This is a genomic window from Burkholderia sp. 4NA327C6 (genome assembly GCF_005502655.1).
Lineage (GTDB): Bacteria > Pseudomonadota > Gammaproteobacteria > Burkholderiales > Burkholderiaceae > Burkholderia > Burkholderia contaminans.
The window spans coordinates 284,729-342,399 of sequence record NZ_SCNZ01000002.1 but is presented as its reverse complement, the minus strand read 5'-3'; the positions used below and the strand labels follow the sequence as shown (position 1 = coordinate 342,399).

The window sequence follows — 57,671 nt, the reverse complement described above, 5'->3', positions numbered from 1 at the left end:
TCCAGATCGACACGACGAATGCGCGCGTGACACTGCCGAACAACCAGTACGCGATGGTCGGCAACAAGCGCGTGCAGGGTCTCGAGCTCGGCGTCGCGGGCCAGATCACGAAGCAGTGGCAGCTGTTCGGCGGCTATACGTACATGAAGAGCGAGCTGCGCGACAACGGCAAGGACACGGCGAACAACGGCAACCGCTTCCCGAACACGCCGAAGCACAGCTTCACGATGTGGTCGAACTACGACGTTACGCCGAAGTTCACCGTCGGCGGCGGCGCCTTCTACATGTCGCAGGTGTTCGGCGATCCCGCGAACCAGCACGCCGTGCCGTCGTACTGGCGCTTCGATGCGATGGCGCAGTACCGGATCAACAAGAAGCTCGACCTGCAGCTGAACGTGAACAACCTGTTCAACCGCACCTACTTCGACCAGGCGTATCCGGCGCACTACGCGTCGATCGCACCGGGCCGCTCGGCGTTCGTCACGCTGAACGCGCGCTACTGATCGATGGTGGCCGTGTCGCTGAAGGCGCTCGCGTCGGTTTCGCCGCGCGAGTTCGCCGACATCCTGGCCGGGCCGCCCGAGCGCGCCGCCGCGTGGGTCGCGGCGGCGGCCGACAACGGCATCGTCGACGCGCAAGCCGTCTACGGGCAATACCTGCTCGACGGACATGGTGTCGCGCGCGATCCGGCGGCCGCGTTCAACTGGTTCCGGCACGCGGCGCGCGCCGGCCACGCGATGGCGATGAACATGCTCGGCCGCTGCTACGAGTTCGGCTGGGGCACGGCCGCGTGCGCGCCGGTCGCCGTGTACTGGTACCGGCTCGCCGCGCAGGCGGGGCTCGACTGGGGCATGTACAACTACGCGACGGCGCTCGCGCTCGGCAACGGCATCGACGAGAATCGCGCCGATGCGCTCGACTGGTTCCGGCGCGCAGCCGCGCTCGGCCATGCGAAATCGATCAACCTGATCGGCGGCTTCTACGAGGATGGCTGGGTCGTACCGGTCGATATCGACGCCGCGTTCGACCACTATCGCCGCGCCGCCGAAGCCGGCGATTTTCGCGGCGAGTTCAACTATGCGCGCCTGCTCGCCGAGCGCGGGCGCACCGACGAAGCGCTCACCTGGCTTGCGCGCGTGCCGGCCACCGCTACTCCCGCGTTCGTCGCGAAAATGCGTGCGTATCTCGCATCGTCGCCGATCGATGCGTTTCGTGCGGCGGCGCTGGAATTGCAAACGCCACCACAGCCGTAGCCTCAGCCGCACCGTATGGAATCCCTATCATGATGCTTCACATCCCCGGCGTACTGACGAAAGCGCAGGTCGCGCAATGTCGCGAACGGCTCGATGCGGCCGAGTGGGTCGACGGCAATGCGACGTCCGGCACGCAGTCGGCGCTCGCGAAACGCAATCGCCAATTGCCGGAGGGCGCGCCAGCCGCACGCGCGGTGGGCGACGCGATCCAGGACGCGCTCGCACGCCATCCGCTGTTCTTCTCGGCGGCGCTGCCGCTCAAGGTGTTTCCGCCGCTGTTCAATCGCTACGAAGGTGGCGAGACGTTCGGCACGCACGTCGACAACGCGATCCGGCTGCTGCGCGGCACGGATTTTCGCGTGCGCAGCGACCTGTCGGCGACGCTGTTTCTCGAAGAACCCGATGCGTACGATGGCGGCGAGCTGTGTGTCGAGGATACGTACGGCACCCATCGCGCGAAGCTGCCGGCGGGCGACCTCGTGCTGTATCCGGCCTCGAGCCTGCATCACGTCACGCCCGTGACGCGCGGCGAGCGCGTCGCGTCGTTCTTCTGGATCCAGAGCATGGTGCGCGACGACGGCGACCGCACGCTGCTGTTCCAGCTCGATACGCAGATTCAGGCGCTTTCCGCGGAGAAAGGGCCGAAGGATCCGATGGTCATTTCGTTGACGGGGATTTATCACAACCTGTTGAGGAAGTGGGCGGATGCGTAGCGGGAACGGGTTGCGCTGCCAGGCCGTACCCCTGCGCTTGCGTCACGCCGGAATCCATGACTAAAATGACCGTCGTCAAATGACCATGCTCATATCATGATGCCGCACGCTCCCGTTTCGAAATCCGAGTTCAAGGCCCGCGCACTCGAATACTTCCGGCTCGTCGAGGCGTCAGGCGAAAGCCTGATCGTCACCGATCACGGCAAGCCGACGCTCGAAATCCGGCCGTATCACGCACGCGAGGCTCAGCCGTTGGACATATTGCGCGGCTCGGTCATGCGCTACGACAATCCTCTCGATCCGATTGCGGAAGATGATTGGGAGGCGTCGCGGTGATCGTGCTGGATACACATGCGTTGGTGTGGTGGGTGGCGGGCGATCCGTCGCTCAGCAAGAAAGCGAGAAGCGCGATCGATCGCGCTCGGGGTGAAGGCGCGCTCGCCGCATCGGCAATCTCCGCGTGGGAGATTGCCATGCTGGTGCGCAACGACCGCCTCGCGCTGACGATGGATGTCGACGCGTGGCTGGCCACCGTCGCGCAGATCGACGGCATGCGCTTCGTGCCCGTCGATGCCGACATCGCCGCGAAATCCACCGACCTGCCCGGCACGTTCCACAAGGATCCGGCCGACCGCATGATCGTCGCGACAGCACGGCGGCTCGGCGCGCCGCTCGTCACCCGCGACGAAAAAATCCGCGCTTACGCGCACGTCAAGACGCTCTGGTAAGCGTCGGCCGCCCGCGGATCGAACCGCGACACATCCTCCGCCGGACTCTGGCATATTGGCGATTCGTCTGACCAAATCAACCGCGAGCACCCGGCCCCGCGCAACAGCGCTTCCTGCTGCCAGCCGGACGTGGCCCGCAACCGTCATTGCGCCACTTCGTCCACTATCGTGATTTCGCTCTCCGATCCCGTTGTCCGGTCTATCGCCCTGCTGGAGTCGCACGAAGGGTTTGTCGATCTTGCTGGTTTCCATGCGCGCATTGCCGTCGATCTCGGCCGCCGCGACATCGCGAGCAGAAGCCCGCATTTCCTGAAAGTGCGTCGTGGCGTGGCGGACCGGCTGATCGCCGCCGCGCATGCGCTGCCCGACGGCCTGCGCCTGTACGTCAAGGAAGGCTATCGCCCGCTGGCCCTGCAGCGCGACTTCTTCTCCGCGCACCTCGCGCATCTGCGCCGCACGCTGAATCCGCTTCCGGACGAAGACGCGCTGATCGCACTGACGAGCCACCACGTCGCGCCGCCGGAAGTCGCCGCGCACCCAACGGGCGCAGCCGTCGACCTCACGCTGATCTCGGCCGAAGGCATCGAGCTCGACATGGGCTGCGTCATGAACGCCACCGACCAGGAATCATCCGGCGCGTGCTACACGCACAACCCGTTCATCAGTCGCGCAGCCGCCCGCAACCGCGAGGTCCTGATCACCGCGCTGACGAGCGCCGGCCTCACCAATTACCCGTCGGAATGGTGGCACTGGTCGTTCGGCGACCGCTATTGGGCCGTGATGCACGATCAATCGCACGCCCTCTACGGCCCCGTCGAGGAAAACATGCTCGACGAAGCCGCGTGCTGACATTCTTTCCGACGAAACGCGCCCGCCTCGGTAACATCCTCACTTGTCGATCCCTGCCCGCTCCCGCACAATCGCAGCACCTGCAACACTCTCCCCCGCGCCGATGTCCTATGCGTCACTCGCCACCGGCGTCCTCCTCGCGGGCGGCCTCGGTCAGCGCTTCGACCCGAGCGGCCTGCACAGCAAGCTGCTCGCGCTGCTTCCCGACGGCACGCCGGTTGCGGTCGCGGCCGCCCGCCATCTCGCGGCAGCCACGGCCGACGTGATCGCCGTCGTGCGTCCTGGTGCCGAGAAACTCGCGATGCTGCTGAACGAAGCCGGCTGCCACGTCGTCTATGCGCCCGACGCGATGCGCGGCATGGGCGCGAGCCTCGCGGCCGGTGTGCGCGCGACGCCCGACGCGAACGGCTGGCTCGTCGCGCTCGGCGACATGCCGTGGATCGCCGCCTCCACCTACGAAACGGTCACGCGAGCGCTCGAAGCCGATAACGCATCGATCGTCGCGCCCGCGCACCGCGGCGTGCGCGGCCATCCGGTCGGGTTCGCCGCGCACCATTTCGATGCACTGGCCGCCCTCGACGGCGACACGGGCGCCCGCGCGCTGTTCGCCAGCGCGCCGGTGCAACTGCTCGACGTCGACGATCCCGGCATCGTGCGCGACGTCGATACACCGGCGGATTTGCGCTGACCGGGATCGCACCAGGCGCGCGACGCAAAGCAGCGCAAGCGCCGCGACCAGCGGGATCCTGCTGAAACCCGCCCGTCCGCGGTTTGCACCGACGACAGACCACCCGCCGCCACAATCGCGCTGCAAACGCACGCCCGATTGGCTATAACGGAGACGAGGCGCCCCTGCCGCGCCACCGCCGTCACGCACTGCGCGAGTTCACCATGACCGACCACACGACCCCGACGCCCGAGCCACCGGCCGACCCGAACCGCGACCCGGAAGACGATCCGCTGTCGTCGCCGCCAGGCCATCACGACAACCCGCAGCAACCGGACGGACCGCCGAGCAAGGATCCGGTCTAGCCACAGGGCTGCAGGGCCGCGCATTCACCGCGGGTACCCGTCATGCGCCATCGACGCATGGCGCTGCCTAGCGCGCCGTATACCCGCCGTCGATCGGCAGCGACACGCCGCTGACCATCGACGCCGCATCGCTCAGCAGGAACAGGATCGGTTCGACGACCTCGTCCGGCTCCGCGAATCGCCCGAGCGGAATCGCGGCCAGCATCGGCGCCCGCTTTTCCGGTTCGCTCCACGCGAACTGCGCCATCGGCGTGAGCGTGACGGTCGGGTTCACACTGTTCACACGAATGCCGTGCGGCCCGAGTTCGATGCACAGCACGCGCGTGATCGCGTCCATCGCCGCCTTCGACGCGCAGTAACTCAGATGCGCGGGCAACCCGACGAGCGCGGCCTGGCTCGATACGTTGACGATGCTGCCCCGCGCCTGCGCGACACCGCGCGCGTCACGCGCGACCATCTTGCGTGCGACGGCCCGAGCAACGAGCGCCGCGCCGCGCGCATTGACGGCCATCACGCGATCGAAATGCGCGGCGCTCACCTCGAGCGCCGATTCGAGCGACGCGATCCCCGCGCAATTCACGAGGCCGTCGAACACATCGTGCGCGGCGAGCGCCGCATCGATCGCATGCTCGTCGCCACCGACATCGAGTTGCATCGTCTCGCACGCGACCTCGCCGGCCAGCGCATCGAGCGCGGCCAGGTCGCGCCCGGCCGCGACGACCTGCGCGCCCGCCCGCGCCAGCGCGACCGCGCATGCGCGCCCGATCCCGCTCGACGCCCCCGTGACGAGCACCCGCGAACCGCCGAAATCGAATCGTGTCTTCATGATGGCGTGTGCAACCCGTGCATGATCGGTTTGAGCGCCGGATACAGCGCCGTATAAAGCGCAAAGCGCGCCGCATATGCTTTCGCGCGTTCGACGTCGGGCCGTGCTCGCTCGACGAGCGTGACCCATCCGCCTTGCGCATCGTCGTGCGACACGAGCCCTGCCCCGACGCCCGCGAGCAAGGCCGCCCCCATCGCGGCTTCGACGTCCTGCTCGATCGTCCACACCGGGAAGCCGGTCACGTCCGCGATGATCTGCATCCATAGCGCCGAATGCGCGGCCCCGCCCACGACGATCAGCCGGTCGTCGAGCGCCGCCGCGCCTTGCCGGCCGGCCTCGATGTTGTGCCGCAACGCGAATGCGACGCCTTCGAGCACCGCGCGATACAGGTGCGCGCGCGTATGCGCGAGACTCAGCCCGACGAACGCGCCGCTCGCCTTCGCGTCCCACACGGGGCTGCGCTCGCCCATCAGGTACGGCAGGAACAGCACGCCGTCGGCGCCCGGCGGCACGCTTTCGGCCGCCTCCTCGAGCAGCACGTGCGGATCGCCGTGCGGCAGCAGGCGCGCCGCATCGACTTCCGCGCGACAGAACTGGTCGCGAAACCACGCGACCGACGCGCCGGCCGTGATCGCGCCGCCGAACACGTACAGGTCGCGCTGCCCGTTGAACACGTGCGGCATGCTGACGAGCCCGTGACGCGCATCGACGTGCCGGCTGACGTAACCCCAGCACATGCTGGTGCCGATCATCGCGACGTGCTGACCGGCGCGCGTCGCGCCGGCCGCGAAGGTCGCGACGGCCGCATCGACGCCGCCCGCGACGACGGGCGTGCCGGCCGGCAGCCCGAGCTGCTCCGTCCATTGCGACAGCAGCCCGCCGACGATGTCCGTCGATTCGACGAGCCGCTCGGGCATCATCGTCGCCGGAATGCCGAGCATGTCGAGCGCATCGTCGGACCACTCGCGGCGCGCGACGTCGTATACGCCGCCGATATTGCCGGCCGAACTGTGATCGACCGCGACCTCGCCAGTCAGCAGGTAGATCACGTACGCGTTCGGCGGCAGGAAGTAGCGCACGTTCGCCCACACATCCGGCCGCTGGTCGCGCAGCCACAGCATCTTCGTGAAGCCGTAATAGCTGTCGACGCCGTTGCCCGTGATCACGCGCAGCCGCTCGACGTTCACGTTCGCGTTGACCCAGTCGACTTCCGCGGTCGCGCGCCGGTCCATCCAGATCAGGCACGGATGGAGCGGCCGCATGTCGATGTCGACCGGAATGCCCGAGCCGCCGTACAGGCTGCCCACGCACACCGCGCGGATCGCATCGGACGGCACGCCCTGCGCGCGCGCATCGCTCACGCAGCCCGCGATGCACGCGAGCACGGCATCGAACCACACCTGCGGCCATTGCTCGGCCCACAGCGGGCGCGGCGTATCGGGCTGGTAGCCGGCCGAGCGCCGCGCGACGATCGTGCCGTGCCGGTCGACGAGCAGCGCCTTGGTGCTCTGCGTACCGATGTCGACGCCTATGACGTATTCCATGATGTCTCCGTTGACGCGCACGCCGGCCGTCAGCGGGCCGGCTTCAGCAGCACCTTGATCGATTCGGGCGATTTCGCGACGCGGATCGCGTCGTCCCAGTCCTCGAGCGCGAAATCGTGCGTGACGATGCCTTTCGACGTGACGAGCCCGCGCGCGAGCAGGTCGATCGCGATCGGGTAGCAGTACGGCCCCAGGTGCGCGCCGCGCACGTCGAGCTCCTTGCGGTCGCCGATGATCGACCAGTCGACGGTCGCATCCTCGCCGAACACGCTGAATTCGACGAAGCGGCCGAGCTTGCGGATCAGGTCGAGCCCCTGGCTCACGCCGACCGGCGCGCCGGTCGTCTCGATGTAGACGTCGCAGCCGTAGCCGTCGGTGAGCGACCTGACGATCTCGCGCGCGTCGTCGCGCGTCGGGTTGATCGTCACGTCCGCACCGTACTCGCGTGCGAGTTCGAGCCGTTCGTCGATCAGGTCGATCACGACGAGCTTCTTCGGCGTCTTCAGGTGCGCGACCTGCGTCATCATCAGCCCGAGCGGGCCCGCGCCCGCGATCACGACCACGTCGTCGAGCTGGACATCGCCGCGGTTCACCGTATGGATCGCGCACGACAGCGGCTCGATGATCGCGGCATCCTCGAGCGATACGCCGAGCGGAATCTTGTGGACGATCGCGGTCGGCGGAATGCGCATGTATTCGGCCATCCCGCCGTCGGCCACCTCGCGCTGGAAGCCGAAGATGTTGTGCACTTCGCACATCCAGTACTGGCCCGACTTGCAATAGCGGCACTTGCCGCACGGCACGATCTGCTCGGCGATCACGCGGTCGCCCACCGCCACGCCGAAATGCTCGGCCGCGCCGTCGCCGAGCGCTTCGACATGGCCGAAGAATTCGTGGCCGGGGATCACGGGCGCCTTCACCCACGGGCTCGGGCCGCCCCAGAACATCTTCGCGCCCGTGTAGCACTTGCAGTCGCTCGCGCAGATCCCGCATGCGGCGATGCGGATCACGAGCTCGTTCGCGCCGGGGTGCGGCTTCGCGACCTGTTCGACGCGATAGTCCTCGGGGCCGTGGCAGACGACCGCGGTCATGCGCGGCTGGGCTTCGGGTGTCGTCATGGATAGTCTCTTTCGTGGATGATCAGGATGACTGATGAATGAATCGCTACCGCGACCGTTCGCGGCTGATGTAGATCGCGAGCAGGATGATTCCGCCCTTGATCACGTTCTGCACATACGGGTTCACGCCGATCATGTTCAGGCCGTTGTTGAGCACGCCGAGCAGCAGCGCGCCGACCAGCGTGCCGAGGATCGCTCCGCGCCCGCCGGAGATCGACGTGCCGCCCATCACGACGGCCGCGATCGCATCGAGCTCGAAGCCCACGCCCGCATTCGGCTGCCCGCTCATCAGGCGCCCGGTCAGCACGATCGCGGCGAGCGCCGACGTGAGCCCGGCCAGCGTGTAGACGATCAGCTTCACGCGCGCGACGCGCACGCCGGTGAGCCGAGTCGCCTGCTCGTTGCCGCCGATCGCATACACGTAGCGGCCGAACGGCATCCGGTCGAGCAGCAGCCACGCGATCGCATAGACCACCAGCATGATCAGCACCGGCGCCTGGATGCCGAACACCTTGCCGCTGCCGAAGAACGCGACCCAGTCGGGCAAGCCGTCGATCGGATAGCCGCCCGTGTAGATCAGTGCGAGGCCGCGCGCGATGCCCATCGTCGCGAGCGTGACGATGATGGGCGGCATCCCCGCGAACGCGACGAACACGCCGTTCAGGAAGCCGAAACCGAGGCCGACCGCGATGCCGATCGCGAGCGCGGCGACCGCGTTCACACCCGCGACCATCAGCCCGGCCGCGAGCGTGCCCGACAGCGCCATCACCGAACCGACCGACAGGTCGATCCCGCCGGTCAGGATCACGCAGGTCATGCCGACCGCGATGATCGCGTTGATCGACACCTGGCGCAGCACGTTCTCCAGGTTCGCGGCGGACAGGAAGCTCGGGCTCGCGATCATCATCGCGATGCACACGACGATCAGGCCGACGAGCGGATAGAACAGCGTCGAGCGCCGCAGTTGTGCCCACATCGGGCGCGGCGGCGGTGCGTCGCCGTTTCCGGCGGTGGCCGCGAGCGTCGTGGAACGCGTGGAAGAAGAATCATGCAGGTTCATGGGTGGCTCCTCGCGTGCCGGCCGTGGCATAGGTCATGACCGTGTCGGGATCGATCTCGTCGCCTGCGAGCGTCGCCTCGATGCGGCCCTGCCGGAACACGGCGACGCGATCGCACATGCCGACGATTTCCGGCAGCTCGGACGAGATCATGATGATGGCGTAGCCGCGCGCGGTGAGTTCGCGCATCAGCCCGTAGATTTCGGCTTTCGCGCCGACGTCGATGCCGCGCGTCGGCTCGTCGAAGATCAGCACCGACGTGTGATGGTTGAGCCAGCGCGCGATCACGACTTTCTGCTGGTTGCCGCCGGACAGCGTCGCGACCTCGGTGTGGATCGACGGCGCCTTCACGCCGACGCGCCGCATCACGTCGTGCGTCGTGCGCGCCTCGCCGCGCCGGTCGATCAGCCAGCGCATCGACCGGTACTTGCCGAGGTTGTTCAGCGAGATGTTGTCGCGAATCGAGAACGACGTGACGAGCCCTTCCGTCTTGCGGCTTTCCGGCAGGATGCCGATGCCCGCGCGCAACGCGTCGGCCGGATCGGCGAGCTTAGCGGCCGCGCCGCGCACGCGCACGTCCTTGCGATGTGCCCGCGTCGCGCCGATCACCGCGAGCGCGGTTTCCGTGCGCCCCGAGCCGACCAGCCCGGCGAAGCCGAGGATCTCGCCGGCATGCAGCGTGAAGCGGTTCACCGGGCCACCGCGTTCGATCTGCAGTTCGTTGACCTCCAGCACCGGCGGTGCATCGGCCGCGCGCGCCGGCTTCGGCGGAAAGCTGCTTTCGATCCGGCGGCCGACCATCATCCGCACGAGCTGTTCGACGTCCGTGCGCGCGACGTCGGTCGTCGCCACGTACTGGCCGTCGCGCAGCACCGTGATGCGGTCGCACACCGCGAAAATCTCGTCGAGATGATGCGAGATGAAGATCATCGCGACGCCCTGCCGCTTCAGCTCGCGCATGATCGCGAACAGGTGCTCGGCCTCGGCCGGCGTGAGCGTGGCGGTCGGTTCGTCGAGGATCAGAATGCGCGCGTCGAGCGACAGCGCCTTGCCGATTTCGACGAACTGTTGCTGCGCGACCGACAGCGCGCGGATCGGCGCATCGAGATCGATCGCGACGCCGAGCCGCGCGAAGATCGCGGCCGCCGCGTGGTGCATCCGCTTGCGGTCGCGTGCGCCCCAGCGATTGCGCAGCTCGCGGCCGAGGAACAGGTTGTCGACGGCATCGAGGTGAGGAATCAGGCTGAATTCCTGGAACACGATGCCGACGCCTGCCGCGACCGCGTCGTGATAGTCCGCGAAATGGCGGGCGGTGCCGTCGATCTCGATCGTGCCGGCGTCCGGCTGATGAATGCCGCACAGGATCTTCATCAGCGTCGACTTGCCCGCGCCGTTCTCGCCGAGCAGCGCATGGATCTCGCCGCGCGCAATTTCCAGATCGATGTCGGACAACGCCTTCACGCCCGGAAAGCTTTTCGTGATGTGGCTCAGCCTGAGTATCGTGTCCATCGGCTTCTCCGTGCGAAGAGCGCCGGCCGTGCCGCCGCCCTTCGCGTCGCATCGCTCGTCGTTCACCAGCTGAAGCCCTTCGCGTTGCCGCGATCGACCACCTTCACGTCGACGGGAATCGCCTTCGGCACCGTCGCGCCCCACTTGCGCGCGATCGCGATGCCGAGCGCGATGCGCACCTGGTCGGCCGGGAACTGCGCGGTCGTCTCGATGAACTTCGAATTCGGCTTCTGGATCGCGGCGATCGCCTCGGGCGCGCCGTCGACGCTCGTCAGCTTGATGTCCTTGCCCGAACTCTCGATCGCGGCAAGCGAGCCCATCGCGCCGCCGTCGTTCACGCTGAAGATACCCTTCAGGTTCGGATGCGCGGAGATCATGTTTTCCGTGACCGACAGCGCGGTGGCGCGCTCCTGCTTGCCGTTCTGCGTATCCACCAGCTTCACGTTCGGGTATTTCGCGAGCCCGGCCTTGCAGCCGCGCACGCGTTCGAGAATCGGCACGACCGGGATGCCGTCGAGAATGGCGACTTCGCCGCTGCCGCCGATCGCTTTCGCGAGGTAGTCGCACGACATCACGCCCGCGTCGTAGTTCTTCGAGCCGACGAACGAATCGACCGGGCCGTTCGCGTTCGCATCGACGGCCACGACCACCGCGCCGGCCTTCTTCGCCTGCGTGATCGCCGACTGGATGCCGGTCGAATCGGTCGGGTTCACGAGCAGGATGTCGATCTTCTTCTGCAGCATGTCCTCGACGTCGCTCACCTGCTTGCTGACGTCGTGATGCGCGTCGGTGACGACGACCTGCGCGCCGATCGACGCGGCCGCGTCGTTCAGCGCTTTCTGCATCGTCACGAAATACGGGTTGTTCAGCTCCTGGAACGTCATGCCGATGCGCAACGGCGCGGCCTGCACGGCGGCAGCGGGCAGCCAGGCCGCGGCGGCGAGCGCGGCAATCGCCGCCATGCGGGCGGCGCGGCGGGGGGATGAAGCGGGCGATGCATGCGTCATGACGGTGTCTCCGGTTATGTGTGCGGCTTTTTCGTGAGTGAACGCGCCCCTCGCGACGTGGGCGACGCGATTGCGCTGGGTGAAACGGTGTGGAAAATTCAGGCGGGCCGCGGCCCCGCGATCATCCGGGCTGCGGTGCGAGCGCCGGGATGCCCGGTGTGACGACACGCGGCGGCAGCGGATTGCCGGTGGGCGCCGCGTGCAGCGCGAGTTCGCGGCTGCGCGCGTTCAGGCGCTGCAGCGCGCGGAATTCGGACGGCGCCATCCCCTTCACCGCGCGGAACTGGCGGTTGAAGTTCGACACGTTGTTGAAGCCGGCCTGGAAACAGATATCGGTGATGCTCGCGTCGTCGGCGAGCAGCATCTGGCACGCGGACTCAATCCGTAGACGATTCACGTACTGCACGAACGGCATGCCCGTCTGGCGGTGGAACGCACGCGAGAACGCGCTGACGCTCTGCCCGGTCAGTTGCGCGAGATCGGATTCGCGCAGCTCGGATGCGAGGTTCTTGCCGATATACGACAGCGCATGGCTGAGCCGCGTGGGCGTGACGTCGGCCTGGTCGTACGCGGGGCTCGCGAGCAGCGTGCGTTCGGCCGCTCCGCACAGCCGTTCGAGGATCGTCATGAACAGCGCGATGCGGCGCATGCCGCGCGCGCCCAGCAGTTCGTCGAACAGCGGCGCGATCGCGGCGCTGGTCGCCGCGTCGAAGCCGACCCCGCGCCGCGCATCGTCGAGCAGCGCCTGCGCGTCGCGGCATTCGGGAAACGCGTCCATGCAACGGCGCACGAACGCCGGGTCGAACTGGATCACGAGATTGCGACGCTCGACGGTTTCGCCTTCGGCCATGTCACTGACCCAGTTGTGCGGCAGGTTCGGGCCGAGCAGCACGAGATGGCCCGGGCCGAACGAACCGATGTGGTCGCCGACGAAATACTTGCCGCGCGTCGCGACGATCAGGTGCAGTTCGAATTCGGGATGGAAGTGCCAGCGGATCGTGCGATACGGATAGCCGTGCGACCAGACCTTGAACGACTCGTCGCGTCGCACGTCGACCACTTCCAGATCGGGGTGCATCATGTTGGCGTCTCCATTCCCATGTCTCGCTGGCCGGTTCGTGGCGCGCGTGCACCGCGTATTTCACACGGCGACGCGCCCGGTCGCATGGGAAGCAATGTAGGTCGATCGAGCGCCCGGCTCCACCAACTTTACGCCTGATTTCCGATACTTTTTTGCGCATCCCGACCACATCCGGCGCCGGACGGCAAATTTGTGCAGCGCGGAACGGCCGGACGGCCGCCCGCTCCGCTGCTTACGCGGCCGCGTGCTCGCGCGCCGTCCGCACTTCGTATGCCTTCAGGTGGTTGTACGCGATTCGCAGCAGCGACAAGGCATCGACCGCCTGCGGATCGCGGCGCGCGAGCAGATCACCGATCACGTGATCGGCTTCGACGCGCGCATGGTTCTCGACGTCGCGCAGCATCGACGCGGTCAGCGGCGACGGCGTCAGCACCATCCGCTGCATCCGCTCGATGGCGGCCGGCTCGGGCCGGTGGCCGTTGTGCTCGGCAATCGCGCTGCATTCGGCGAGCATCGTCTCCAGCAGGCGACGGCCGTCCGGCGCGGCGAGAATGTCGCCCACCGAGCCGCGGAACAGCGACGTGCTCGCGGCGAGCGTCGCGAGGAACACCCATTTTTCCCACATCCGCGCGACCACGTTGTCGCTGAGCGTCGCATCGAATCCCGCGCCGCCGAGCACATCGGCCACCGCGCGCACGCGCGGCGATTCGCCGCCCGCGAGTTCGCCGAAGGTGACCCCGTGCGTGTCGTTGAGGTGCACGATGCGCTGCTCGCGATCGAGCGTCGCCGCGATCACGCACAGCCCGCCGAGCACCTGGGCGGCGCCGAACCGGTCGCGCAGCACTTCGAGATGGCGCATCCCGTTGAGCATCGGCAGGATCAGCGTCTGCGGGCCGACGAACGGGGCGCACGACTGAATCGCGTCGTCGAGGCTGTACGCCTTGCAGCTCAGCAGCACGAGGTCGAACGGCGCGACGCCGGCACCCGCATCGCCCGCGCGCACGGTCTGCACGTTCGCGAGCGTCAGGTCGCCGCGCGGGCTGCGGATCAGCAGCCCGTCGCGCGCCAGCGCGGCCGCGCGGCCGTCGCGCACCAGGAACGTCACGTCGCGCCCCGCCGCAGCCAGCCGGCCGCCGAAATATCCGCCGACCGCGCCGGCCCCCACTACCAGAATTCGCATCGTTGCCTCCTTTCGGTTTCATTCGCCGCCGCGCCGCCGAGCCGGACGCGCGGCGCGCACGCCATCGCCCCGAGAGTATAGCGATACCCGTTATGCATATGCATAGATACCCTTGTCGTCATGAGAGGCATGCATTCACGGTACCGGTTCCTAGGGATAACCCGTCTACGGTAATGCCCGCCGGGCGCCGTCAAGACACTTATCCCGTCACGCCGTTCCGGTGAGCTTCCACGACCGACCACACACCATGCGCAACCTTTCCCTGAATCAGAAACTCGCCTCGATGATCGTCATCCTCTGGCTCGGCCTGCTCGTGATCGCCGGGCTCGGCGCATGGCAGACGCGCGCATCGATGATCACGGATCGCCGCGAACAGCTCGCGTCGCTGGTCGCGCAGGCCGCGAGCGTGACCGACCATTTCTACAAGCTGTCGCAGCAGAACGCGCTGCCGGAGGCCGAAGCGAAGCAGAAGGCGCTCGAGGCAATCGCCGCGATGCGCCACGGCGCCGACGGCTACATCTCGATCAACGACTCGAAGCCGGTGATCGTGATGCATCCGATCAAGTCCGAGCTCAACGGCAAGGACGTGTCGAATTTCACCGATCCGAACGGCAAGCACCTGTTCGTCGAGATCGTGAAGGCCGGCAACCAGGAAGGCGGCAAGGGCTTCGTCGAGTATCTGTGGCCGAAGCCGGGCGCCGACAAGCCGCAGGACAAGACCAGCGCGGTGCAGCGCTTCGCGCCGTGGGACTGGTATCTCGTGACCGGCATGTACATGAACGACGTACGCTCGGCAGTGCTGGAGAGCGTGGGCCGCTGGCTCGCGATGACGGCCGTGCTCGGCGGGATCGCGACCGCCGTGATGGTGCTCGTGCTGAAAAGCGTGCGCGCGAACCTCGGCGGCGAGCTGGAAGTGGCGCTCGACGCCGCGCAACGCATCGCGCAGGGCGACCTGACCGCGCGCGTCACCGTGAAGCAGGACGATCGCGGCAGCCTGCTGCATGCGCTGCACACGATGCAGGGCGGCCTGATCGACATGGTGTCGCGCGTGCGGATGGGCACCGAGAACATCAATGTGGGCGCGAGCGAGATCGCGTCGGGCAACACGGACCTGTCGCAGCGCACCGAGGAACAGGCGGCCGCACTCGTACAGACCGCGTCGAGCATGGACCAGATGACCGCGAACGTGAAGCAGAACGCGGACAGCGCCGCGCAGGCCGCGTCGCTCGCCGGCCAGGCCGCGCAGGTCGCGACGCGCGGCAGCGCGGTGGTCGACGACGTCGTGCGCACGATGAACGAGATCACCGACCGCTCGCACAAGATCGGCGACATCATCGGCGTGATCGACGGGATCGCGTTCCAGACCAACATCCTCGCGCTGAATGCGGCGGTTGAAGCTGCGCGCGCCGGCGAACAGGGCCGTGGCTTCGCGGTGGTCGCCGCCGAGGTGCGCTCGCTCGCGCAACGTTCGGCGACGGCCGCGAAGGAGATCAAGTCGCTGATCGTGTCGTCGAACGAGACCGTCGAGCAAGGCGCGGCGCTCGTCACGCACGCGGGCGAGACGATGGCCGAGATCGTGCAGTCGGTGCGGCGCGTGAACGAGATCCTCGACGAGATCAGCCATGCGTCGCGCGAACAGAGCGCCGGGATCGAGCAGGTCAATCGCGCGGTGGGCGAGATGGACCAGGTGACGCAGCAGAACGCGGCGCTGGTCGAGGAAGCCGCGGCCGCCGCGCATTCGCTGCGCGATCAGGCCGAGGCGTTGCGGGATGCGGTGACGCGGTTTGCGTTGCCGGCGTAGGCCTTGTTTGGCCCTCTCGGTAACGACGATCGGTGCGGGGTGGCGGGTTCCGATGTCTGGATGTTTGGGAACCACCATCCGCGCGTTCTACCAATCGTGGTCGGTGGCACTGGAAAAGCAGGAACAAGAAAGCTCGCATTGCGCGAGCTTATGTTGGTGTCCCGTGGCAGGTCACTGCGTCTTCGGTACGGGGTTCAGGTTCCGGCTGATATGTCATCACGTGACGTTCAGCAAGCATCCCTCGACATGCCTGACGCCCCACCAAGCCCCAACCCCGCCGCCCGCTGGATCAGCTCGACGTCGTTGCTCACACCAAGCTTCTTCATCGCACTGATCTTCTGTGCGCTGACCGTCTGCTTGCCCTTGCTCAGACGCTGCGCGATCGTCTTGATCGGCACCCCTGACAAGTACAGGCGAATGACCTCGATCTCGCGCGCCGACAGCTTCACGGACGCGTCGCCGCGCTCGCCGGACGCATCGACCGCGCGCCTGACGAGCGGCGACAGGTAACGCCCGCCGCTGTAGCTCGAATGAATGGCCGTGACGATATGGCCGACCTCGTCGAACTTGCTGACGACGCTCACGCCGCCAATCGCGAGGATCGACCCGAAGATCAGCGGGTTCTCGTTCGCGACCAGCGCGACGATCCCGACGTTCGGACGCGTGCGCCGCAGCCAGTCGAACAGCGCAAGGCCGTCCATCTGCCCGTCTGCCCGGATCGCATAGTCGACCAGCACGACATCGCAGTCGACACCGCCGAGCGATGCGACCAGTTCGGCCACGCTCCGGTACATCGCGACGAGTTCGATCGCACAGCCGCTGCCCGCGACCTGCTCGATGCCGGCCAGCGTCAACGGCCAGTCGTACGCGAAAACGACGCGAACATTGAATTTCCTCATGCGCAGTTCCAGGTGGTTCATCGGCCGCGCGACACGGAACGCGCACGGCCGGTTCGGCGTTGAAAGAAAGTTCAGGCTATTTTTAGCCTGACCATCGATTCTACGAAGCCGTGCTCAGGCGGGATATCGGACGGCATCGGGATCGACCGTCAGGGACGTCATACGAGTTTGAAATTTGTGCCGGTTCGAATGCCCGACACATCGGAGCCAGCCTCTGCGGACATCGGCCAAATGGCCAGCGTGGCGGCCAATGCGGCCAAGCGACCGGCCAGCAGGTAAAATCGACGCCTTTGCATCCCGCGCCGGGCCACCGGCGGCGAGCGACGCGCCGATGCCGGCCGCGCGCCACCGCCCGTTTGCCGGTTGCCCGCACCCCCGCTTTCCTCATGACCGAATCCGACCTGCAACCCGACGACACCACCATCCACGAAGACGGCCTCTGGCGCGACAACGGCTGGACGGCGCGCATCATCAAGAACGAAGACGACGACGGCTGGGCCGTCGAGATGATCAAGGACGGCGAGTCCGAGCCCGCGCTCGTCGGGCCGTGGACCATGGGCCGCGACAAGAAGAACCCGAAGCCGATGGACGCGAACGCGTTCCGCACGCTCGTGAAGACCGCGACCGAGGTGCTGATGCGGCACGAGCAGCAGCGGCGCGCGATGCTGCACAAGGAAGTGACGGTTCAGGGCGAGGACGACCAGGATGTGTCGGTGACGCTCGACATCGTGCCGGACGAGTTCGAGCCGTACGCGCAGCTCAAGGCATTCGATCCGTATGGCGAGCTGCTGGCCGAAGCGAAGGTGTCGGCCGGGTTCAAGCTCAACAAGGCCAGCGCCGAGCGCTGGGTCGCATCGGGCTTCGAGCGGCCGGCCGCCTGATCGCGCGCGGCGCGCCGGGCCGCGCGCTCAGGCGCCGGCGCCCTGCCGTGCGCGCCGCAGCCTGCGCGCCGCCAGCTTGCGCCGCACGAGCTCTTCGAACTGCTGCGTCGCGACCGCCGGGTCGCGCGCGGCCAGCCCGAGCGCATTGCGCACGAGCTGGATCGGCGTCAGCACGAGGCCCCACGGCAGCCCCCACCAGCCGAACGCGGCCGAAGCCAGCAGCGCGACCGCCTGCTTCCTGCGGCCGCAACGCCGGCAGCATACATGGCGCCGCGTCGCCCAGCGCGTGACGAACAGCAGCGACACGACGCGATGCGACGCATGGACATCGACCGGCAGGTCGTCGCGACCGCAGATCGGGCATGGCCCGTAACGCCAGTCGTGCACGTACTCCCAGACTTTCGCGTCGGGCACCCGCTCCGCCTCGACGACGATCGGATGCGCTTGCGCGCATGCCGGACGGCAATAGCGGCGGCCGTCGATCGACCGCCCGCCGACCAGGAACGTCCTGCCGCAGTGACTGCACTCTGCCACGGTAACCTCGGATAAGCGTGATGCGCCGCGTGCCGGCCGCGAGCGACATGGCTGCAGCGGCGGTCCGGACGGGCCGTTTCCTGTCTTAACGGCCGGCATCGCGCGGTCTTGAGCGGCGGTTTGCCGCAGCGCGTCAACTGTGCAGCCCGTGCGCGGTCATCAGCCGATACAGCGTCGCGCGCGAGATGCCCAGCTCGGCCGCCACGTCCGCATGCTGGTGGCGGTGGCGCATCAGCGTTTCCTCGATCGCGTGCCGCTCGGCCTGCCGGCGCGCTTCCGCGAGCGTCGGCGGCCGTCGCGACGTGTACGCGTTCAGTTCGAGATCCGCAGCCGAGATCATCGGGCCGTTCGTCATCACGACCGCGAACCGGATCCGGTTGATCAGCTCGCGCACGTTGCCGGGCCATGGGTAGTTGTGGATCGCTTCGATCGCGCACGGCGTGAAGCCGCGAATCCGGTGCGAACAGTCGCCGCGATAGCGCCGCAGCACGTAGTCGGCAAGCAGCATGATGTCGCGGCCGCGCACGCGCAGCGGCGGCTCGTCGATGCGCAGCACGCACAGGCGGTAGTACAGGTCAGCACGGAACCGCCCCGCCTGCATCGCGGCCTCGAGATCGACATGGGTCGCCGACACGATCCGCACATCCACCGGAATCGACGCGTGCCCGCCGAGCCGCTCGATCGTGCCTTCCTGCAGGAAGCGCAGCAGGCTCGCCTGGCTCTCGAACGGCATGTCGCCGATTTCGTCGAGAAACAGCGTGCCGCCGTGCGCGGCCTCGATCCGGCCAATCTTGCGCTGGTGCGCGCCCGTGAACGCACCGCGCTCGTGGCCGAACAGTTCGGCCTGCAGCAGCGTCGGCGGAATGGCCGCGCAGTTCACCGCGACGAAGGGCGCGTCGGCACGCAACGACTGCTGGTGGATCGCCGCCGCCGTCAGCTCCTTGCCGGTGCCGGATTCGCCGGCGACGAAGACGGTGGCGTCCGTGTTCGCGACCTTGCGGATCGTCGCGAACAACCGGCGCATTGCGTCGCACGAGCCGATCATCGTGCCGCCGGGGGGCGCCGCATCGGCGTCCGGGCTGCCGTCCGCGAGCTTCAGCATTCCGTATGCATGGCCGACCAGATAGCCGATCGTCGTATAGGCGTTCGGATTGCGCACGTAGTCGAAGCAGCAGTGGCGAATCAGGCGCGCGACGGTGAGGTTCCGCAGCCGCTCGTGGTCGGCGAGTGCGACCCAGCCGACGCGCGGATCGCGCAGCAGCGTCTCGAACGCCATGACGTCGGGCGACGCGAAGCCGCCGAAATCGACGATGCCCGCATGCGGACGGTTCACCCTGACGAGATTCAGTGCGTCCGCAACGGTTTTCGCGCGCCACACGTCCCAGCCGCGTAGCGCGAGGCAGTCGACGAGCGCGGCATCGTGCTGCTGCGACAGGTAGACGAGCGGCCGCGACGGTACGACATGGTTGCGCCGGACGGCGACGAACGGCGCCGTACCCGCATCGCGTTCGAGATCCTGCGGGCCCGACACCCTGATCTGGCAGCAATAGTTCACGATGGCCTCGTCGCTTGGATGAGTTGTCGAGACGGCCGTCGCCGGATCGCGCGGGGCGGGACATCTTGGTCCCGCGGCGCAGTGCCGGGCCGTCCTCGGATTGATGTTTCGTTATCGGCAGAACACGACGCGCTGCAAGTAGATCTGCGGCTCGACGACCGGCTTCGCTGAACGGTTGAGGTCGTCACGATAGGCGCGGTAGGTCTTGCCGTTCACCGTCACCTCCGTCGCAGGGGCCGTCTCGATCGAGCCGAGCCCGTTGCGCTGCCACCCGCTCACCCGATCCGCCGCCGTCACGTTCGACTCGCCGGCGATCTTCTGCGTGATCGCGCTGCCGTCGCTCCATGGCTGCGTCTGCATGTCCTCGGCATGCTGCATCGCGCCGACCGTCTTGCCGGTCGACGTCGGCCCCTTCTGCGCTTCGAACGGCGCGCCACGGCCGTACACCGGCGATTGCCACGACGGGGCATGACCTTCCTCCGGCATCATGTAGACCATCTGCGGATCGCCGATCATCATCATCGGTGCGCATGCCGTGTTGTCGGCGCGACCGAGCGTCGACAGCGCCTGCTGGACGCTCACGGCGTTCGCGGCAGTCTGCTCGCCCAGGATCACGAAGACCGCCGGGTTCTGAAATACCGACTGCGCCGCGGCTTGTGCGCTGTACAACAACAGAGCGACCAAAAAGATCCTCATGATTGAGGCCTCCTTGCATCCTCGTCAGGCAAAAAGAGGTGTTGACCTCGGGGATGGGATCAACACCCGTCAAACAGGAAACGACCGTCGGGCATCGGGTTCGAACGTCGCCCGTGCGACCGGTGTTCCGGTCACACGGGAAACCGACCCGCGTGCTTACGACGACGTGCTCGTCGAGATGACCGCCGGAGCCGGCACGACCGGTGCCGCCGGTGCGGCCTGCTGGTCGATCGAAGCCGGCGGCAATGCTTGCGCCGGATCGGACAACGCGGGCATGTCGGCGGGCTGCGCAGCCGCTGCTTCCGGCGCCTTTGCGTCGGCAGGCGCCGCGGCTACGGCAGGCTGTGCGGCTTCCGCTGCGGGCGCTTCCGCGGCGACCGGTGCCGGCTCGGCGGCCTTCGCATCGGCCACGGGGGCAGGCATCGCGGCTTCCGCTGCGGGCGCCGCGACGACGGCAGCGGCCGGCGTCGTGTCCGCAGCCGGTGCCGCAGCGGCCTGCGCGGCGTTGTCGGTCGCGGCGGGCATCGGCTCGGGCGCCTTGTCGGCAATCACCGGTGCGGGCTCCGGTGCCTTGTCGGCGACTGCCGGTGCGGGTTCCGGTGCCTTGTCGGCGACCGCCGGTGCGGGCTCGGGCGCCTTGTCAGCAACCACCGGTGCAGGTTCGGGCGCCTTCTCGGCAACCACCGGTGCGGGTTCCGGTGCCTTGTCGGCCACGGGCTGCACGGGTTCGGATGCCTTCGTGTCGGCGACCGGTGCGGCAGGTGCTTGCGACGCCTTGTCCGCGACTGCCGGTGCGGCGATCACGGCGGCAGCCGGCACGGCAGCAATCGCAGCCGCCGGGACGACCGACGCAGCAGGTGCGGCAGCCGCCGCAGGTGCTGCGGCTACGGCCGGTGCCGCGGCTGCAACGGCGGGGGCTGCGACGGCCGGAGCGGCCGCAACGGCAGGCGCTGCCACCGCCGGTGCGGCTGCTGCGACAGCCGGGGCGGCGGCAATCGGCGCAATCGACGGCACGGGCACCGGAACCGACACGGGTGCGGCCTGCACAAAAGACGTCGCCACCGGACGGGGCTTCGCCGGTGCCGGCGCGGCAGCGCCGAGCGGCGGCAAGCCCATGCGGTCGCGCACGATCGGATCGCGATACTTCTCGTCGTCGGCGACCGTCGCTTCCGCGCTCGGCGCCACGTTCGAACGGGCGAGCGGCGCGGTCGTGCCCGGGCACAGGTGCCCGGTTGCTTCCACCGCACGCCGGTTCGCGTCGCTCTGGCAGAGCAGCGCGAGCGCCACGTCGGTCAGGCCCATCGCACGGAATTCACGCGCATCGAGACGGCGCACGCAGGCCTGGTCGACCAGCGTCGTGCCGCCCGTCGCGCCGAACCCCGGGAACGACACGCCGACGCTCACCGAGCCCATGCAGGTATCGGACAGCGTGGTCGTCAGGCCCGGCGCCTGGATCGACGGGTTCGTCTTGATCGTCTGCGTGCCGGAGTAATTGACGTTTTCCGAGGTCTGGGTGTTGTACGGGTTGGTGCCGGGTGCGCCGGACGACTGCAGCGAACTGACGCTCTGCGGCGTCACGTTCGAACCGCCACTCGTGCCGGACGGCATCGTCACGTTCACGTTCACGCTCGAATTGCCGCTGCCGCGAACCCCGCTGGAGCTGGTGGCATTGCCGCCGCGCGAGCTCGTGGTGTTCGTGTTCGTGTTCGTGCTCATGCTCGAGCCGCCGCCCTGGCTGATGGCCGTCGACGATGTCGACGACTGCGAGCTCGAAGTCGAGTCGGCGGTTTGCGCCTGGGCGCCGATCGTGGTCATCGCAAACATCGCAGCGCATGCCACCTTGATCCTGTTGCTGTTCATTTCACTCTCCGGACGAGGTTTGACCTCCCACCCAGGCAACCGTACTAGTTCCCCTGATTCCCTTCAGCTTTGCCTGCTTCCCCGAACTGCTTCCAGCCGTTGCCCAGCTGGGACCATGAGCCTGCCGACATGCCCTGCCACTGCTGGGCGTCGGGTCCGCCGATGGCACTGCCCGAAGAAAGCGTTTGTTGTTCTGACGGTTTGATTGTCTGGTCAGGTTTGTTTGACGTCTGCAAATTCGATTGCACGTCGTCGGCAATACGGTCAGCGCCATACGCCGTCAGAGACGCGAGCATCAGAGCGGCGGCAATCAGTTTCTGCTTCATGCCAACTCCTTACGTGACAACAATGTGGGGAAAAGAGACCAGCGTCGCTGGGAAACTGGTCCCCCCACACCTGACTAATGACTGCTTCCGGTCGCACTTGAACTGCCCTGGCTTCCGCCCGCCGCGGACGGCGAGCCGGCCGGACCGGTACTCCACACGGTCGACGAGTTGTAGTGATTCGAACCCGCGATCGCGCCCGAACCTCCACTGCCCGTCAGGCCAGCGGCACCCGCGTTGGCAATGCCCTGGTCGTTTCCGCCCGCAGCCGTATAGTGGTTCGCGCCGAGTACGATCGTAGCGGTTACCCCTCCCGATAGCGCATTCGCGTTCTCGTTCGTGCTGCTGTTTCCTCCGTTCGAGGCTGCGGCACCGATACCGCCGCCTGCCGCGTACGCGCCCCCGTTCAAGCCCGAACCGCTGGCCGTCGAGGTCGAGTTGTGGAAGGCGGATGCCGTACCGACGGAACCAGCGGGTGTCACCGTACTGCCAGCGCTTGCACCCGCCGTCGAAGTCGAGTTGCTGGTATAGCTGCCGGACCCGACCAGCACCGACCCTGAAACACCCGACGCAACGGATTGCGTCTGGTTGGTCGTGGACAGTCCCGCAGCCATGGCAACCGACGATAAGACGGTGAGCGCTGTCGCTAATATCACGTTGGCTTTCATAGCAATCCCTTGCTGTGATGAAGTTCGGCGGTGGCGGAGCCGGGCCTGCCCCCCATCGGACGAAACCCGGCATCCGTACCGCCAGCCAATGACGAACGCTACGCGTCGCGGCTTAGTGGTGATACGTCCAGCCGATCGAACCGGCATTCGCGCCGCTGGTGCCGGTGGCTTGTGCGCCGCCGAAGCCGAAGCCGCCAACCGACGACGTTTGGGTGTGGTTCGTGTACGAGATCGAACCGCTGCCCGGGCCGCCGGCCAGTGCGCCGGCTGCACCGAGTGCCGAGCCGGAATCGGTTGCGGTGAAATGACCGAACCCTGCAACGCCAGCTGCCGTCGAACCGCCGCTCGTCGAGCTGCTGCCCGACACCGTGCCGCTGCCCGCGAACGCTGCACCCGAAACCGCCAGAACTGCTGCTGCAATCAGAAGCTTCTTCATGGTCGACTCCAAAACGGCGTGGACGGAGTGAATCAGGAAGATCGCACGCCATCAATCTTCCCGACTTGAGCAATCCTCAAAAATTAAGGATCACTATCTAATCAATAAATTCTTACTTCCTTTTCAATCACGTTTTTTTGAGATTTTTGCCAGACGAAGCTTAGCTTCGAGATTTTTTGTTATCCAAATTTTTTTGGTAGGTGTTTTCTATTATTTTTATGAACATTGGCCGTGAACCTAAAACACCATTGCTTGATAGGCCGGAACGATTTAAAAATCTTTCCGGCTTGCGATATTCGAAACCCCGCCGGATGGCATACCGACATGCGGCATCCCATTCCGGAATCGAAAATTCGCCAATACGCCAATACATTAACCACCGCAAAATGCAGCGTCGTTGAAAACACCCCATTTACCGGAGCGACGACGGGCCCGCATTGCAGCCAGGTGGCATGGCTTCTCCCTGAGCTGACGATGAAAAGTCTTCCGGATATTCCGGCCGACGGGCGCTCGATCTACTCTGGCCGGCGCCCGCATGGGCCAGGCGCGATCGAAGCGACCCGGCTTGACCGAAGACGAATCGGCATCACGCTGTCCGGCACGAACAGCCTGATCCATCCGGGTGAACTGAATGAGAGCGAGTATCGCTGTCGCCCGACTGCCGTGCGGCGCGACAAACGCGACAACCGCGCCAGCACGCGAAGCGTGCGGCGGGCAAGAAACCGGGACAGCGCAACTCGCGAAGCTGGCACAGCGTCGCGAGCGTCACCCCGGCCTTTCCGACTACCCCAATGATGCGCAAAGTACGCGTCGATCAATTTACAGCTTATGGTCTTCATCGCCGTTTCCCCGACTGCTTATTGACGAGTTGGCCGCCCCACCGCTTTGTTACTTCGTTTCAGCCGCCCGCCGGTACGTCGAATGTCGCAAGCAGCGTGCCACGCGATATTCCACCGCAGATTGCGCGCGGCAAACGGCCGACACGGCGGCACGCAGCGCCGGGAACGACATTTTTTGTTTCAGGAATGTATCGCAATAACAGTCTGACACCCGCTCGGATCGTTGAGCGCCGCGACGCAATCGCCGGATTAGACGGACGAATCCGGCCGACGGGCCCGCGCCGGACGGCCGGATGAACGAGTGTTTCAAACCTGAGAACCGGGCTGCCGTGCAAGGCAGGCAGCGCAGGCATTTCCGCCTGCAAACCGGGGGGTGCGGCATGTGCGCCCCCTTTCCGTGCCGTCACAAACGAGAATCGATTCGGCCGGCACCGGCCACCGAAAGCCCGGCGCAGCAGCCTCCGACGAGCCGTCGACACGCGTTTCCCCTGATGACCGGAACGAATTTGATTCATCCGTGAAAATACCGACAGGATCACACCCTATTCGATGGCCGAAATGAACCGTAAAAATGAAAACTTCGTGTCTGCGTAACAATTAAAACAAATGAAAACTCGCGACCCGTCGCGCCGCACATCACTTTTTCATTTTCATTCGCCACGACTTTCATGCACCGAATCACCCGCGTCGCGGTGCATTCTGGAATGCATTTTTAAGCCGCTACCCATGCACCTCTCATTGATGAAACATTCAAACTCAACACCTTTTTGAAGACGCCATTCCCGCAAAATCCTGATTCATCGTGCTTTTCGTCGTATCGAATCGCATCTTTCCGGCAATTGACCCGCCCGCTTTTCTGTCCCCACGATACATGTATGAAACAGAAGCGCGCATATCGCGCGGCAATCGCGGCGCCGCTCCCCTGCGCATCGCGACGGCATCGTTCATGGCATGCCGATTGCCTGATTTCCGGCTCTCACCGAGCGGCACGCCGAGGCACAAGATCACGGACGGCGGCCTGCTCGTCAATCCGCGTATCGGGGAAAAGGCGATGAAGATCACCACCGATCGATCGACGTGCGCGTCGTTCAAGCATCAACGGGGTAGCCAACGAAACCGGAGCGCCTGTCGCGGCGCTTCGTCGACCTCGGCCCACGCGAGCCGGCGCTTGCCGAAGCGCTACCCGTGCAGCGGGATGGAACGCGTGCGCACCGCCGTCGAGCAAATCGACGTGGGGTTCCTCGATCTGCTCGACGAAGAAGAAAGCCATGAATGACAGGGTCGCGCTCGAGACGCGCGCCGGTCAGCGCGTCCTGGTGACGGGCGGCGCCCCCTTCCTGCAGACGACGGTGGTCGCCCGATGACACGCGCGGCGATCGACGGCGCGCGGGCTTTCAGCGATCTGCCGTCAGCCGAGCAGTTCCTTCCTGCGCAACTGCACGACGTCGCGCATCGGCGGCGCGCCGAACAGCCGGCTGTATTCGCGGCTGAACTGTGACGCGCTCTCGTAGCCGACGACGGCGGCCACCGACCCGACGTCGCCGCCCTGCCGCAGCAGCAGCCGCCGCGCCTCGTGCAGCCGCAACTGCTTCTGGTACTGCAGCGGGCTCAGCGTCGTCACGTGCTTGAAATGATGGTGCAGCGACGACACGCTCATGTTGACCGCCTGCGCGAGCGACTCGACGCGCATCGGCTCGGCGAAGTGATCGCGGATCCATTCGATCGCGCGGGCGATCCGGTGCGTCTGGCTGCCCGCGATCGCCATGTGCCGCAGCCGCGTGCCCTGCCCGCTCGTCATCAGCCGGTACAGCAGTTCCTTTTCGATCAGCGGCGCGACGACCGCAATGTCGGCCGGCGTATCGAGCAGTCGCATCAGCCGCAGCGCGGCATCGAGCAGCGGCGGCGTCAGCTCGGCAAGCGCGATCCCCTCGCCTTCGGGGCCCGCGTCCGGTTCGGGCAGCCGCATCTCGGCCGCGAGCTCGACGATGCGCTGCGGATCGAGCGTCAGCGACAGGCACAGGTACGGCGCGTCCGGCGACGCGCGCGTCACGCGCGACAGGATCGGCAAGTCGATGGAGGTAATCAGGCAATTCTGCGCGTCGTACTCGTAGGCCTGGCCGGCCACGATCACGCGCTTCGATCCCTGCGCGGCGATCACGAGCGCGGCGCGCGACACACCGCAGCCGAGATCGACCGGCCGCGTGTGCCGGTGCAGCATCAAACCCGGCACGGCCGTTGAATGCGAGCCGTCCGCGGGCGCGAAACGGCTGATCAGCGTCGCCAGCTCGCGCTGCCCGGATTCGCGCGACGCCACGATATCGGTCATGTCCATGACGCTTCCTCGATAGATTTCCTCATGTCGCGGGAGCATAGCGAAACCGCCCGCGACCTGCCGGGGATTTGCAGGATTGTTCAATAAATTTGCAGGATTGGGTAGACGCAAAAACCGATGCCTCGCGCACACTGCCCGCTGACCGGGCGCATGCCGGGTTTTCCCCACGGAGACAATCACAATGCCTACCTCGTTTGTCCTCAACGGCAAGAACGTCACGCTCGACGCCGATCCGTCGATGCCCGTCCTCTGGGCGATTCGCGAACACGCGGGACTGACCGGCACGAAGTTCGGCTGCGGCATGGCGCAGTGCGGCGCGTGCACCGTGCATCTCGAAGGCCAGGCCGTCCGCTCGTGCGTGCTGCCGCTCGCCGGCATCGCGGGCAAGCACGTCACGACGATCGAAGGCCTGCAGAGCAAGCCCGCGCAGGCCGTGCAGGCCGCCTGGGTCAAGCTGCAGGTGCCGCAGTGCGGCTACTGCCAGTCCGGCCAGATCATGTCGGCCACCGCGCTGCTCGAACAGAACCCGAAGCCGACCGACGCGGACATCGACGCCGCGATGAACGGCAACCTGTGCCGCTGTGCGACCTACGCCCGCATCCGGGCGGCGATCCACGACGCGGCCGCGACGCTGGGAGCCTGACCATGACGATCGAACTCGACAACACCGGGTCGGTGCGTCCGTCGCGCCGCACGTTCCTGAAGGCCGCGGGCGCCGCGGCCGCAGTCGGCCTGACCATCGGCTTCGACTTCAGCGGCTTCGGCCGCCGCGCGCTCGCCGCAACCGCGCCCGCCGCCGGTTTCGCGCCGAATGCATTCCTGCGCGTCACGCCCGACGGCACCGTCACGGTCATCGCGAAGCACGTCGAAATGGGCCAGGGCGCATATACGGGCATCGCGACGATCGTCGCCGAGGAGCTCGACGCCGACTGGTCGCACGTGCGCGTCGAAAGCGCGCCCGCCGATGCGAAACGCTATGCGAACCTCGCGTTCGGCACGATGCAGGGCACGGGCGGCAGCTCGGCCATGTCGAACTCGTGGCAGCAACTGCGCGAAGCCGGCGGCAAGGCCCGCGCGATGCTGGTATCGGCCGCGGCGGCCCGCTGGAAGGTGCCCGCGAGCGAGCTCACGACCGCGAATGGCGTCGTCACGCATGCGAAGAGCGGCAAGACGGCCGCGTACGGCACGCTCGTCGCCGATGCGTCGAAGCTGCCGGTGCCGGACACGGTCACGCTGAAGCAGCCGGCCGATTTCAAGCTGATCGGTCACCCCATTCCGCGCGTCGACGCGTCGGCCAAATCGAACGGCACCGCGCATTTCACGCTCGACACGACCGTCCCCGGCATGCGCGTCGCGCTGCTGCAGCGCCCGCCGCGCTTCGGCGCGAAGGTGAAGTCGTTCGACGCGACGGCGGCCAAGGCCGTGCCGGGCGTCGTGTCGGTGGTGCAGGTGCCGGGCGGCGTCGCCGTCGTCGGCACCGGCTTCTGGGCCGCGAAGCAGGGCCGCGACGCGCTGAAGATCGAATGGGACGAAACGAACGCCGAGAAGCGCGGCTCGGACGAGATCATGCGCGAATACCGGCAGCTCGCCGACCAGCCGGGCACGTCGGCGCGCAAGGACGGCGATGCCGATGCGGCAATCACGGGCGCCGCGCGCAAGATCAGCGCGACGTACGAATTCCCGTATCTCGCGCACGCGCCGATGGAGCCGCTCGACGCGGTCGTCAAGCTGACGGCGAATAGCTGCGAGATCTGGGCGGGCGACCAGTTCCAGACGGTCGACCAGGCCAACGCGGCCCGGACGGCCGGCCTGAAGCCCGAGCAGGTGCAGATCCACACGCTGTACGCGGGCGGCAGCTTCGGCCGGCGCGCGAACGCGTGGTCGGACTACGTGGTCGAGGCCGTGTCGATCGCCAAGGCGCTCGGCGCGGACGGCAAGCCCGTCAAGCTGCAGTGGACGCGCGAAGACGACATCCAGGGCGGCTTCTACCGGCCGATGTACTTCCACAAGCTCGACGCGGGGCTGACCGCGGACGGCAAGCTGGTCGGCTGGCGCCACCGGATCGTCGGCCAGTCGATCCTCGCCGGCACGCCGTTCGAGGCGTTCATGGTGAAGAACGGCATCGACGCCACCTCGGTCGAGGGCGCGGCGAACCTGCCGTACGCGGTGCCGAACGTGTCGGTCGAGCTCACCACCACCAAGGTCGGCCTGCCCGTGCTGTGGTGGCGCGTGGTCGGCAGCTCGCACACGGCCTATGCGGTCGAGGCGTTCATCGACGAAGCCGCGCACACCGCCGGCAAGGATCCGTACGCGTTCCGCCGCGACCTGCTCGAGAAGGAGCCGCGCATGCGCGCGGTGCTGGACCTCGCCGCGCAGAAGGCCGGCTGGGATCCGGACAAGCCGCTGCCGAAGGGCCGCGGGCGCGGGATCGCGGTTGCCGAGGCATTCAAGAGCTATGTCGCGCAGGTGGCCGAGGTGTCGGTGGACGCGGACGGCAAGGTGAAGGTCGAGCGCGTGGTGTGCGCGGTCGATTGCGGGATCGCGATCAATCCCGACATCGTCGCCGCGCAGATGGAGGGCGGCATCGGCTTCGGGCTCGGCGCGGCGATGCACAGCGCGATCACGCTGAAGGACGGCCAGGTCGAGCAGCGCAACTTCGACGGCTACCACGTGCTGCGGATGGCCGAGATGCCGAAGGTCGAAGTGCATATCGTGCCGTCGGCCGAAGCCCCGACCGGGGTCGGCGAGCCGGGCGTCGCGCCGATCGGGCCGGCGGTCGCGAACGCGATCTTCGCGGCGACGGGCAAGCGGCATTACGTGCTGCCGTTCGATTCGGCGGATAGCGCGAAGGCTTGAGGATGGGCCGGAACGCCGGCCGAGGGGCGGAAACGCCTTGCGGCCGGCGGGTTTGAACGGCCACGGCAGCCGAAAATCCGGATGGCGTGGTCGCGGCAATCAACTTCGCTGGCGGTTCCGGCGGAGATCAGGGTGCGCATCCCGGCGTGCCATGTCAGGGCGAGCGTCTCGAAGCGATGTATTCGCGATTCGGAAAAACGGCTCATGTCCCGATTCGATCCGGGTGGATCGGCGAGAATCCGCGGCGAAGCACCAACGCACCCGGACGAAGTGACGGCGAAGCAATCTCAGGGCCGCCTGACGCCGACGGAGCGATCGCGAGCCGACTGACGCAACTCACTCCTGCTCGACTTCGGGCCAAAGCCTCGGAAACAGGAACCGGAGGCTGCTCAATGGCAATCCAAACGAAAGCTCGCCGCGATGCGAAGGCGAGGTCAGCAGCCCGCAGTCCAGCAGCGATCGCACGATCCGTCGCGCCAATACGTCGCTTACGCCCAGCATCTGCGCGAATTCCGCTCGCGTGACGGTTCGGCGCAACGCCACGAACTCCATCGCAAGTGCCGCGGCCTCCGGTTTGATCACGGATTTTTCCGAGCGAATCATCCATGGATTGGCCTCCAGGAATCTCAGAAAATCCAGCAGCCGCCCCGTCATTCCTTGGAACTGCGTCATATGCACCATAAAGCGGACCTGATCCAGACAGCAGTCGAGAAAAAACCGCGCAAACCTGACCAATCCTTCCTGCGATAGATTGCCACGGCCGTCCAGATCGTTGCGGCGTGTCTGATCGGCATCGCTCAGCCTCGCGTAATACTGCTCGTGCTCTCGTGCGAGCCCCCGAAGCGGCGACCAGAGTCCATGAGTGAGATCGGCGGCTCGCAGGCCAAGGTACGAATGCAGGCGTGCCACGCGACCATTGCCGTCCATGAATGGGTGTACCCAGGCGAGACGATGATGCGAACACGCAATGCCGATCAGTTGATATTCCTTCGCGCGAATGCGGGCATAACGGGTCGCCCAGGCCTGGAGAAGCGGTTCGATCATTGCCGGCTCCGGCGCCAGATGGCGCCCGACCGTCACGTCCGAGCGACGAAATTCGCCGGGGACGACAACGCCCCCGTCGTCAGTGGATCGTTCGTCGTCCGGCAGGTAGGAAAAGAAGCAATCGTGAATGGCCGAGATGCGCGCCGGTTCAAATAACGCGCTGACCGGCAGTGCCTGCCATTCGTCCTCGAGCGCGGCTTCCGCCGCGATATGCGCAACCGCGAAACGTTGCTTCCTGCGTTCGGCGAGATCGGACGAATAATCCCGATGCAGCGCCGCTTCGATCCTGGCAGGCGTCGTGTGCTGGCCCTCGATCTTGTTCGTGTAGTACGAATTCATCGCGCGCAATTGCGGCACGAGCGCGGCGGCCAGCGGCGTCTCGCGTATGGCAAGTAGCCGCTGCGAGGAATCGACGAGGTCGGCGGCCTGTTCGAGCAGCGGATCGAGTACGCGATCCTCGGGAAACAGGGGTTCGAAGGTAGCGACGGTCGTCATGCTTGCCGGAGGGTTTCGTGTAGGGTTCGTTGTCGGCAATTATATCCACTTATGTTACTGATTTATATTGGTTTTCAATCGAACCATGTAGGGTTCCATGTAGGGTTCCATGTAGGGTTCCATGTAGGGTTCCATGTAGGGTTCCATGTAGGGTTTCCGTTCTACTCGCCTATCCGGCCTCGCGCCTGTTCGCCCCACCTCGCCCAGCACGTTACGTCGGACGTAACGCCCGTAACGTCGCCCGTCGATGCTACGTAACAATCCTTCACCATTACCCTGTCCCTTTTTCCGTCCGTTGCGCGCGCACCACAAAAACTCGTTTAAATTCAATGACGTAGCGCCGCCCGTACCGGCGAGATCGGCTGTCGATACCCGACGATCCGCCCCTGGCCCGGAAGTTGCAGCACAGGACTCGCAAACACTCCTTTACGGACATGCGAGGGCCACCATGGATTGCAAATACCTGTACATCGACAACATAAAAATCAACTTCGTGCGCCGCACGATCGAAATCGACAACAAAATCATTGATGTCACGCCGCGTGAATTCGACGTCGTCGAATTCCTGCTCGACAACATGAACAAGATCGTGCCGCGGCAGGCAATCCAGGAAGCCGTGTGGGGCCGTGAACTCGGCGTGTCGTCGCGCACGCTCGACACCCACATCTCGCGTATCCGTTCGAAGCTGCAGCTCGATCACGACAAGAACCTGCGGATCATCCCGATCTACGCGGTCGGCTATCGCCTCGTGCTGTTCGGTGCGGCGATGACGCACGTCGAGCGCCACGAAGCCGCGCCGATCCTGCGCGCTACGCCGCAGCCCGCGATGGTCGCCGACTACGCGTAATGCTTCGCCCGCGCGCCGCGCGTTCGCGGCAAGCGGGCAACGTGTCCCCCCAACGCGCTGCGGCGAGCCGCAGCGCCTCGCGGCCCGCCCGTCGGGCGCAGCCTGCACGCCGCCCGGCCCGCCAGCCAGTCGCGACCCGACCGCCGCCTCCGGGCGGCGGTTGCCTTTGCGGGCTCCGCTTCGCGGCCGCTCATCGCGCTTCGTAGCGCCCTGCTCACGCCGCCTGCCGGCGATCGCGGCGACTACGGATTCCGGCGCGGCACGCGGCCATCGCCGTCCCTACAATCGACGCAGCAGCCGCGCGCCCGTCGGCGCCGCCGGCCCCAGAACAACCCGTCGAATCAACGCCGAATTCGCCCCGATCCCGCCGTGCCTGCGCTGTTCCAGACGAATGCCGACGCCGGCGACGCCGTGCACCGGGCCATGCCCGCCGCGGCTGCACCGCCCGCCGCCGCGCCGGCCGCGGTCGCGCTCGACGCGTCGCCCCATCTGCCGCGCCTGTCCGCCGCCGCCGCGCGCGGACTGTCGCACGCGTACTGCGCAACCGGCGCCGTCGCGATCACGCTCGGCGAACACGCATACGAAGTGCGCTGGCGCGTCGACGCCGAGCCGGCCGCCGATGCGCACGCGTACCGCTTCGTCGTCGGCCCGGCGGCCGGCACGCTGTGGATCGATCCGCTCGCGGAAACCGAATGGCTCGGCGAAGCGGCCGATCCGGCCGTGCCGGCCGTGATTCGCGCGGCACTGCTCGCCGATCTGGGCGCGCCGCTCGCCGCCGTGCTGCAGACGGCGACGCGGCAGCGCGTGGAACTGCTGCCGCCGCCCGACAGCGTGCCGGCGTGGCGCGCCGCGCCGGCCGCGCTGCGCTTCGAGTTGCGGCGCGCCGACGCCGCATGGCGCTGCCACGGCGCGCTGCTGTTCGACGCGCCGGATGCGCTGGCCGTGTTCTTCGCGGGCCGGCCGGCCGCACCGGCCGCCCCCGCCGACGCGCGCGCGGCCTACGCGAACCTGCCCGTGCCGCTCGTGTTCGAGATCGGCCGGACCGAGCTGACGACGGCCGAGCTGGCCGACGTCGTCGGCGGCGACATCATCGCGATCGAGCGCTGGCAGGCCCACGAGCAGAACCTGCTGTGCGTCGCGCGGCTGCCTGCCGCGCCGGCATGGGAAATTACCGGACGGCCGTCGGGCAACCGGCTGACCGTCGAACGAATCAGGGAGATGCCTTTGGAACCGACCCGCACCGATGCCGCGCCGCCGACGACGCACGACGCGCCCGCCGCCGACGCGCCGCGCCCGCTCGACGGCCTCGCGGTCGACCTGCGCTTCGAGCTGCCGCCCACGTCGATGCCGCTCGGCGAGCTGAGCGCACTGCAACCCGGCGCCGTGATCGAACTGCAGCAAGGGATCAACCAGAGCGTGATCCATCTCGTCGCGAACGGGATGCTGATCGGCACGGGGCACCTGATCGCGGTGGGCCAGAAGCTCGGCGTGCGGGTCGTCACGCTGACCCAACCCGCGCCGCGCGAGCGCTGAACGATGGGCAATCTGCCGAATCCGGTCGCGCTGATCGCGGTGATCGCCGCGCTCGGCATCGCGCCGTTCGCGGCGCTGATGGTCACGAGCTACACGAAGCTCGTGGTCGTGCTCGGCCTGTTGCGCTCCGCGCTCGGCATCCAGCAGGTGCCGCCGAACCTCGTGCTGAACGGCATCGCGCTGATCCTGTCGCTGTTCATCATGGCGCCCGTCGGGATGTCGATCCGCGACGCGCTGCAGGCGCGCCACTTCGATGCGTCGGGGCAGTTGTCGACGGCCGACGTCGGCGCACTCGCCGATGCCGCGCTGCCGCCGATCAAGGATTTCCTCGTGTCGCACACGCGGCAGCGCGACCGCGAATTCTTCGTGCGCACCGCCACCTCGGTGTGGCCGAAGAACCGCGCGGACGGCATCAAGGACGACGACCTGCTGGTGCTGGTGCCGAGCTTCACGCTCGCCGAGCTGACGAAGGCGTTCCAGATCGGTTTCGTGATCTATATCGTGTTCATCGTCGTCGACCTGCTGGTCGCGAACATCCTGCTCGCGCTCGGCATGCAGATGATCTCGCCGACCACGATCTCGGTGCCGTTCAAGCTACTGCTGTTCGTCGCGCTTGACGGCTGGTCGCTGCTCGTGCACGGCCTCGTGATGTCGTACCGGGTGGCGGGCGCGGGATGAGCGCGCACCGCCTGCGAACCGCCGCCGCCTGCCTGTACGCGCTGGCCGCGCTCGCCTTCGCGTGCCTGCCGCTGCGCGGCGCGCAGGCCGCAGGCGCCGGCACCGGCTTCGCGCCGCTCGCGCGTGCGTGCGCGCCGAACGTCGATCCCGATACCCTCGCCGCGCTCGTGCGTACCGAGTCGGGCTTCAATCCGTATGCGATCGGCGTGGTCGGCGGCCATCTGGCGCGCCAGCCCGCGTCGCTCGACGAAGCACGCGCGACCGCGCGCGCGCTCGCGGCGCGCGGCTTCAGCTACAGCGTCGGCCTTGCGCAGGTGAACGAGCGCAATTTCGCGAAATACGGGCTCGATGAAGCGACGATGTTCGAACCGTGCCGCAACCTGCGGGCCGGCGGCGCGATCCTGACCGAATGCTTCGCGCGCTCGTCGGGCACCGGTCGCGCCACGCAGGCCGCGTTGCGCGCGGCGCTGTCGTGCTACTACAGCGGCAACTTCACGACCGGCTTCTCGAGCGGCTACGTGAGCCGCGTCGTCGCCAGCGCGCAGCGCAACGCGCGCGAAGGCGGCGTCGGACCGATTCCCGTCGTGACCGACACGCCGCCGCCCGCGCGCCAGCGTCGCATGGACGCGGCCGCGACCACGCCGCCCGAGCGCGCGCGCCGGCTGCCGTCGCCTGCCGCGTCCGCCGATGCGCCGTCGTGCCACGCCCGCCCGGTCGTGATGATGTGCCGCGGGCTCGCAGCCAGCCAGGCGAAGCGGCTGTGCGTGAAGTGTCTCGACGAGTAGCGGTGCGCGCCCCGATTACAGGGGCGCGAACGTCGCCAGCGCGCCACGTGACGCGGCACCGCCGTCGGACTGCACGCGTCTCGTAGCGTGCGGTGTGCTCGCGCGGCGGCCGCGCGGCCGTGCTACGAAACAGCGGCGATCCGGCCGCAACGCGCGTCCCTACACTCGTCGGATCGCGTCGCGGCGCGCATGGCGCCGCGCCTTCAGGGAGACGAGCATGCTGTTGATCGACGGATTGGGACTGGGCGTCAACTGGCAGCGCTTCCTGTCGGAAACGCTGAACCCGGTCGTCGCACCGCCGCCCCCGCCGCCGCCTCCGCCGAAGAAGGACGATTCGTCGGCCGGCCCCGCGAACCCGGTTGCGACGCCGCCGATTCCGGTCACCGCGACGCCGTCCACCGATCCGTCGAAGCCGACCAACCCCGAAATTGCATCCGCGACCTCGCTGGTCCAGAGCATGGCCGCGCAGTACACGGTGCCGCCGCCCGACATCACGGTCGAGAACGACAAGACGCGCGCGGTGCAGAAGGCGATCCAGGACGCGCAGACGCAATACGACAACGCATCGCAATCGCTGCAGGGCGCGCAGAACGTGCTGCGCCTCGTGAACCGCGATCCCGAATCGACGCCCGACGACCGCAAGACCGCTCAGGATGCCTACGCGAAGGCGCGCACCGCCGCCGACAGCGCGCAGCGCGACCTGAACGTGACGACCGACGCGGGCTACATGATCCTGTACGGCGAACAGGCGAACGCCGACATGCCGGCCGGGATGAAGATCGACGACTCCGGCAACGTGACCGATCCGGGTGACGCGCAACATGCCGCCGACCAGCAGTTCAAGACGCTGCTGGCCGCGTTTCCCGAGCACGCGAACGATCCGAACTGGGTACCGCAGCAGAGCGACTGCAAGAACCCGCTGCAGATCCGGCTCTTCGACGACTGGCAGACCGCCAGCGCAACGGCCGCCGTCGGTGCGTCGAAGTACTACGCGGACGTCGCGAATTCAAACCTCGCCTATACGCAGTTCCAGTCGTATCTCGCCGATCCGGACTACAAGGACGCGCTCGACTCGGGCGTCGGCCGGCTCAACGATGCGCTTCAGCAGCAGGGATTGCAGGTCACGATGCCCGACGCGCCGGCGTCGCAGGACGCCGCGCAGCAGGCCGTCACGGCGGCGGCGAAGGACGCGAACTATGCCAATGCCGCGGCCGGCGCCGCGAAGGACAGCCTGGCGCTCACGAACGCGCAGCAAACGTACGACTCGGTCAGCGGCAAGGAAGGACCGACGGTGGTCATGGCGAATGCGGTGTCGGATGCGAAGACCGCGCTCGCCCGCGCGCAGACGGCCGCGAACACGAGCGGCAGCTATCTGCAGATGCTGTCCGCGCAACATCAGGTCGACACGCTGCAGGCCGACTACACGAAGAAGCAGCAGGCCGCCGACGCCTGGCACAAGGCCAACCCCGGCTCGATGCTGAAGGATCCGCAGGTCGACCTCGACGTCGGCGACGCATACGCGAAACTGTCGCAGGCGCAACAGCAGGCCGGTATCGCGCACGACGGTTTCGTCGCGACCTACGGCGCGACGCTCGCGCAGCAGTACGACGACCAGGCGTCGCAGATCCAGGCGCAGGTCAACGCGCGCTCGATCTTCACGAAGCCGACGACCCAGCCCCCGCTGCTCGCGCCGTCGCTGTCGACCGCAAGCGGCCTGCCTTCCCTGCCCGCATCGTCGCTGTCGACCGCTGCGAGCGCCGCCCCCACCGGCACGCCGACGCTGCCGACGTCGTCACCGTTGCCCGCGCCATCGCTGTCGACCGCGAATGGCGGACTGCCACCGTCGCTCACCGACTCGTCCCCGTTCGTGCTGCCGCAGTCGCCGGCCACGCAGGCCGCCCCGGCGGGCCCGACGCTGCTCGATGCAAAGCGCCTGCAGGTCGTCGCAGGCGCGATCCGCGCGGCCGACAGCCGGCTCGCGAATTCGGTCAACGAGCGCGCAACCCAGGCCGCGCTGTCGCAGGCACGCATCCAGCAGACACAGTCAAAGAGCACGCTCGCATCGGTGCAGAAACAGTACGACGACTGGGCGGCCGCGAATCCGCCGCCCGTGCGGTTCCGCTACGTCGCGGGCGACGACATGATCCCGGCACCGTCGGCACCTCGGCCGAACCTGTACCAGGACCAGCTCGACAAGGCGAAGGCTGCCGTCACGCAAGCCGACAACACGGTACAGCGCCTGCAGCTGATGAGCGAGACGTCGCACCAGCAGGTGTTGATGGACCAGTTCGACGCGGGACTCGACGAGCGGCTGCGCTACGCGGCGCCCGATTCGGATGCCGGCAACGACTACAAGAAGGCGCTGCACGACTTCTACGAGGCGCATCGGGGCGAACTGTCGAACTCGCTGCTCGACGCGGCGAGCGCGAGCACGCAGAACGGCAATACGATCGCGTTCGGCAAGCTGACCGACAACGAACAGCGCAACTTGATCGGCGTCGCGCTCGGGATGCAGCCCGACGTGCCGAACACGGCCTCGTCGAGCGATGGTTCGGATCCCGTATCACCGACGAACGACGACGTCGCGCGCTTCACCGACAAGGACAAGCTGTCGACGATCAACAGCGTGCGCGACACGCTGCTGAAGGTCGGCGGCGGCGCGACCACGCAGGTCAGCGTGCTGCCGATGGTGTATGCGGCGAAGGACGCCGGCATGACGACCAGCGCGATCTTCAAGGTCACCGGCAAGGACGGCACGCAATACGTCGACGAGACGGCGAGCACCTACAACGACATCAACGACTACATCGACAACAACCAGCTGTCGAAGGACGGCACCGTCGACATCGCGACCGGCCACAACGCGGACGGCTCGCTGCAGCTCGTGTCGAAGGCCGCGCATCATGAAAGCGGCTTCGACAGCTTCCTGAACACGCTGACCAGCACCGGCCTGAACATCGGCATGATGGTCGGCGGCATGGCGCTGGAAGGTATCGGCGGGCTGCTCGACGGCACCGGAATCGGCGCGATCGTCGGCGTGCCGCTGAACATCCTCGGTGCGGGGATGATGTACACCGCGATCGGCGCATCGATGACCAGCGCGGGGCTCGACATCGCGACGCGCATGGAACACGGCCGCAGCATCAATCCGTTCACCGACGCGGGCGCGCGCGCCGACTTCATCAATCTCGTGCCGATGGGCGCCGCCGGCGCCGCCAAGCTCGCCGGCAGCAAGCTGTTCACGCGCGCGGTGACGGCGCTCACGCGCACGCCGAAAGTCGCGTCGCTGCTTTCCACCGGCGCGAAGGCCACCGCGATCGTGACCGGCGTCGGCGGCGCGGTCGAGGCGTTCGGCGAGGCCGGCGTCGACTATCTCGCAGGCGACAAGAAAGCGGCCGGCGAGCAACTCAAGTCCGGGCTCACCAACGTCGCGCTGATGGCCGCGGGCGGCCTCAAGGAACGCGCGGTCACGTCGGTACGAACCCGCACCGGCCGGCCCGTGCCGATCCGCACGACCGACGGCGAGACCGTCACGGTCGACAGCAGGATGCTCGGCCAGATCCTGAACAAGGGCGACGTGTCGTCGCTCGCCTACGGCCGCACGCGCGCGACGCTCGACGGCGAAGCCGTGAAGGTGTCGCCCGACGGCATGCTGATGGTCGGCGACAAGATCCTGACCTACGACAACCAGCCGATCCGCGTGCTGGACAAGACGTCGAGCAAGCAGATGCCGCCCGGCAAATCGGTGGTGCTCGGCGAAGACGGCACGCTGTCCGTCGTGTCGGCGTCGCCCAAGGAATGGACCAACGGCACGCGCGTCGACGACGTGAAGGGAACCGGCGAGCGCCTGTCGTTCGGCCCGGACGGCGAGATGACCACGACGCCGAACGTCGTCCCGAAGACCCGGCTCGAGCTCCTCGATCACGCCATTGCGCAGACGAGCGAAGCGATCCGGCAGGCGAACGGCGCCGACGCGCAGGCGCCGCGCAGCCTCGCGCAGACGGCCGCCGAAAGCGAAACGGCCAGCACCGCGAGCAACGCCCGCAGCACGCAGCGCGCGAGCCAGGAGCGCGCGCGCGTCGACCAGCAGCACGACGAAACCGAAGTCGACCGCACGGCGGCCGCGCGCAGCGACCGGCGCAGCCAGGATGCGCAGGCGCTGCGCACGCGGGCCGCCGAACTCGACGAGCCAGCCGGCGCCGGCACGCGAACGAAGACGGGTGGCGCACCGCCGCGCGTCGACGTGAAGGTCGTCGACCTGACGGACGAAGCGCCCGCCGCGCGGCCGGCCACGCGCGATCCGGCCGGCATCGCGGTACCGCGCGGGCCGAGCGCCGAACCGCTGGAGGTCGGCGACCGCACCGTCTATGTCGTGCGCGACCGCACGGCGCAGGACGCGCCCGGTGCACGGCCGTCCCCGTTGCGCCCGCAGGATCTCGACGAACCCGTGATCGTCGTCGCCGGCGAGCATGACGCGGCGCTGGCGCCCGAACTCGCGAACCGCTGGCAGAAGCCCGTCTACGCGGCCGCGCCCGACGCGTTCGGCGCCGACGGCCAGCTTCGCGCGGACGCGCGCGTGCTGCGCTTCGATCCCGCGCCGGAAACCGCGGCAGCCGAAACCGGCTTGCCGGGCGCAGGCGCAGCCGACGAAGCGCCACCGGCGTCGCCCCGCCCCGCGGCCGGCGACGACACGGTGATCGTGCTGGCCGGCAAGCGCGGCCCGAACGAACCGGCGATGCCGCGCGCTGCCGCGGCGGCCGAACCCGTCAGCGCGCTCGACGGCATCTTCAGCGCACCGAATCGCGTGCTCGTGCTCGTCAAGCCGGAGCGCCCCGCCACCGTCGAGCGCACGGCGGAACGCGAGACGGACACCGGCAAAACCGCCGGCAAGGCGGCCGCCGACACCGCCGACCGGACGGCCGCCCGCGCGAACGCGACCGACGCGCGCCCGGCTGCCGCGAACGACGAGACCGGGCTCGCCGCCGCGCATCCGGAAACGACCGAAACGCCGCCGCCCGACCCTGCCGCGTCGAACCCCGGCTGGATCACGCGGATGCAGATGCGTTTCGGCGGCGCGGCGCTGCCCGAAGCGGCGCAGGCACTCGCGATGCAATCAGGCACGCTTGCGACGCAGTTGCGCATGCTTCAGGACGCCGGCTGGCGCGTGACGCTCGGCAAGCGCGGCGGCGGCAGCCGCATCGATCCGCGCAAGCGCCGCGTGACGATCGACGGCGGCCTCCAGCATCCGGGCAGCATCGCGTACACGCTCGCGCACGAAGCGCGGCATGCGGTCGAGGCGATGGCCGGCGTGCTCAATCTCGACTACGGCAACCGCAGCCGCTTCACGCGCAAGGCGCTCGAAGCCGAGGCGCGCGCGCAGATCAATGCGTTCGAGGCCCGCTACGAGATCCAGCTCGCGGGCGGCGGCGACATCGCCGCGCACGTGCGGCTGCCCGATGCGATCGAGCACGAAGGCGACGCATGGCGCGCGCCGTCGCACGACTACGCGGGCACGGTCGGCCGGCTCGTCGACGCATTCGCCGACGCACCCGTATCGGGCCGCGACGGCGAGACTTACCGCGACTTCTATCACGACGTATGGGCGCGCCAGAAACGCCGCGGCGGCATTCCGCGCCGGATGCCCGCGCCGCAGACGCGCGAATCCGGCGACACGCCGCGCGGCGTGCGCAGCTTCGACGAACGCGTCGCGTGGAGCCGCGCGCATGCCGAGTACGCGTCGCCGTTCGGTGCGCGGCCGGCGCCCACGGTGTCCGAACTGCAGGCGGCCCGCAGCCGCCATTTCACGGTGCTGGAGGACGCCGGCGTGATGATGCTGCACGCCGACACGCTGCCGGACGGCACGCTGCTGACGGGCGGCCGGCCGACCGGCGTGCACGAATACGCGCTCGACCAGGCGCCCGCGTTCATGATCCAGGATGGCTATTCGATCGTGCTGTCCGCGCAGCAGGGTGGCGAAGCCGCCGCCGCGCAGCTCGCGAACCTGTGGCAACGGCCGGTGTACGCACCGCCCGCGCACGCGGTCGGCGCGCATGCCGCACTGCTCGACACCGGCGTGTTCCGCCGCTTCGACCCGGCGCCCGCGGCACCGCACGACCTCGGCCCGCTGACGGCCGACGCCGAAGGCGTACACGTCGAAGGCCGGCCGGGAGAACGGATCGACGTCGAACGCCACGTCGGCGAGCTGCTCGGCTTCGGCGGCGAGAAAACCGTGTTCGCGCTCGGCGACGACGCCGCGCTCGCGGTGTACGACAAGGGGCCCCATACATCGGAAGCCCACCAGCTCGACGCGGCGATCGACGAAAGCATCGCGCTCGACGATCTCGCGTCGTACGGCCTGAAAACCGTGACGATGAGCGGCCCGTTCTCCGCACTCAACCGCGTCGCGGTGCTGTACCGGCCACTCGGCGTATTCCACAGCTTCAGCTTCGAAACGGGCGCGCTGCCGCACGTGGTGTCGCGCGCGGCGCTCGAACATATCCGGCAGATCCGTGCCGTCGTCGAAAGCACGGGTATCGGCTTCGACCTGCAGGGCCTGTTCACGCGCAACGGCGATTTCCTGCTGAGCGACCCCGGTTCGATCGGCATGGAGGCGGGCGAGCACTTCACGGCAATGCAGCGCCTCGCGCTGATCGAGCGCGCGCTGACGACCGGCCTCGAACGCGGCAAGATCGAGCTTGCGCATCCGCAACTCGCGGAAACGCCGGCACCCGGCGCGTTCGTGCAGAAGCCTTCGATCATCACACGCGTGCGGATGCGCTTCGGCGGCGCGCCGCTGCCGAAGGAAGCCTATCGCCTGATCGATGCATCGGGCCTGCTGTCGCAGCAGATGCGGCTCGTTCGCGACGCGGGCTGGAAAGTCGTGCGCGGCACCCCGGGCGAAGGCAGCAAGATCGACACGCAGCGACGCCGCATCACGATCGACGGCAACCTGCGCTCGACCGGTTCGATGGTCTACGTGCTCGCGCACGAAGCCGGTCATGCCGCCGAAGCCGTGACCGGCACGCTCGGGCTGGACTACGGGTCGACGCAACGCTACGTGCGCTCCGCGCTGCTGGCGGAAGCCCGCGCGCAGGCGAACGCGTTCGCGATCCGCGACGAGATTCGCACGAACGCCGGCGTCGACATCGGCCGCTACGTCGCGCTGCCCGATGCGATCGCCAACGAATACGGCCGCGCGCGGCCCGGCGATGCCGAGTCGATCGCACGCCTCGCCGACGCGTTCGAACACGCGCCGACCTCGCTCGGCGGCATCAGCTACGGCGAGTTGTACCGCCGGCAGGCGCAGGCCACGCAATCGGGCCGGGCGACGCTGGCCGCACCCGAGCACGACGCGGCCGCCGCGCTCGCGGCCGAAACGGCGTGGTCGCGTGCGCGTCCCGTCAAGGCCTCGCCGTTCGACGGGCGCGGCGTGAGCGGCGTGGACGACCTGCGCCTGCTGCATTCGGACGGGCTGTCGTACGACCGCGAAGCCGGCATCGTGATCGTGCGCGGCACGACCGACGCGCAGGGCCGCCTCGTCGACGCCGACGGCCGCCCGTGGTCGCCGGTCGAGTTCACGCTCGCGCACCGCTCCGTGTTCGGCTTTCCCGGCGCGGCGATCATCCTCGCCGCGCGCAACGGCCGCGACGCGGGCGCATGGCTCGCGAACGTGTGGCAGCGGCCCGTGCACGTGCCGCCGACGATTGCCGTCGGCTTCGGCGCCGAAGCCGCGCTGAGCCCCACGCGCGCGTGGCTGCGCTTCGACCCGGCGCCGCACACGCGCCCCGATCTCGGCCCGCTCGCGGTGGACGGCAACGGCGTCCACACGAGCGGCGACCCCACCGCACGTCTGCCCGTCGAGCGCGTCATGGGCGCGGCGACCGGCGCCGGCATCGAAAAGACCGTGTTCGAACTCGGCCGCCGCAATGCGATCGGGATCTACCTCGGCACCGACAACCGCGCGATCCTCAACCATATCGACGCGATCCGGCACGAGCAGGAAGGCCTCGCCGCACTGCGTGCGTACGGGCTGAAGACGCTCACGCTCGGCGGCCCGTTCGCCGCATTCGACCGCGTGGCCGTGATGTACGAGCCGTTCGCGTCGCTCAGCAGCCACGACGTGACCGCCGGCGTGCTGCCGGAGCGCGTCACGCACGACGCATTCGCGCAGCTCGATCGCGCGAGCGAGATCACCGAGCGGCACGGCCTCTATTACGATTTCGAAGGCGTGTTCGACGCCCAGGGCGACTTCTACCTGAGCGACCCGTCGTCGCTCGACGTCGGTGCGCCGCGGCTGAACGTCGACGGCATCGTGCGCGACATCCGCGCGCTGCGCGTCGTGCTCGAGGACGGCATCGCGCGCGGAGCGATCGAGCTCGCGCATCCGGAAATCACCGAACATCTGCCGCCCGATGCGTTCGCGCAAAGGCCGTCCGTCATCACGCGGATCCGGATGCGCTTCGGCGGCGCGCCGCTGCCGAAGGAAGCCTACGCACTCGTCGACCGCTCGACCCTGCTCAGCGGGCAGGTCGCGCAAGCGCACGCGGCCGGCTGGAAAGTCGTGCTCGGCCGCCCCGGACGCGGCAGCCGAATCGACACCGCGAAACAACGGATCGTGCTCGACGGGCGGTTGCGCGGCACCGGCACGCTCGTCTATGCGCTCGCGCATGAAGCGCAGCATGCGGTCGAGGCGATCACCGGCCAGTTGGCGCTCGACCACACGTCGCCAGAAGCGTGGACCGACAGCGCGCTGATGGCCGAGGCGCGCGCGCAGGCGAACGCGTTCGCGGTGCGCCGCGAACTTGCCGGCGACACGGGCATCGATATCGCGAAGGATGCCCACCTGCCCGACGCGATCGCACGCGAGGCCGATCACGTGATGCCCGGTGACGCAGCCGGGCTGCGCCGGCTTGCGGCCGCGTTCGGCGACGCCGCGCCGTCGGTGCCCGGCCATGCCACCTATCGGGACTACTACACGAGCCAGGCGGCCCGCATGCGGGCCGGCGGCGTCCCGCGCGAGATGCCGGCCCCCGCCCCGCTGTCGCGGCGGCGCGCAACCGCGCCCGCGCACGCGTCGGGACCGGCCGTCAAGCGCGGGCAGCGTGCGCTCGACCAGCTCGCCACGCACGGCAAGCGCGACCTCGTCCGCATCGACGGCGACCAGCTCGCCAGTGTCGACGACATGAAGGCGGCGTTCGGCAACGACGCCCATGTGCTGATCGCACCGCACATCGACCGGCCGGCCGACCGGGTCGACGCGCGACATCCGCAGCCCGAGTTCATCGCGAGCCTGCGCACGAGCGCCAACGGCAAGTTCATCGACAAGAAGCCGGCATCGGACGAGATCGACCCGAAGGTCGCGCAGGATGCGTTCCTGCCGCTCAAGTCGAAAGGCGACGCCAGCCGCAAGAACTACGACTACTACCTGTCGCCCGTCCCGCTCGACGCGTTGCGCTCGTTTGGCGGCGCCGCGCGCATCGAGGCGTACTTCGGCGAGCTGCGCCAGTGGGACGTCGAACCGTCGGCCACGGGCGCCGCCGACAACGTCGTCGCCACCGTGAAGCAGCTCGACGATGCGCCCCGCTTCCAGCGGCCGAAGCAGGCGGAAAAATACGCGCGCAAGCATCCCGGCGCGCAAACGACGCTCTACGCGATCGATCGCAAGTCCGGCAAGGTGCTCGGGTACGCGACACTCGATGCCGAGCAGAAATGGACGTACGTCGAAACCACGTCGCTGGGCGACGCGACGATCGCCGAGCGCGAGCTCGCCGACGCGTTCCGGCGACGCTCGCGCCTGTTGCCCGACGGGCGCCGCGGCGTGCGCTTCGTCGTGGCTGACGTCACGCACGACGTCGTCGACAGTTACGGCGGCTTCGCACCGGCCAAAATGCGCCGCGCGCTCGACGACCGGAAGACCCCGCTGTCGAAGCCCGATGCCTACGTCCAGCGCGTGCTCGGGCGGGTTCGCCCGTCGCTGCGCCAAAAGAACCTGGAAGCGGCCGATGCCGGCACGCCGAACCTGCTGCCGCCAACGCCGGACACCGCGCTCGACTTCAACGCGCAGCACGCGCCGCAGCTGTTGCGCGCGATCGAGATGGGCGAAATACCCGAGGGCCACTTCGTGTACGTGTTCGACCACGAAGGGAGCGTCACCGACGCGCTGCGCGGCACGCTCACCGGCCTCATCGCGGTGGAGGACGGCACGATCCGCTGGTATGACACCCTCGCCGAGTACCGCGACGGCAACAACGAAGGCCTGCCGCTGGATCGGGCGACGATCGGCCGCGGGCCGTTCGGCGGCAACCAGCATTTCCTGCTGTCCTCGCTCGCCCCCGATGCGTTCGTGCCGCGCGCCGCCGCGCTGAAGGAGGCCGCGCTGCAGGCCGAGGAGGCAGCGCGGCAAGCCGCGGCGGCCCAGGCCGCGCCCGCCGCACCGCCCGCCGCGGGCAAACGCAATGCGGGCGGCCGGCCCGGCAAACCCGGCCGCAAGGCCGCGCGCGGCAAACCGCAAGCGAAGCAACCGGCCGTTCAGCCGGCAAAGCCGCCGGCCGTACCCGCCGCGAAGCCGATCGCGCTCGAACCGTACCAGCCGGCCTTCGTGTCGAGCACGATCGTCGAATCGGTCACGCGCTACGGCAAGGCGAAGGTCGCCGATTTCGCGTCGACGCTCGAACGCGTCAAGGAATGGGGCAAGCGCGACCAGGGCAAGCACGACGGCAACGGCTTGACGCTCAGCGACGAGCCGCGGGCCATCATGGCCGACGCCACGCTGTGGAAGAAGATCTTCAAGACGCTGGACATGTGGCGCGAGGCTTCGAGCCTGCATCCGCACGGCGCCGTCGCCAATCCGGGCGGCGGCCGCAACAGGCTGGTGCGCCGTTCGCAGCAGTTCGTGATCGACCACGGCGCCGCGCGAACCGCCGACCGGAAGCTGATCGACGCGTACGCCGAACTGCCGCCCGACATCCGCGACCGGCTCGTCCCGATGTCGCGCTCGTTCTCGCTGCGCGACGATCCCGAGGCGATGCGGCAGTACCTCGAGCAGTACGGCGGCGTGCTCCCGGCCGTCGCGCTCCAGGTCGATCCGTATTCGCAGGCTGCCGCCGTCGGCGGCAAGCAGGACCCGGGGCTGATCCAGCGCGCCAGGAAGTTCGGCGACCCGACGGGCGCCCGCTACGACGACGATACGGCGACGATCACGCGCACGGATCCCGACGGCACGCAGCACACGCTCGAACTCGACGACCTCGCCCACCTGCACAAGTGGCTCACGGCGGCATCGAAATACGGCTTCCTGCTGCGGCTCGAGGCCGCGCCGTCGCGGCCGCTCGTGTCGCGCGAAGACGGTCACGCGATGGCCGGCACGAACAACGGGTACGCCGAAATCCGGCGCATCGCCGAATCGCTGGAAACGTGGGCGAAGCAGCACGAGGGCGAGAAGGCGCCGCTCGTGATGCTGACCTTCCACGGCGCCGATGCCGTGCTCGAGCCGGTGCCGGGCGAAGGCCACGTGCAGTTGCTGGACGCCATCCTCAGCCGGAAACAGCTCGACTGGGTTCATGTCGGCCTGTCCTGGGGCACGCACGGCGACGACTTCATCGCGAATGCGGATCTGACGCGCGCGCTGGCGGCGAAGCTCGTCGACTACAAGCTGAACGCAGCCGGAAAGTTCGCGAGACTGCACGGCGGCGATGCACTGACGCGCGTCTACGAACCGGTCAGCGCCGAAGACTTCGCGAACCAGCAGCGCATCCTGTTCACGGAGGTCGAGCGCATCGCGAAAACGCAAGGCATGACAGACGGCGAGATCGCCGCATTGCGCGACGAACTGTACGAGCACAACACGTCGACGCTGCTGAACCAGGCGCGTCGCGCAACGAACGAGTACGGCCAGAGCATGTGGCGGCGTATCGGCGACGACGACGTCGGCAAACTCGAAAAGAAGGCGCGCGAGATCGGCCGCGACTGGCTCAAACGCCATCGCGCCGCCACGCCCGCGCGGCCGAAGCTGGCGCCGCAGCCGGCCTCCGACAGCCGCCTGCACTGGAAGAAGGTCACCGGCCGGCCGGCGCTGCAACACGACGGCTCGCATCCGATCGGCGCCAACCGCAAGGCCATCGCCCAGCCCGATGCGCCCGCCGCCGCCAACGCGACGATGGACGAGGCGGCCGCGCACCTCAATGCGCTGCGCGTGCACCGGCCGTCGAAAGAGCCGTCCGACCGGTGGAAGACGGGCATCACGAGCGGGATCGTCCTCGGTGCGTCGAGCCTGATCGGCCTCGACGCCGCGTTCCACTGGATCAAGCCGACCGTCATGAGCAATATGTCGTCGTCGTTCCTGCTCGCGTCGCGTCTCGGGCGCGTGTTCCAGGTGATGCACCAGGGCGCCATCCGCAGCCTGCAGTCGGGCGACCCGAAAGCCGCGGTCGCGGCACTCTCGCATCTCGAGACGACGCTCGTGCGGCAATTCGGCTCCCAGACGCACGAATACGGCGAACACCGGCCGATCCAGCTCGACGCCGCGGTACGCGATGCGCAGGCGATGGCGAGGCAATACGTCCGGCAATACCGGCGCGGGACGATGAGCTTCGAGGACGCCAAGGCCAACATCACCGCGCTCGCCGACGACGTGCTCACGCAGATGCAGGGGTTCGTCGGCGGCACGTCGTTGCAGCAGCTTCACGCGGGCAATCCGCGCAGCCTGCTGGGCATCGCCGGACGCGCGGGCACGGCCGTCGCATCGGTCGCCACCGTCACGAGCGGCATCGGCAAGATCGCCGGCGCGCACGACTGGTTCGGCCTGGCGCTGGGCACGACCGGTGTCGCCAGCGGCGCGCTCGGCGCTGCATACGCGGGCGCGTCGTTCCTGATCGTGTCGCGGCGCGTGAACGCGGACAAGCGCAGCCGCGTCGTGCGCGTGCTCGATTCGGCGGGCGACTTCGCGTCGGTCGCGCTCGGCGGGCTGTCCACCGCGTCGCAATGGAACCAGGGGGAATACGATCTCGCGGTCGCGACCGCGACGTCGACCGCGCTGCTGCTCGCCGGCCGGCTCAATACGCACTTCCCGAACGCCACGCCGTTCGTCAAGAAGATCCCGACCGCGGTCGTCATGATTCCGGTCGCCGCGTTCGGCTACAAGTTCATCATCGGCGTCGCGCCGATGATCGGCGGCCTGTTCAACTGGATCTTCGGCGGCGGCTCGCCGTCTCAGTCGAATCTCGCGCCAGGCGCGTTGCCGGGTGCCACGCCATCTGCGTCGCCGAGCGCCACACCATCCGCCACATCGTCCGCCACACCGTCGCCCACGACGAGCACGACGGCGCCGCAACCGTCGCAAGGCACGCCGTCGAGCCAGCCGGCGCCATCGAACTCGCCGCAGCCGTACATCGTCGTCGCCGGCGATTCGCTGTGGGTGATCGCGGACCAGCATCGCCAGTCGCTGCTCGACGCCGCGCAGGTATCGCGCGCCGACCAGCAGGCGATGACGCGCGGCGAGCAGGACGCGCGCGCGCTGAACGAGATCCTGCAGCTCAATCCGTCGGCCGCGCGCGATCCGGGCCGTCTCGCGATCGGCACGCCGCTGAACGTCGGCTGACGGCCGAGTCCGACCGCGGATGGCCGGAACGCCGGCCATCCGCCGCGGCGCCGCGTCACCCCGCGCGCTGATGTTCCAGCCACGCCTGGAACATCAGCACCGTCCACAGCTGGTGCTGCCAGTTCATCCGGCCGGTCTGGTGCTGCCGCCACAGGCGGTCGACCGCCGCCGCGTCGAAAAAGCCATCCTCGCGCAGCCGCGACGGCCGCAGCAGCGCCTCCGCCCAGTCGCGCAGCGCGCCGCGCAGCCAGTGATCGACGGGCGCGCAGAAGCCCTGCTTCGGGCGGTCGATCAGCGCGGACGGCACGTACCGGTCGAGCAGCCGGCGCAGCAGCACCTTCGACTGCCCTTCCGGCAAGCGCACCGCCGCCGGCACGCGCCACGCGAATTCGACGACGTGATGATCGAGGAACGGCATGCGCGTTTCGAGGCTGACGGCCATCGCCGCACGATCGACCTTCGCGAGGATGTCGGTCGGCAGGTAGGTGAGCGTATCGATCGCCATCGCCTGCTCGGCGAAGCTCAGATGCTCGGGCCACGCGGAGACCGTGTCGAGCGGCGTCGGCGGCTCGTGCCCCGACAGCGCGAGCCGTTCCGGATGATGCACCGACGACATCAGCAGCCGGTACAGCCCGATGCGGCTCTCGGCCGTCATCACGTGGCCGAGCTTGTGCAGGCGGTCGCCGATGCGCGTCGCCGATTCGCGCGCCTCCACGCTGCCCCACGCCCCCTGTGCGACGGCCGCGAGCTGGTCGGCGTGATCGGGCCGCAACGCATGCAGCGCGGCGGCGATCCGCGCGCGCACCGCCGCCGGCACGCGATGCAGCTTGCGCCACAGGCGCGGGGTCAGGAAGTAGCGCGTATAGCCGCCGAACAGCTCGTCGCCGCCGTCGCCGGACAGGCTCACCTTCACGTGCCGGCGCGTCAGCTCCGACACGAGGAAGGTCGGAATCTGCGAGGCGTCGGAGAACGGCTCGTCATAGATCGACGGCAGCTTCGGCACGACGCCGAGCGCATGGTCGGCCGTCACGTAGAGTTCGGTATGGCGCGTGCCGAGATGGCGGGCGACCGCCTTCGCGTAACCAGCTTCGTCGTAGCCGGCTTCATGGAAGCCGATCGTAAACGTGTCGACCGGCGTCGCCGATTGCGCCTGCATCAGCGCGACGATCGTCGACGAATCGATGCCGCCAGACAGGAAGGCGCCGAGCGGCACGTCGGCTTCCATCTGCCGCGCAACGGCCTGGCGCAGGATCGTGTCGAGCTGGCCGACCGCTTCGTCGGCGCTGCCCTCGAACGGCTGCGCGCGGCCCGCCTCGATGGCCTGCTCGAGCGTCCAGTACGCACGCAGGCGCGGCGTATCGCGCGCATGCTCGAACTGGATGAAGGTGCCCGGCGGCAGCTTGTGGATGCCGCGATAGATCGTGTACGGCGCGGGCACGCTCGACTGGCGCAGGTACAGGCACAGCGCGTCGCGATCGATCGTGCCGTCGAAGCCCGGATAGCCGCGCAGCGCCTTGAGTTCGGACGCGAATACCAGCGCGTCGCCGATCCGGCCGTAATAGAGCGGCTTCTCGCCGATCCGGTCGCGCGCGAGCGTCAGCACCCGCGACGCGCGGTTCCACAGCGCGAACGCGAACATGCCGGTCGCGCGCCGCAGCGTCGCCTCGACACCCCACGCGACGATCGCCGCGATCAGCACCTCGCTGTCGGAGTGGCCACGCCACGCCGGGGCGCGCCCTGCACGCTCGAGTTCCGCGCGCAGTTCGCGATGGTTGTAGATTTCGCCGTTGAAGACCAAGACGTAGCGACCGCACGCGGATGCCATCGGCTGTCGGCCGTGCACCGACAGGTCGACGATCGCGAGCCGCCGGTGGCCGAGCGCGATGCCGGCCTCCGGGTCGACCCAGATCCCCTGCCCATCCGGCCCGCGATGCGCGAGGCTTGCCGTCATCCGCGCGAGCGTGCCGCGCGCTGTCTCCTCATCGAAGGCGACGCTATTCAGAAAGCCGTCGATTCCGCACATTTGATTTGTCCGCCCCTGTTGACCATTTTCATCACGCGTGGCGCAACCTCGCGGCCCGCCGCCCGCCGTGACGGTCGAGCCATATTACGAAGAAATAAATCAGCAATAATTCACTGGTGAACTTCTCCACCAGCCGGAAAAAAATAACGTCAAGCACTACGCATGCATGACCATTCACGGGGCCATATCGAATCGGAACGCATGGCCACGCACGTGCGCGGAACGGGAAAAAAAGGGGCAGACGGAAGCAGCGGCCGTCGCACGCGTCATCCCGCACCGGTCGCCCATTTCAGCAACTGCGCGACCTCGCGGAAATGTTGCGGCTGGATCGTGCCGTTCTCGGGTGTCGTCTCGTACAGCGCCTGTGCGAGGCCGACGTTCGCGAGCGTCGGGCGCAGTTCGTCGCGCGCGGCACGCACGATCCGCTCGGCCGCGTCGCCCTCGCCGCGCGCGAGCACCCACGGCAGCGTGCCGATCCCGCCGTAATAAAGCGCGACCGCGACGCGCGGCGAGTAGACGACCACCGACGCATAGCCGATCCGGTCGGACAGCGACGCGAACTGCACTTCGCGCGCGAGCTGCCGGCGCTTCGCCTCGATGTGCGGATCGCCTTCGTCTTCCTTGTGCTCGCGCCGCACTTCGTCGATCGACATTTTCATCTTCTGATTGAATTCGTGCCGCTGGTGCACGATGTCGATCAATGCCATCACGATGTAGATCAGCGCGGCCCAGCCGAACAGCAGCATCAGCAGCTTCACGATCAGCGCGAGGATCGAGATCGGCCGCGTGAAGCCCGACTGCACGGACGGGTCGAGCGACTCGACGATCAGCCAGCCGAGCGTCGCGACGAGCAGCGCCGTCTTCAGCAGCATCTTCGCGAGATTGACGAGGTTGCGCAGCGACCACAGGTTCTTCATCCCCTCGGCCGGGTTGAGCCTCGACAGCTGCGGCACGAGGCGGCTCCACGCCATCACGCCGCCAACCTGCACGAAGCCCGCCAGCAAGCCCGCGAGCAGCCCGGCCGCGACGATCTGCGCGGACAGCGTCGCCCAATCGCGCGCGGCGCCGTCGATCAGCACCGCGATCCGCGCGGACGGGTCGGCCGCGCCGACCGCATCGAACACGAGCCGGAACAGCGCCTGCAGCCGCGCGAACAGCGCGCCGATGCCCACCGCGAGCGCGACGCACACGCCGACGAAGAACGCGGACGAAATCGTCTCCGCGCTCTTCGGCACATCGCCTTTCTCGCGTGCCTCGCGCAGGCGCTTCGCGGTCGGCTTCTGGTCCTTTTCGGCCATCGCGGCTCCGTCGCGCTCACGCGCCGCCGTGCGCGGCGAACAGCGCGCGCAGCAACGCCATCAGCCCGCTGTCGGGGCTCAGCAGCGCATGCAGCGACGCGTACACCACCGGCAGGAACAGCATCATCATCAGCAGCGCGAGCGCGCTCTTCAGCGGCTGCGAGAACACGAAGATGTTGAGCTGCGGCACCGCGCGCCCGACCAGGCCAATGCCGAGCTCGACGAGCACCAGCACGATCGTCACCGGCGCGGCGAGCTTCACCATCCATTCGAAGATCGTGTCGGTCTGGCGCACGACGAAGGTCTGCAGCATCGACGAGAAATCGGGGCCGAGCGAGCCGATCGGCCACCACGCATACGACTGCGCGAACAGCTGCACGAGCACCTGCAGCCCGCCCGCGGTGACGAACAGCGCGATCGCGACGAAATTCAGGAATCCCGACGTCGGGCCGCCCTCATGCCCGCCCATCGGATCGAAGAACGCGGCGCTGCCGCTGCCGGTCTGGAAATCGATCAGGTAGCCGACGCCCTGGATCGCGAACAGCACCGCGCTGAACGCGCCCGCGAGCAACATGCCGACCATCGCCTCCTTCGCGACGAGCAGGCACCACATCAGGAACGGCAGCGCGGCCACCTGCGCGGCGTCGATCGCCGGCGCGACGAACGCGGCGATCACGACGGCGACGCCGTTGCGCACGAGCCCCGTGACGATCTGCTCGTTGAATACCGGCACGACGAACATGATCGGCAGCAGGCGCGGCATCACGTAGAGCAGCGGCCGCAGCATGCCCGCGACGTCGTTGAAGCCCGAGGCCGGGTCTAGCATCGGCGCTCCACGGCGGCGGGCAATGCGGCGGCGTAGGGTTCGTCGCCATCGGCGGCGGCCGCTTCGTCCGGGTCGGCCGCATCAGCGTGCCCATCGGCCTGCGCATCGACCGGCGCCGCGGTCATCGCCGCATCGAATGCGGCGGCGGCTTCGGGCGGCACCTGTCCGTGGCCGGCAACGTCGGCGGCCGCAGCCGCCCAGGCGCCCGCCGTCGCGAAGCGCCGCACCGCATAGCCGTCCGCGACTTCGTCGGCATCGCGCTCGACCCGCGCGGCGCGCGCGTGCAGCGCCTTCTCGCCGGCCTTCCCGAGCTTGTCCTCGGCGGCCTGCGCCTTGCGCGCGGCGCGCTGCAGGTCGGCCAGCGTCGCCTCGTGGCCGCGATGCACGTGCGCGGCCTCGTTCACCGATGCGTTCGCGGTGCCGATATGCCGGTCGAAGGTGCGCGTGTCGGCTGCTGCGTTCTGCAACGCGCGCGCCTCGCGCACGTCGTCAGCGAGGCGCGTCTGGATCGCCGCCTTTGCCGCGACCTGCTGCGCGAGCTGCGCCTGCGCGGCCGCCAGCGCGCGGCGGCTCTGCGCGGCGATGCCCTGCTGGCGCGCGGCCGCGACGCGTGCGATCTGGCTGCGCATCTCGCGCACGCGCTTCAGGCGCGCGAGCGTCGCGAGCACGAGGCGGTCGTCGGCTTCAGACATGATCGTTCGCCAGCTTCGTCAGCTTCGCGATCAGCGTGTCGAAGCGCACGTCCTCGTCCGACGCCTGCGCGCAGAACGCACCGATCGCGTCGCGCGCGCGCAGCGCGAGATCGCCGAGCCGGTCGCTGCCTTCGCGATATTCGCCGATCTGCACGAGCAGCTCGATCTCCTGGTACTTCGCGATCAGCTCGCGCACGCGCGCGGCCGCCTGCTGGTGCGCGCGGCTCGCGACGAGCGGCATCACGCGCGACAGGCTCGCGAGCACGTCGATCGCCGGATAGCGGTTCGCGAGCGCGATCTTGCGCGACAGCACGATATGGCCGTCGAGGATCGAGCGTACTTCCTCGGCGATCGGGTCCGATTCCTCGTCGCCTTCGACGAGCACCGTGTAGAGCGCGGTGATCGATCCGCGCGCACCCTGCCCCGCACGCTCGAGCAGGCGCGGCAGCACCGCGAACGTCGAGGGCGGGAAGCTGCGCCGCGTCGGCGGCTCGCCGCTCGCGAGGCCGACCTCGCGCTGCGCGCGGGCGAAGCGCGTGAGCGAATCGACCAGCAGCAGCACGCGCTTGCCCGCATCGCGGAAATGTTCGGCGATCGCGGTGGCGACCAGCGCGGATTTCACGCGCTCCATCGCCGGGCGATCGGATGTCGATACGACGACGATCGAACGCGCGCGCACCTCGGGCGACAGGCTGTGCTCGATGAATTCGCGCACCTCGCGGCCGCGTTCGCCGACCAGCGCGATCACGTTCACGTCGGCCTGCGCGCCGCGCGCGATCATGCCGAGCAGCGTGCTCTTGCCGACGCCGGACGGCGCGAAGATGCCGACGCGCTGCCCGATGCCGAGCGTCATCAGGCCGTCGATCACGCGCACGCCGGTCGGAAACGGCGTGTCGATCATCTTGCGCGCGAGCGGATTCGGCGGGTCCTGCTGCGTCGACACCCACGCGGCGCCCGTCACCGGCCCGCGATCGTCGAGCGGTCGGCCGAGCCCGTCGAGCACGCGGCCGAACAGCCCCTCTCCCACCGGAAACACATGCTCGCGCCCGGACGGCACGACGGTCGTCTCGGGCGACAGGCCCGCCACGTCGCCGAGCGGCGTGAGCAGCGTCGTCTGCCGCGAGAAGCCGACCACCTCGGCAAGCAGCGTCGGCTGGTTCGGCGTGCGCAGCTCGCAGATTTCGCCGAGCCGCGCGCGGATGCCGGTCGCATTCAGGATCTGCCCGACCGCGTGATTGACGCGGCCCTGCACCGACACCGGCGAGAAGAACGCGAGGCCCGCATCGAGTTCGCCGACGAGGCGGCCGCGATCGAACGGCGCGCCATCGTCGTCGGCGAACGGCTGCGGATCGTCGAGCGGCGCACTCATCGCGCGGCCCCTTTAAGCGCATCGCGGCGGATCGCCTGGCGCAACGCGTCGATCTGCAGGTCGAGGCTCGCGTCGATGCGCCCGGACGGCGTCTCGACCGTGCACGCGTGGCGTTCGAGCTGCGCGTCCTCGACGATGCGGATCTTCTGCCGGTTCGACTGTCCGGCGAATGCGCCGTCGAGCGCATCACGCATTTCGTCCTTGCGGCCGGGCGCGATCCGCACGATCAGGAACGCCTCGTCGCGCACGAGCGGCGCGATCCGCGCGAGCGCGGCCTCGTACAGCGTCCGCGTGCTCATCTCGCCGACGATCGCGCGCACGGCCTTCACGACGATATCGGCCATCGCATCCTTCATCGTCTCCATCGTGCGCGCGGCGGCGAGCGCCTGCGTATAGGCCTGCGCGGCCTGCTCGCGCTGCGCGCGGCGCATCCCTTCGTCGTAGCCGGCCGCCTGGCGCTTGTCGAATTCGCGCTGCGCGTCGGCGACGATGCGCGCCGCCTCGTCGCGCGCGGTGGCGATCACCGCGGACGCATCGAGCAGCGCGGCGTATTCGCGCTCCTTGAGCACCTTGCGCTCCGACAGGAGTTGCAGGTTGTCGCTCGTGATCAGAAAAGCCAGTCCCATGACGCAAGCCTCTCGGGAATCAGAAACAGGAACATCAGCTCACCGAACTGGTCGCGCTGCGCGCGGTTCAGCCAGTACGGCGCTTCGTCGTCGATCGCGCGGTGAAATTTCAGGCGCGTGCGCCGCGCGACCGCGTCGCCCGCCACGCCGATGAAATCCGCCAGCAGCCGCCCGCCGCGCGCGCGAATCACGGCAGGCAACGCGGCGGGATCGGCGCGCCACGGCTCCAGCGTATCGGCGAGCGCGCCGAATTCCGGCGCGCGTTCGAGTGCGAGTTCGAGTGCGTCGGCGCCGAGCTTCGCCGCCACTTCGGCGCGGATGCGCCGCGCGGCCAGCGCGTCGCGCAGCCACGCGCGATGCAGCAGCAGCCCCGCATACGCGGCCAGTTGCTCGAGCGCCGCGCCCGGCAGCAGCGCGAGCCGCGCGCACGGGTTCGCCACGTCGAAGTCGTGCCGGTCGGCCACGCCGTTCAACGCGAGCAGGTGCCGCGCGAGCAGCTTGCGGCCGGCCGCGCCGAATGCATCCGGCGAACGGTAGCGCGCGGGCCAGTCGGCCGGCACGCGCGTCACGTGCAGATAGCGGTCGGGCCGCAGGTTGAAGTCGCAGACGAGCGCATGAAACGCGGCGCGGCGTGCCGCGGGCGGCGGCCCGAGCGGCTGCAGCCACGGCAGCGGCGCCGCATCGGATGCGGCAGGCCCGTCGCCCGGCGGCAGCGCATGCGGCTCGCTCATGCGCCGTCGCGCGCGCCGTCCGGCGTGCGCAGGCCGCCGGACCCGGTCGCCGCGTGCCCCGCGCGCGGTGCGCCGAGCAGGCCCGCGAGCCGTGCGCCGAACATCCCGCGCCGCGCCGCCGACAGCGCGATCACCGCGCAGGTCAGCAGGATCAACGCGAACACGAGCCAGCCGAGCGGCGAGCGCAGCCGCACGATGTCGGTCATCGCGCTGCCGATGCCGTCCACCCGTGCCGCGCGCGCGGCGGCCGGCTGCAGGAACAGCGACACGTTGTCGTACTGCAGCCCTTCGATGCTGTGCGCGACCAGATCCTTGACCATCGGCGCCATCGCGCGCAGGTCGACGCCGGGCCGGTAGCGGATATACACCGCCGCGGACGACGGCTTGATCTTGTCCGCGAGCGGATCGTTCTCCGGAATCACGACCTGCACGCGTGCGACGACCACGCCCTCGATGTCCTGCAGCGTGCGCGACAGGTCCTGCGACACGCCGTACAGGTAGCGCACGCGTTCCTCGGCAGGCGTCGACACGAGGCCCTGCTTCTGGAACAGCTCGCCGAGGCTCGCGTAGCTCGGCTTCGGCAGCCCGTTCGCCTGCAGCACCGTGAGCGCCGACTGCATGTCGCCGTCCGCGACGCTGACGAGCCACGCGTTGCGGTCCGACGTGTCGCGCGCGTCGTTGTCCTTCGACGCGCTGATGCCCGCGTCGCCGAGCACCGCGACCATCTGGTTCGCATCGCGCTCCGACAGGCCCGAGTACAGCTCCTTCTGGCACCCGGCCAGCAGCACGAGCAGCCCCGCGAGCAGCGCGCGCGCCGCCCGGCTGCGCCACGCATGCGCGCGCGGCGTCGAATCGATCGTCGTCATCGTTGTTCCGCTTCCGTGTGAGCGCGGCCTTGTGCGGCACGCGCGCACGCCATCACTCCTGCGTCTTCAGCACCGTGTGCGTGAAGCCGTTCGCCGCCTGCGCGACCGACAGGCTCAACTGGTATTCCGAAATCGTGGTGGTCGCCGTCCACTGAAAATCCATCGCCTTCACCATCGTCATCATCGGATCGCTGCGGCTGTCGGCCATCGACGTCAGCATCTCGCTGCGATGCTTGTCGATGTTCGCGTACCGCGCGTCGAGATCGTTGCCGTAGGTGCGCAACCGCTCGACGAGCGACGACTGGTTCGCCTGCGCCGGTGTCATCTGCACGGCCGGCGCCGCATCCGCCGGTGCGCGCGACATCGCGACGCCCGACGAAGACGGCGGCGCGGCCGGCGATGCGCCCGGCTGCATCAGCGCATCGAACTGGCGCACCTGCACCGGATCGGACGTCGAGCCCGTCTGCTGCGCGGCTCCCGCGAGCGCGGCCGCGCCCGGCGGCGCCGCGCCTACGCCTGTCATTGACATGTTCATGCCCTCCTCGAGAAGCGGACGCCGGACCGGATGATCGGTCGGGCCCGCCCGGAACGGGCCGGCCGGCACGCGCATGGCCGCCACCGGGCGCCCTTCGCGGGCGGGCCCGGCACGCGACGTCGCGCGGCGCGGCCGGCGGCCGGCGTCATGC

The 57,671-nt window shown here is 68.4% G+C and carries 48 protein-coding genes (2 of these 48 running past the window's edge); 19 read left to right on the top strand and 29 right to left on the bottom strand.

Annotated elements, in window-relative coordinates; genetic code table 11:
* The 8 genes from FFS49_RS03415 to FFS49_RS41870 all read left to right on the top strand — a co-directional run.
* Positions 1–503: the final stretch of a TonB-dependent siderophore receptor gene (locus tag FFS49_RS03415; protein WP_105818100.1), read on the top strand. It extends 1,741 nt beyond the left edge of the window; 503 of the gene's 2,244 nt are visible here — the last part of the coding sequence; its start codon lies beyond the left edge, outside the window; its stop codon occupies positions 501–503.
* A gap of 3 nt (positions 504–506) precedes the next feature.
* Complete coding sequence (locus FFS49_RS03410) at positions 507–1,253, top strand: tetratricopeptide repeat protein (protein WP_105818101.1); 747 nt, start codon at positions 507–509, stop codon at positions 1,251–1,253.
* A 29-nt stretch (positions 1,254–1,282) separates the two neighbouring features.
* Entirely contained in the window at positions 1,283–1,966 is a 684-nt protein-coding gene (locus tag FFS49_RS03405) for a Fe2+-dependent dioxygenase (RefSeq protein ID WP_105818102.1), read from the top strand.
* 96 nt (positions 1,967–2,062) lie between these two features.
* Complete coding sequence (locus FFS49_RS03400; protein ID WP_011659184.1) at positions 2,063–2,302, top strand: type II toxin-antitoxin system Phd/YefM family antitoxin; 240 nt, start codon at positions 2,063–2,065, stop codon at positions 2,300–2,302.
* On the top strand, positions 2,299–2,694 hold the full coding sequence (locus tag FFS49_RS03395) for a type II toxin-antitoxin system VapC family toxin (protein ID WP_039361042.1): 396 nt from the start codon (positions 2,299–2,301) through the stop codon (positions 2,692–2,694). Before FFS49_RS03400 ends, FFS49_RS03395 begins: the two co-directional genes overlap by 4 nt.
* Positions 2,695–2,862: 168 nt before the next feature.
* Positions 2,863–3,543: a M15 family metallopeptidase gene (locus tag FFS49_RS03390; protein WP_226285404.1), complete on the top strand. Its 681-nt coding sequence runs from the start codon at positions 2,863–2,865 to the stop codon at positions 3,541–3,543.
* Between the two features lie 103 nt (positions 3,544–3,646).
* A complete protein-coding gene (locus FFS49_RS03385) occupies positions 3,647–4,231 on the top strand; it encodes a nucleotidyltransferase family protein (RefSeq protein WP_039360968.1) in 585 nt (194 codons plus the stop codon).
* A gap of 203 nt (positions 4,232–4,434) precedes the next feature.
* Positions 4,435–4,575 carry a hypothetical protein gene (locus FFS49_RS41870; protein ID WP_021158153.1) on the top strand — a complete coding sequence of 47 codons (141 nt, stop codon included), beginning with the start codon at positions 4,435–4,437 and terminating at the stop codon, positions 4,573–4,575.
* A 67-nt stretch (positions 4,576–4,642) separates the two neighbouring features.
* Here FFS49_RS41870 and FFS49_RS03380 read toward each other — a convergent pair whose 3' ends face one another.
* The 8 genes from FFS49_RS03380 to panE form a co-directional block, all read right to left on the bottom strand.
* Positions 4,643–5,401, bottom strand: a complete 759-nt coding sequence (locus FFS49_RS03380; protein ID WP_105818103.1) for an SDR family oxidoreductase — start codon at positions 5,399–5,401, stop codon at positions 4,643–4,645.
* Positions 5,398–6,945: an FGGY-family carbohydrate kinase gene (locus FFS49_RS03375; RefSeq protein ID WP_105818104.1), complete on the bottom strand. Its 1,548-nt coding sequence runs from the start codon at positions 6,943–6,945 to the stop codon at positions 5,398–5,400. The genes FFS49_RS03380 and FFS49_RS03375 overlap by 4 nt, the downstream gene beginning before the upstream one ends.
* Positions 6,946–6,974: 29 nt before the next feature.
* On the bottom strand, positions 6,975–8,063 hold the full coding sequence (locus FFS49_RS03370) for an alcohol dehydrogenase catalytic domain-containing protein (protein WP_105818105.1): 1,089 nt from the start codon (positions 8,061–8,063) through the stop codon (positions 6,975–6,977).
* A 46-nt stretch (positions 8,064–8,109) separates the two neighbouring features.
* Positions 8,110–9,123, bottom strand: a complete 1,014-nt coding sequence (locus tag FFS49_RS03365) for an ABC transporter permease (protein WP_105818106.1) — start codon at positions 9,121–9,123, stop codon at positions 8,110–8,112.
* Positions 9,110–10,630: a sugar ABC transporter ATP-binding protein gene (locus tag FFS49_RS03360; protein ID WP_105818379.1), complete on the bottom strand. Its 1,521-nt coding sequence runs from the start codon at positions 10,628–10,630 to the stop codon at positions 9,110–9,112. Before FFS49_RS03360 ends, FFS49_RS03365 begins: the two co-directional genes overlap by 14 nt.
* 62 nt (positions 10,631–10,692) lie before the next feature.
* Entirely contained in the window at positions 10,693–11,637 is a 945-nt protein-coding gene (locus FFS49_RS03355) for a substrate-binding domain-containing protein (protein ID WP_039360954.1), read from the bottom strand.
* 121 nt (positions 11,638–11,758) lie between these two features.
* Positions 11,759–12,718 carry an AraC family transcriptional regulator gene (locus FFS49_RS03350; protein WP_105818107.1) on the bottom strand — a complete coding sequence of 320 codons (960 nt, stop codon included), beginning with the start codon at positions 12,716–12,718 and terminating at the stop codon, positions 11,759–11,761.
* Between the two features lie 232 nt (positions 12,719–12,950).
* Positions 12,951–13,898, bottom strand: coding sequence for a 2-dehydropantoate 2-reductase (gene panE, locus FFS49_RS03345; RefSeq protein ID WP_105818108.1), 948 nt, complete (start codon positions 13,896–13,898; stop codon positions 12,951–12,953).
* Positions 13,899–14,145: 247 nt separating this feature from the next.
* Between panE and FFS49_RS03340 the strand changes: the two genes are divergently transcribed.
* On the top strand, positions 14,146–15,699 hold the full coding sequence (locus FFS49_RS03340) for a methyl-accepting chemotaxis protein (RefSeq protein WP_071332231.1): 1,554 nt from the start codon (positions 14,146–14,148) through the stop codon (positions 15,697–15,699).
* A 227-nt stretch (positions 15,700–15,926) separates the two neighbouring features.
* Here the strand turns inward: FFS49_RS03340 and FFS49_RS03335 are convergent, their stop codons facing one another.
* Positions 15,927–16,598 carry a response regulator transcription factor gene (locus FFS49_RS03335; RefSeq protein ID WP_105818380.1) on the bottom strand — a complete coding sequence of 224 codons (672 nt, stop codon included), beginning with the start codon at positions 16,596–16,598 and terminating at the stop codon, positions 15,927–15,929.
* Between the two features lie 386 nt (positions 16,599–16,984).
* On the opposite strand from FFS49_RS03335, the gene FFS49_RS03330 reads away from it, so the two are divergent.
* On the top strand, positions 16,985–17,479 hold the full coding sequence (locus FFS49_RS03330; RefSeq protein ID WP_039360941.1) for a hypothetical protein: 495 nt from the start codon (positions 16,985–16,987) through the stop codon (positions 17,477–17,479).
* A gap of 27 nt (positions 17,480–17,506) precedes the next feature.
* On the opposite strand, the gene FFS49_RS03325 is transcribed toward FFS49_RS03330, so the two are convergent.
* The 7 genes from FFS49_RS03325 to FFS49_RS03295 form a co-directional block, all read right to left on the bottom strand.
* Positions 17,507–18,013, bottom strand: a complete 507-nt coding sequence (locus FFS49_RS03325; protein WP_105818109.1) for a hypothetical protein — start codon at positions 18,011–18,013, stop codon at positions 17,507–17,509.
* A 133-nt stretch (positions 18,014–18,146) separates the two neighbouring features.
* Positions 18,147–19,544 (bottom strand): sigma-54 dependent transcriptional regulator, encoded by a 1,398-nt coding sequence (locus tag FFS49_RS03320; protein WP_046196564.1) that lies wholly within the window; start codon positions 19,542–19,544, stop codon positions 18,147–18,149.
* 135 nt (positions 19,545–19,679) lie between these two features.
* On the bottom strand, positions 19,680–20,264 hold the full coding sequence (locus tag FFS49_RS03315) for a hypothetical protein (protein WP_039360931.1): 585 nt from the start codon (positions 20,262–20,264) through the stop codon (positions 19,680–19,682).
* A gap of 156 nt (positions 20,265–20,420) precedes the next feature.
* Positions 20,421–22,124 carry a chemotaxis protein CheA gene (locus tag FFS49_RS03310; RefSeq protein WP_105818110.1) on the bottom strand — a complete coding sequence of 568 codons (1,704 nt, stop codon included), beginning with the start codon at positions 22,122–22,124 and terminating at the stop codon, positions 20,421–20,423.
* Between the two features lie 44 nt (positions 22,125–22,168).
* Positions 22,169–22,450: a hypothetical protein gene (locus tag FFS49_RS03305; protein WP_071332226.1), complete on the bottom strand. Its 282-nt coding sequence runs from the start codon at positions 22,448–22,450 to the stop codon at positions 22,169–22,171.
* A 74-nt stretch (positions 22,451–22,524) separates the two neighbouring features.
* Positions 22,525–23,115, bottom strand: a complete 591-nt coding sequence (locus FFS49_RS03300; protein WP_081421033.1) for a hypothetical protein — start codon at positions 23,113–23,115, stop codon at positions 22,525–22,527.
* A 112-nt stretch (positions 23,116–23,227) separates the two neighbouring features.
* Positions 23,228–23,551, bottom strand: a complete 324-nt coding sequence (locus tag FFS49_RS03295) for a hypothetical protein (protein WP_071332224.1) — start codon at positions 23,549–23,551, stop codon at positions 23,228–23,230.
* Positions 23,552–23,782: 231 nt separating this feature from the next.
* Here FFS49_RS03295 and FFS49_RS41865 point away from each other — a divergent pair, with 231 nt between their 5' ends.
* Both FFS49_RS41865 and FFS49_RS03280 read left to right on the top strand, forming a co-directional pair.
* Positions 23,783–24,346: a hypothetical protein gene (locus FFS49_RS41865; protein WP_171026716.1), complete on the top strand. Its 564-nt coding sequence runs from the start codon at positions 23,783–23,785 to the stop codon at positions 24,344–24,346.
* 846 nt (positions 24,347–25,192) lie between these two features.
* Positions 25,193–25,666, top strand: a complete 474-nt coding sequence (locus FFS49_RS03280; protein ID WP_226285403.1) for a hypothetical protein — start codon at positions 25,193–25,195, stop codon at positions 25,664–25,666.
* Positions 25,667–25,798: 132 nt separating this feature from the next.
* Here the strand turns inward: FFS49_RS03280 and FFS49_RS03275 are convergent, their stop codons facing one another.
* Positions 25,799–26,722, bottom strand: a complete 924-nt coding sequence (locus tag FFS49_RS03275) for an AraC family transcriptional regulator (protein ID WP_039360906.1) — start codon at positions 26,720–26,722, stop codon at positions 25,799–25,801.
* A gap of 181 nt (positions 26,723–26,903) precedes the next feature.
* Here FFS49_RS03275 and FFS49_RS03270 point away from each other — a divergent pair, with 181 nt between their 5' ends.
* Positions 26,904–27,365, top strand: coding sequence for a (2Fe-2S)-binding protein (locus tag FFS49_RS03270; RefSeq protein ID WP_006480868.1), 462 nt, complete (start codon positions 26,904–26,906; stop codon positions 27,363–27,365).
* Positions 27,366–27,367: 2 nt separating this feature from the next.
* Complete coding sequence (locus tag FFS49_RS03265; protein WP_105818113.1) at positions 27,368–29,578, top strand: xanthine dehydrogenase family protein molybdopterin-binding subunit; 2,211 nt, start codon at positions 27,368–27,370, stop codon at positions 29,576–29,578.
* On the opposite strand, the gene FFS49_RS41860 is transcribed toward FFS49_RS03265, so the two are convergent.
* Together FFS49_RS41860 and FFS49_RS03255 are read right to left on the bottom strand one after the other, a co-directional pair.
* On the bottom strand, positions 29,536–29,784 hold the full coding sequence (locus FFS49_RS41860) for a hypothetical protein (RefSeq protein WP_171026715.1): 249 nt from the start codon (positions 29,782–29,784) through the stop codon (positions 29,536–29,538). The two genes, FFS49_RS03265 and FFS49_RS41860, sit on opposite strands and share 43 nt — an antisense overlap.
* Positions 29,785–29,914: 130 nt before the next feature.
* Positions 29,915–31,117 carry a Fic family protein gene (locus FFS49_RS03255; RefSeq protein WP_105818114.1) on the bottom strand — a complete coding sequence of 401 codons (1,203 nt, stop codon included), beginning with the start codon at positions 31,115–31,117 and terminating at the stop codon, positions 29,915–29,917.
* Between the two features lie 448 nt (positions 31,118–31,565).
* On the opposite strand from FFS49_RS03255, the gene FFS49_RS03250 reads away from it, so the two are divergent.
* The 5 genes from FFS49_RS03250 (at position 31,566) to FFS49_RS03230 (ending at position 48,554) form a co-directional block, all read left to right on the top strand.
* Positions 31,566–31,964, top strand: coding sequence for a winged helix-turn-helix domain-containing protein (locus FFS49_RS03250; protein ID WP_039360897.1), 399 nt, complete (start codon positions 31,566–31,568; stop codon positions 31,962–31,964).
* Positions 31,965–32,333: 369 nt separating this feature from the next.
* The gene (gene sctQ, locus FFS49_RS03245; protein WP_105818115.1) at positions 32,334–33,497 is read left to right on the top strand and encodes a type III secretion system cytoplasmic ring protein SctQ; all 1,164 of its coding nucleotides are present in this window, start codon (positions 32,334–32,336) and stop codon (positions 33,495–33,497) included.
* A 3-nt stretch (positions 33,498–33,500) separates the two neighbouring features.
* Positions 33,501–34,175, top strand: coding sequence for a type III secretion system export apparatus subunit SctR (sctR, locus tag FFS49_RS03240; RefSeq protein ID WP_039360892.1), 675 nt, complete (start codon positions 33,501–33,503; stop codon positions 34,173–34,175).
* On the top strand, positions 34,172–34,960 hold the full coding sequence (locus FFS49_RS03235) for a lytic transglycosylase domain-containing protein (RefSeq protein ID WP_105818116.1): 789 nt from the start codon (positions 34,172–34,174) through the stop codon (positions 34,958–34,960). Before sctR ends, FFS49_RS03235 begins: the two co-directional genes overlap by 4 nt.
* Positions 34,961–35,177: 217 nt before the next feature.
* On the top strand, positions 35,178–48,554 hold the full coding sequence (locus FFS49_RS03230; RefSeq protein WP_137950993.1) for an LWXIA domain-containing protein: 13,377 nt from the start codon (positions 35,178–35,180) through the stop codon (positions 48,552–48,554).
* A 55-nt stretch (positions 48,555–48,609) separates the two neighbouring features.
* Here FFS49_RS03230 and asnB read toward each other — a convergent pair whose 3' ends face one another.
* The 10 genes from asnB to FFS49_RS03180 form a co-directional block, all read right to left on the bottom strand.
* On the bottom strand, positions 48,610–50,577 hold the full coding sequence (gene asnB, locus FFS49_RS03225) for an asparagine synthase (glutamine-hydrolyzing) (protein ID WP_105818118.1): 1,968 nt from the start codon (positions 50,575–50,577) through the stop codon (positions 48,610–48,612).
* 266 nt (positions 50,578–50,843) lie between these two features.
* Positions 50,844–51,875 carry an EscU/YscU/HrcU family type III secretion system export apparatus switch protein gene (locus FFS49_RS03220; RefSeq protein ID WP_071332217.1) on the bottom strand — a complete coding sequence of 344 codons (1,032 nt, stop codon included), beginning with the start codon at positions 51,873–51,875 and terminating at the stop codon, positions 50,844–50,846.
* A gap of 16 nt (positions 51,876–51,891) precedes the next feature.
* On the bottom strand, positions 51,892–52,701 hold the full coding sequence (gene sctT, locus FFS49_RS03215) for a type III secretion system export apparatus subunit SctT (RefSeq protein WP_105818119.1): 810 nt from the start codon (positions 52,699–52,701) through the stop codon (positions 51,892–51,894).
* Positions 52,695–53,393 carry a hypothetical protein gene (locus tag FFS49_RS03210; RefSeq protein WP_105818120.1) on the bottom strand — a complete coding sequence of 233 codons (699 nt, stop codon included), beginning with the start codon at positions 53,391–53,393 and terminating at the stop codon, positions 52,695–52,697. The genes sctT and FFS49_RS03210 overlap by 7 nt, the downstream gene beginning before the upstream one ends.
* Complete coding sequence (gene sctN, locus FFS49_RS03205; RefSeq protein ID WP_105818121.1) at positions 53,386–54,762, bottom strand: type III secretion system ATPase SctN; 1,377 nt, start codon at positions 54,760–54,762, stop codon at positions 53,386–53,388. The genes FFS49_RS03210 and sctN overlap by 8 nt, the downstream gene beginning before the upstream one ends.
* Positions 54,759–55,388 (bottom strand): type III secretion system stator protein SctL, encoded by a 630-nt coding sequence (sctL, locus tag FFS49_RS03200; protein ID WP_105818122.1) that lies wholly within the window; start codon positions 55,386–55,388, stop codon positions 54,759–54,761. Before sctL ends, sctN begins: the two co-directional genes overlap by 4 nt.
* Positions 55,370–56,119 (bottom strand): SctK family type III secretion system sorting platform protein, encoded by a 750-nt coding sequence (locus FFS49_RS03195; protein WP_071332212.1) that lies wholly within the window; start codon positions 56,117–56,119, stop codon positions 55,370–55,372. The genes sctL and FFS49_RS03195 overlap by 19 nt, the downstream gene beginning before the upstream one ends.
* Positions 56,116–56,985, bottom strand: coding sequence for a type III secretion system inner membrane ring lipoprotein SctJ (gene sctJ, locus FFS49_RS03190; protein ID WP_071332211.1), 870 nt, complete (start codon positions 56,983–56,985; stop codon positions 56,116–56,118). Before sctJ ends, FFS49_RS03195 begins: the two co-directional genes overlap by 4 nt.
* A gap of 52 nt (positions 56,986–57,037) precedes the next feature.
* The gene (locus FFS49_RS03185; protein WP_105818381.1) at positions 57,038–57,514 is read right to left on the bottom strand and encodes a hypothetical protein; all 477 of its coding nucleotides are present in this window, start codon (positions 57,512–57,514) and stop codon (positions 57,038–57,040) included.
* Between the two features lie 151 nt (positions 57,515–57,665).
* Positions 57,666–57,671 carry the 3' end of a hypothetical protein gene (locus FFS49_RS03180; RefSeq protein WP_034180511.1) on the bottom strand. Its footprint extends 207 nt past the window's final position, so only the last 6 of its 213 coding nucleotides appear in the window; its start codon lies off the right edge, out of view; it ends in the stop codon at positions 57,666–57,668.

Excerpts from the sequence above, each read along its gene's own strand:
- FFS49_RS03410 (WP_105818101.1), top strand. The coding sequence starts at position 507 with ATGGTGGCCGTGTCGCTGAAGGCGCTCGCGTCGGTTTCGCCGCGCGAG.
- FFS49_RS03405 (WP_105818102.1), top strand. The coding sequence starts at position 1,283 with ATGATGCTTCACATCCCCGGCGTACTGACGAAAGCGCAGGTCGCGCAA.
- FFS49_RS03400 (WP_011659184.1), top strand. The coding sequence starts at position 2,063 with ATGATGCCGCACGCTCCCGTTTCGAAATCCGAGTTCAAGGCCCGCGCA.
- FFS49_RS03385 (WP_039360968.1), top strand. The coding sequence starts at position 3,647 with ATGTCCTATGCGTCACTCGCCACCGGCGTCCTCCTCGCGGGCGGCCTC.
- FFS49_RS41870 (WP_021158153.1), top strand. The coding sequence starts at position 4,435 with ATGACCGACCACACGACCCCGACGCCCGAGCCACCGGCCGACCCGAAC.
- FFS49_RS03380 (WP_105818103.1), bottom strand. The coding sequence starts at position 5,401 with ATGAAGACACGATTCGATTTCGGCGGTTCGCGGGTGCTCGTCACGGGG.
- FFS49_RS03375 (WP_105818104.1), bottom strand. The coding sequence starts at position 6,945 with ATGGAATACGTCATAGGCGTCGACATCGGTACGCAGAGCACCAAGGCG.
- FFS49_RS03370 (WP_105818105.1), bottom strand. The coding sequence starts at position 8,063 with ATGACGACACCCGAAGCCCAGCCGCGCATGACCGCGGTCGTCTGCCAC.
- FFS49_RS03365 (WP_105818106.1), bottom strand. The coding sequence starts at position 9,123 with ATGAACCTGCATGATTCTTCTTCCACGCGTTCCACGACGCTCGCGGCC.
- FFS49_RS03360 (WP_105818379.1), bottom strand. The coding sequence starts at position 10,630 with ATGGACACGATACTCAGGCTGAGCCACATCACGAAAAGCTTTCCGGGC.
- FFS49_RS03355 (WP_039360954.1), bottom strand. The coding sequence starts at position 11,637 with ATGACGCATGCATCGCCCGCTTCATCCCCCCGCCGCGCCGCCCGCATG.
- FFS49_RS03350 (WP_105818107.1), bottom strand. The coding sequence starts at position 12,718 with ATGATGCACCCCGATCTGGAAGTGGTCGACGTGCGACGCGACGAGTCG.
- panE (WP_105818108.1), bottom strand. The coding sequence starts at position 13,898 with ATGCGAATTCTGGTAGTGGGGGCCGGCGCGGTCGGCGGATATTTCGGC.
- FFS49_RS03340 (WP_071332231.1), top strand. The coding sequence starts at position 14,146 with ATGCGCAACCTTTCCCTGAATCAGAAACTCGCCTCGATGATCGTCATC.
- FFS49_RS03335 (WP_105818380.1), bottom strand. The coding sequence starts at position 16,598 with ATGAGGAAATTCAATGTTCGCGTCGTTTTCGCGTACGACTGGCCGTTG.
- FFS49_RS03330 (WP_039360941.1), top strand. The coding sequence starts at position 16,985 with ATGACCGAATCCGACCTGCAACCCGACGACACCACCATCCACGAAGAC.
- FFS49_RS03315 (WP_039360931.1), bottom strand. The coding sequence starts at position 20,264 with ATGAGGATCTTTTTGGTCGCTCTGTTGTTGTACAGCGCACAAGCCGCG.
- FFS49_RS03310 (WP_105818110.1), bottom strand. The coding sequence starts at position 22,124 with ATGAACAGCAACAGGATCAAGGTGGCATGCGCTGCGATGTTTGCGATG.
- FFS49_RS03305 (WP_071332226.1), bottom strand. The coding sequence starts at position 22,450 with ATGAAGCAGAAACTGATTGCCGCCGCTCTGATGCTCGCGTCTCTGACG.
- FFS49_RS03300 (WP_081421033.1), bottom strand. The coding sequence starts at position 23,115 with ATGAAAGCCAACGTGATATTAGCGACAGCGCTCACCGTCTTATCGTCG.
- FFS49_RS03295 (WP_071332224.1), bottom strand. The coding sequence starts at position 23,551 with ATGAAGAAGCTTCTGATTGCAGCAGCAGTTCTGGCGGTTTCGGGTGCA.
- FFS49_RS03275 (WP_039360906.1), bottom strand. The coding sequence starts at position 26,722 with ATGGACATGACCGATATCGTGGCGTCGCGCGAATCCGGGCAGCGCGAG.
- FFS49_RS03270 (WP_006480868.1), top strand. The coding sequence starts at position 26,904 with ATGCCTACCTCGTTTGTCCTCAACGGCAAGAACGTCACGCTCGACGCC.
- FFS49_RS03265 (WP_105818113.1), top strand. The coding sequence starts at position 27,368 with ATGACGATCGAACTCGACAACACCGGGTCGGTGCGTCCGTCGCGCCGC.
- FFS49_RS41860 (WP_171026715.1), bottom strand. The coding sequence starts at position 29,784 with ATGAGCCGTTTTTCCGAATCGCGAATACATCGCTTCGAGACGCTCGCC.
- FFS49_RS03255 (WP_105818114.1), bottom strand. The coding sequence starts at position 31,117 with ATGACGACCGTCGCTACCTTCGAACCCCTGTTTCCCGAGGATCGCGTA.
- FFS49_RS03250 (WP_039360897.1), top strand. The coding sequence starts at position 31,566 with ATGGATTGCAAATACCTGTACATCGACAACATAAAAATCAACTTCGTG.
- sctR (WP_039360892.1), top strand. The coding sequence starts at position 33,501 with ATGGGCAATCTGCCGAATCCGGTCGCGCTGATCGCGGTGATCGCCGCG.
- FFS49_RS03235 (WP_105818116.1), top strand. The coding sequence starts at position 34,172 with ATGAGCGCGCACCGCCTGCGAACCGCCGCCGCCTGCCTGTACGCGCTG.
- FFS49_RS03230 (WP_137950993.1), top strand. The coding sequence starts at position 35,178 with ATGCTGTTGATCGACGGATTGGGACTGGGCGTCAACTGGCAGCGCTTC.
- asnB (WP_105818118.1), bottom strand. The coding sequence starts at position 50,577 with ATGTGCGGAATCGACGGCTTTCTGAATAGCGTCGCCTTCGATGAGGAG.
- FFS49_RS03220 (WP_071332217.1), bottom strand. The coding sequence starts at position 51,875 with ATGGCCGAAAAGGACCAGAAGCCGACCGCGAAGCGCCTGCGCGAGGCA.
- sctT (WP_105818119.1), bottom strand. The coding sequence starts at position 52,701 with ATGCTAGACCCGGCCTCGGGCTTCAACGACGTCGCGGGCATGCTGCGG.
- FFS49_RS03210 (WP_105818120.1), bottom strand. The coding sequence starts at position 53,393 with ATGTCTGAAGCCGACGACCGCCTCGTGCTCGCGACGCTCGCGCGCCTG.
- sctN (WP_105818121.1), bottom strand. The coding sequence starts at position 54,762 with ATGAGTGCGCCGCTCGACGATCCGCAGCCGTTCGCCGACGACGATGGC.
- sctL (WP_105818122.1), bottom strand. The coding sequence starts at position 55,388 with ATGGGACTGGCTTTTCTGATCACGAGCGACAACCTGCAACTCCTGTCG.
- FFS49_RS03195 (WP_071332212.1), bottom strand. The coding sequence starts at position 56,119 with ATGAGCGAGCCGCATGCGCTGCCGCCGGGCGACGGGCCTGCCGCATCC.
- sctJ (WP_071332211.1), bottom strand. The coding sequence starts at position 56,985 with ATGACGACGATCGATTCGACGCCGCGCGCGCATGCGTGGCGCAGCCGG.
- FFS49_RS03185 (WP_105818381.1), bottom strand. The coding sequence starts at position 57,514 with ATGTCAATGACAGGCGTAGGCGCGGCGCCGCCGGGCGCGGCCGCGCTC.